Annotated in this window: 47 protein-coding genes and 4 tRNA genes (1 of these 51 running past the window's edge); 34 read left to right on the forward strand and 17 right to left on the reverse strand. The window is 45.6% G+C overall.

What is annotated here, in order from left to right:
* Together FEN17_RS08770 and FEN17_RS08775 are read left to right on the forward strand one after the other, a co-directional pair.
* Positions 1-86, forward strand: partial view of a S41 family peptidase gene (locus FEN17_RS08770; protein ID WP_138364885.1) — the 3' portion only. 1,366 nt of this gene lie to the left of the window's left edge; only the last 86 of its 1,452 coding nucleotides appear in the window; its start codon lies off the left edge, out of view; its stop codon occupies positions 84-86.
* 160 nt (positions 87-246) lie between these two features.
* Positions 247-2,235 carry a T9SS type B sorting domain-containing protein gene (locus tag FEN17_RS08775; protein ID WP_138364886.1) on the forward strand — a complete coding sequence of 663 codons (1,989 nt, stop codon included), beginning with the start codon at positions 247-249 and terminating at the stop codon, positions 2,233-2,235.
* A gap of 50 nt (positions 2,236-2,285) precedes the next feature.
* On the opposite strand, the gene FEN17_RS08780 is transcribed toward FEN17_RS08775, so the two are convergent.
* The gene (locus tag FEN17_RS08780) at positions 2,286-3,236 is read right to left on the reverse strand and encodes an acyl-ACP desaturase (RefSeq protein ID WP_374756668.1); all 951 of its coding nucleotides are present in this window, start codon (positions 3,234-3,236) and stop codon (positions 2,286-2,288) included.
* A gap of 180 nt (positions 3,237-3,416) precedes the next feature.
* Here FEN17_RS08780 and FEN17_RS08785 point away from each other — a divergent pair, with 180 nt between their 5' ends.
* Both FEN17_RS08785 and FEN17_RS08790 read left to right on the forward strand, forming a co-directional pair.
* Complete coding sequence (locus FEN17_RS08785) at positions 3,417-4,160, forward strand: lysophospholipid acyltransferase family protein (protein ID WP_138364888.1); 744 nt, start codon at positions 3,417-3,419, stop codon at positions 4,158-4,160.
* 192 nt (positions 4,161-4,352) lie between these two features.
* The gene (locus FEN17_RS08790) at positions 4,353-4,787 is read left to right on the forward strand and encodes a hypothetical protein (protein WP_138364889.1); all 435 of its coding nucleotides are present in this window, start codon (positions 4,353-4,355) and stop codon (positions 4,785-4,787) included.
* 60 nt (positions 4,788-4,847) lie between these two features.
* Here the strand turns inward: FEN17_RS08790 and FEN17_RS08795 are convergent, their stop codons facing one another.
* The 5 genes from FEN17_RS08795 to FEN17_RS08815 form a co-directional block, all read right to left on the reverse strand.
* A complete protein-coding gene (locus tag FEN17_RS08795; protein WP_229208738.1) occupies positions 4,848-5,216 on the reverse strand; it encodes a GNAT family N-acetyltransferase in 369 nt (122 codons plus the stop codon).
* 102 nt (positions 5,217-5,318) lie between these two features.
* Positions 5,319-5,687 carry a hypothetical protein gene (locus FEN17_RS08800; protein WP_138364891.1) on the reverse strand — a complete coding sequence of 123 codons (369 nt, stop codon included), beginning with the start codon at positions 5,685-5,687 and terminating at the stop codon, positions 5,319-5,321.
* Positions 5,688-5,799: 112 nt separating this feature from the next.
* Positions 5,800-5,873, reverse strand: a tRNA-Arg gene (locus FEN17_RS08805).
* An 83-nt stretch (positions 5,874-5,956) separates the two neighbouring features.
* Positions 5,957-6,030 (reverse strand) — tRNA-Pro (locus FEN17_RS08810).
* Positions 6,031-6,079: 49 nt separating this feature from the next.
* Positions 6,080-6,166 (reverse strand) — tRNA-Ser (locus FEN17_RS08815).
* A gap of 130 nt (positions 6,167-6,296) precedes the next feature.
* Here FEN17_RS08815 and FEN17_RS08820 point away from each other — a divergent pair.
* The 15 genes from FEN17_RS08820 (at position 6,297) to FEN17_RS08890 (ending at position 22,739) form a co-directional block, all read left to right on the forward strand.
* Complete coding sequence (locus FEN17_RS08820) at positions 6,297-7,259, forward strand: vWA domain-containing protein (RefSeq protein WP_138364892.1); 963 nt, start codon at positions 6,297-6,299, stop codon at positions 7,257-7,259.
* 39 nt (positions 7,260-7,298) lie between these two features.
* Complete coding sequence (locus FEN17_RS08825; RefSeq protein WP_138364893.1) at positions 7,299-8,015, forward strand: hypothetical protein; 717 nt, start codon at positions 7,299-7,301, stop codon at positions 8,013-8,015.
* A gap of 16 nt (positions 8,016-8,031) precedes the next feature.
* The gene (locus FEN17_RS08830; RefSeq protein WP_138364894.1) at positions 8,032-8,964 is read left to right on the forward strand and encodes a phosphoribosylaminoimidazolesuccinocarboxamide synthase; all 933 of its coding nucleotides are present in this window, start codon (positions 8,032-8,034) and stop codon (positions 8,962-8,964) included.
* Between the two features lie 50 nt (positions 8,965-9,014).
* Positions 9,015-9,437 carry an STAS domain-containing protein gene (locus tag FEN17_RS08835; protein ID WP_138364895.1) on the forward strand — a complete coding sequence of 141 codons (423 nt, stop codon included), beginning with the start codon at positions 9,015-9,017 and terminating at the stop codon, positions 9,435-9,437.
* Positions 9,438-9,825: 388 nt separating this feature from the next.
* On the forward strand, positions 9,826-14,409 hold the full coding sequence (gene gltB / locus FEN17_RS08840; protein WP_138364896.1) for a glutamate synthase large subunit: 4,584 nt from the start codon (positions 9,826-9,828) through the stop codon (positions 14,407-14,409).
* A 55-nt stretch (positions 14,410-14,464) separates the two neighbouring features.
* Positions 14,465-15,973: a glutamate synthase subunit beta gene (locus tag FEN17_RS08845; protein WP_138364897.1), complete on the forward strand. Its 1,509-nt coding sequence runs from the start codon at positions 14,465-14,467 to the stop codon at positions 15,971-15,973.
* A gap of 117 nt (positions 15,974-16,090) precedes the next feature.
* On the forward strand, positions 16,091-16,714 hold the full coding sequence (locus FEN17_RS08850) for a polysaccharide deacetylase family protein (protein ID WP_138364898.1): 624 nt from the start codon (positions 16,091-16,093) through the stop codon (positions 16,712-16,714).
* Positions 16,715-16,717: 3 nt separating this feature from the next.
* A complete protein-coding gene (locus tag FEN17_RS08855; RefSeq protein WP_138364899.1) occupies positions 16,718-17,710 on the forward strand; it encodes a glycosyltransferase in 993 nt (330 codons plus the stop codon).
* A 4-nt stretch (positions 17,711-17,714) separates the two neighbouring features.
* A complete protein-coding gene (locus FEN17_RS08860; protein ID WP_138364900.1) occupies positions 17,715-18,509 on the forward strand; it encodes a TatD family hydrolase in 795 nt (264 codons plus the stop codon).
* Positions 18,484-19,557, forward strand: coding sequence for an asparaginase (locus FEN17_RS08865; RefSeq protein WP_138364901.1), 1,074 nt, complete (start codon positions 18,484-18,486; stop codon positions 19,555-19,557). Before FEN17_RS08860 ends, FEN17_RS08865 begins: the two co-directional genes overlap by 26 nt.
* 62 nt (positions 19,558-19,619) lie before the next feature.
* Positions 19,620-19,706, forward strand: a tRNA-Ser gene (locus FEN17_RS08870).
* Positions 19,707-20,019: 313 nt separating this feature from the next.
* Positions 20,020-20,373, forward strand: a complete 354-nt coding sequence (locus FEN17_RS08875; RefSeq protein WP_138364902.1) for a hypothetical protein — start codon at positions 20,020-20,022, stop codon at positions 20,371-20,373.
* A gap of 45 nt (positions 20,374-20,418) precedes the next feature.
* Positions 20,419-20,964, forward strand: a complete 546-nt coding sequence (locus tag FEN17_RS08880; RefSeq protein ID WP_229208739.1) for a Crp/Fnr family transcriptional regulator — start codon at positions 20,419-20,421, stop codon at positions 20,962-20,964.
* A 412-nt stretch (positions 20,965-21,376) separates the two neighbouring features.
* A complete protein-coding gene (locus tag FEN17_RS08885; protein ID WP_138364904.1) occupies positions 21,377-22,249 on the forward strand; it encodes a helix-turn-helix domain-containing protein in 873 nt (290 codons plus the stop codon).
* A 70-nt stretch (positions 22,250-22,319) separates the two neighbouring features.
* Positions 22,320-22,739, forward strand: a complete 420-nt coding sequence (locus tag FEN17_RS08890; protein WP_138364905.1) for an ester cyclase — start codon at positions 22,320-22,322, stop codon at positions 22,737-22,739.
* Between the two features lie 29 nt (positions 22,740-22,768).
* On the opposite strand, the gene FEN17_RS08895 is transcribed toward FEN17_RS08890, so the two are convergent.
* The 3 genes from FEN17_RS08895 to FEN17_RS08905 form a co-directional block, all read right to left on the reverse strand.
* Positions 22,769-23,257: a hypothetical protein gene (locus FEN17_RS08895; protein WP_138364906.1), complete on the reverse strand. Its 489-nt coding sequence runs from the start codon at positions 23,255-23,257 to the stop codon at positions 22,769-22,771.
* Between the two features lie 139 nt (positions 23,258-23,396).
* Positions 23,397-24,248 (reverse strand): helix-turn-helix domain-containing protein, encoded by an 852-nt coding sequence (locus tag FEN17_RS08900; protein WP_138364907.1) that lies wholly within the window; start codon positions 24,246-24,248, stop codon positions 23,397-23,399.
* Positions 24,249-24,285: 37 nt separating this feature from the next.
* Positions 24,286-24,702 (reverse strand): OsmC family peroxiredoxin, encoded by a 417-nt coding sequence (locus FEN17_RS08905; RefSeq protein ID WP_138364908.1) that lies wholly within the window; start codon positions 24,700-24,702, stop codon positions 24,286-24,288.
* Between the two features lie 165 nt (positions 24,703-24,867).
* Between FEN17_RS08905 and FEN17_RS08910 the strand changes: the two genes are divergently transcribed.
* Together FEN17_RS08910 and FEN17_RS08915 are read left to right on the forward strand one after the other, a co-directional pair.
* Positions 24,868-26,322: an SDR family oxidoreductase gene (locus FEN17_RS08910; RefSeq protein WP_138364909.1), complete on the forward strand. Its 1,455-nt coding sequence runs from the start codon at positions 24,868-24,870 to the stop codon at positions 26,320-26,322.
* A gap of 6 nt (positions 26,323-26,328) precedes the next feature.
* Positions 26,329-26,496, forward strand: a complete 168-nt coding sequence (locus tag FEN17_RS08915) for an SDR family oxidoreductase (RefSeq protein WP_138364910.1) — start codon at positions 26,329-26,331, stop codon at positions 26,494-26,496.
* Between the two features lie 27 nt (positions 26,497-26,523).
* Here the strand turns inward: FEN17_RS08915 and FEN17_RS08920 are convergent, their stop codons facing one another.
* Positions 26,524-29,130, reverse strand: coding sequence for a phosphatidylglycerol lysyltransferase domain-containing protein (locus tag FEN17_RS08920; RefSeq protein WP_138364911.1), 2,607 nt, complete (start codon positions 29,128-29,130; stop codon positions 26,524-26,526).
* Positions 29,131-29,240: 110 nt separating this feature from the next.
* A complete protein-coding gene (locus tag FEN17_RS08925; protein ID WP_138364912.1) occupies positions 29,241-30,848 on the reverse strand; it encodes a M12 family metallopeptidase in 1,608 nt (535 codons plus the stop codon).
* A gap of 252 nt (positions 30,849-31,100) precedes the next feature.
* Between FEN17_RS08925 and FEN17_RS08930 the strand changes: the two genes are divergently transcribed.
* Positions 31,101-31,655: a dihydrofolate reductase family protein gene (locus tag FEN17_RS08930; RefSeq protein WP_138364913.1), complete on the forward strand. Its 555-nt coding sequence runs from the start codon at positions 31,101-31,103 to the stop codon at positions 31,653-31,655.
* Between the two features lie 19 nt (positions 31,656-31,674).
* Here FEN17_RS08930 and FEN17_RS08935 read toward each other — a convergent pair whose 3' ends face one another.
* Together FEN17_RS08935 and FEN17_RS08940 are read right to left on the reverse strand one after the other, a co-directional pair.
* On the reverse strand, positions 31,675-34,335 hold the full coding sequence (locus FEN17_RS08935) for an ABC transporter permease (protein ID WP_229208740.1): 2,661 nt from the start codon (positions 34,333-34,335) through the stop codon (positions 31,675-31,677).
* 337 nt (positions 34,336-34,672) lie between these two features.
* Positions 34,673-35,209 (reverse strand): YciE/YciF ferroxidase family protein, encoded by a 537-nt coding sequence (locus tag FEN17_RS08940; protein WP_138364914.1) that lies wholly within the window; start codon positions 35,207-35,209, stop codon positions 34,673-34,675.
* 164 nt (positions 35,210-35,373) lie between these two features.
* On the opposite strand from FEN17_RS08940, the gene FEN17_RS08945 reads away from it, so the two are divergent.
* The 12 genes from FEN17_RS08945 to FEN17_RS09000 all read left to right on the forward strand — a co-directional run bounded on the left by FEN17_RS08945 (position 35,374) and on the right by FEN17_RS09000 (position 52,544).
* Complete coding sequence (locus FEN17_RS08945; RefSeq protein ID WP_138364915.1) at positions 35,374-35,799, forward strand: Dabb family protein; 426 nt, start codon at positions 35,374-35,376, stop codon at positions 35,797-35,799.
* 108 nt (positions 35,800-35,907) lie between these two features.
* Complete coding sequence (locus FEN17_RS08950; RefSeq protein WP_138364916.1) at positions 35,908-38,745, forward strand: hypothetical protein; 2,838 nt, start codon at positions 35,908-35,910, stop codon at positions 38,743-38,745.
* A 265-nt stretch (positions 38,746-39,010) separates the two neighbouring features.
* Positions 39,011-39,883 carry a polysaccharide biosynthesis/export family protein gene (locus FEN17_RS08955; protein ID WP_138364917.1) on the forward strand — a complete coding sequence of 291 codons (873 nt, stop codon included), beginning with the start codon at positions 39,011-39,013 and terminating at the stop codon, positions 39,881-39,883.
* Between the two features lie 6 nt (positions 39,884-39,889).
* A complete protein-coding gene (locus FEN17_RS08960; RefSeq protein WP_138364918.1) occupies positions 39,890-42,253 on the forward strand; it encodes a GumC family protein in 2,364 nt (787 codons plus the stop codon).
* Between the two features lie 20 nt (positions 42,254-42,273).
* On the forward strand, positions 42,274-43,611 hold the full coding sequence (locus tag FEN17_RS08965; protein ID WP_138364919.1) for a flippase: 1,338 nt from the start codon (positions 42,274-42,276) through the stop codon (positions 43,609-43,611).
* 62 nt (positions 43,612-43,673) lie between these two features.
* Positions 43,674-44,558 (forward strand): O-fucosyltransferase family protein, encoded by an 885-nt coding sequence (locus tag FEN17_RS08970; RefSeq protein ID WP_138364920.1) that lies wholly within the window; start codon positions 43,674-43,676, stop codon positions 44,556-44,558.
* 62 nt (positions 44,559-44,620) lie between these two features.
* Complete coding sequence (locus FEN17_RS08975) at positions 44,621-45,805, forward strand: hypothetical protein (RefSeq protein WP_138364921.1); 1,185 nt, start codon at positions 44,621-44,623, stop codon at positions 45,803-45,805.
* A 15-nt stretch (positions 45,806-45,820) separates the two neighbouring features.
* Positions 45,821-46,786: a glycosyltransferase family 2 protein gene (locus FEN17_RS08980; protein ID WP_138364922.1), complete on the forward strand. Its 966-nt coding sequence runs from the start codon at positions 45,821-45,823 to the stop codon at positions 46,784-46,786.
* Positions 46,787-46,836: 50 nt separating this feature from the next.
* Positions 46,837-47,772, forward strand: a complete 936-nt coding sequence (locus FEN17_RS08985; protein WP_138364923.1) for a glycosyltransferase family 2 protein — start codon at positions 46,837-46,839, stop codon at positions 47,770-47,772.
* Positions 47,773-47,815: 43 nt separating this feature from the next.
* Positions 47,816-49,009 carry a glycosyltransferase family 4 protein gene (locus FEN17_RS08990; protein WP_138364924.1) on the forward strand — a complete coding sequence of 398 codons (1,194 nt, stop codon included), beginning with the start codon at positions 47,816-47,818 and terminating at the stop codon, positions 49,007-49,009.
* Positions 49,010-49,051: 42 nt separating this feature from the next.
* On the forward strand, positions 49,052-50,194 hold the full coding sequence (locus FEN17_RS08995; RefSeq protein ID WP_138364925.1) for an acyltransferase family protein: 1,143 nt from the start codon (positions 49,052-49,054) through the stop codon (positions 50,192-50,194).
* Positions 50,195-50,357: 163 nt separating this feature from the next.
* A complete protein-coding gene (locus tag FEN17_RS09000) occupies positions 50,358-52,544 on the forward strand; it encodes a right-handed parallel beta-helix repeat-containing protein (protein WP_138364926.1) in 2,187 nt (728 codons plus the stop codon).
* An 81-nt stretch (positions 52,545-52,625) separates the two neighbouring features.
* On the opposite strand, the gene FEN17_RS09005 is transcribed toward FEN17_RS09000, so the two are convergent.
* The 4 genes from FEN17_RS09005 to FEN17_RS09020 form a co-directional block, all read right to left on the reverse strand.
* On the reverse strand, positions 52,626-53,378 hold the full coding sequence (locus FEN17_RS09005) for a WecB/TagA/CpsF family glycosyltransferase (RefSeq protein ID WP_138364927.1): 753 nt from the start codon (positions 53,376-53,378) through the stop codon (positions 52,626-52,628).
* 39 nt (positions 53,379-53,417) lie between these two features.
* A complete protein-coding gene (locus FEN17_RS09010) occupies positions 53,418-54,434 on the reverse strand; it encodes an NAD-dependent epimerase/dehydratase family protein (protein ID WP_138364928.1) in 1,017 nt (338 codons plus the stop codon).
* An 808-nt stretch (positions 54,435-55,242) separates the two neighbouring features.
* Complete coding sequence (locus tag FEN17_RS09015; RefSeq protein WP_138364929.1) at positions 55,243-56,817, reverse strand: FG-GAP repeat domain-containing protein; 1,575 nt, start codon at positions 56,815-56,817, stop codon at positions 55,243-55,245.
* Positions 56,818-56,940: 123 nt separating this feature from the next.
* Positions 56,941-57,516 (reverse strand): porin family protein, encoded by a 576-nt coding sequence (locus FEN17_RS09020; RefSeq protein WP_138364930.1) that lies wholly within the window; start codon positions 57,514-57,516, stop codon positions 56,941-56,943.
* Positions 57,517-57,671 lie beyond the last annotated feature (155 nt).

Genomic DNA, 57,671 nt, shown 5'->3' on the forward strand with positions numbered 1-57,671 from the left:
CATTTAAAAATCAGCTCCGGGATAACTTGCAAGTCCGCAGAAACCTGATGATCAAGACGACAGCATTGAAGCCGCTGAATCAATAAAACTTTCTGTTATCCGTTTTTCCGAAAGAGGCCCGCCGCACGGGTCTCTTTCATTGTTTCTACCACGAGCAAAAAAATGGGTACTGATCATCGAATTTGCCTTATTTGACGTAATTTTAATTTCCGTTTCTCGCTTATCTGGACTGGCTGTGGCTGTTTTATGAAATTAAAAGTTTTACTCACACTTCTTCTGCTTGCCTCTTTTTTGCCTGTCTCTTTCAGTCAGATCAGTCATACCTATCGTTTTTACGACAATCTCGCGGTTGCGCAGCCCGAATGCGGAAATAATCTGGAACCCTTCAAGGCACTAGGATCTTGCGATGCCGGGACCGAGCCGGGGAGTTTTGTCCAGGATGTGCTGCCATGCGGCGTTCAGCGGACGGTTTATCACAATAATCTGAACTGGGGTTTGATGTATCCCAACACCGAAGGCGCGATCACGGAAACTTACACCATCCAGATGTATATCAAGGTGACGGACTGGGGTAAAACCTGGGCGCGGATCATCGATTTTTCAAATGGTGTTTCGGATCAGGGAATTTATTTTAAAGATAAAAATGGCTCTACCGACCGCTGCATTGATTTTTATCCTTACGGAATCGCAGGAGCTTGTCCCTTTTTTAATAAATCCACTTATTACCTGCTGACATTCACCCGAAATGGTGCCACCGGCATGCTGGATGTGTATGTGGACAACATGCTTTTTGCGTCCTATAATGATGCCGACGGGCGGTATGTGGGCAAAGCGGGTGTTCCGATTTATATTTTCAGGGATGACCAATCTGTAACCTGCGAATCGGGTGCAGCTAACTTTGCTTATCTCGCATTTAATAATAAGTATTCCGGGAAATCCGACGTCGATAAGTCCTTTACCGACATTTGTTTCATTGCCAACATCAATGCTTACGCGGATTTTTCCATTTCCCCGAATCCCAGCTGCGGTTTCCCGAAAAACATTACTATTCAATACACCGGCATTATTCCAACACCGGGCACGGGTTATTCTTTTAAGTGGGACTGGGATGGCGCGCGCGTGATTTCCGGCTCAGGTATGGGGCCTTATGTCATTAGCTGGGATACTGGCGGGAATAAGAATGTGGCGCTGACGGTCACAAATGATGTATGCGGAAACCCGCTGTACAACCGGAAAACGGCGATTGTCAGCAGCTTGGAGCTCACTACCTCCGTTATCGAGGGAAGCTGCGATACTGGCAATGATGGTACCCTCACCTTAACTGGCAGCCTGGGTTTGCCGCCGTACCAGTACTCGCTGGATTCGGTTAACTATCAGACAAACAATGTGTTTAAAGTCCCGCCGGCTACTTACCGTGTTTTTATAAAAGATGAAAATAATTGCACGATTGCTAAAACGGTGAATGTGCAGTTTACCAGCGACATTGCAGTTCAAACTATCCCGGATACAACGATTTGCGACGCGGGTGCAGTCCAACTTCTCACGACGACCAACGCGCAAACTTTTTCCTGGGTGCCAGCCGCGGGACTGGATAATCCTACTGCCAGAGATCCGGTAGCTACCCCCGCTGTCACGACGCAGTATATTGTTACTGCGGCAAAAGGTTTTTGTTCTCAAACAGATACCGTAAATGTGACGGTGCTGCCAAAAGTCGAGGTAAAAGTTACGCCAAATGCGGTCGTGGAATATAATCTTCCGTTTCAGCTGGCGGCATCTTCTCCCCAGATAACCAATTTATCAGAATCGCTTTTCTCCTGGCTACCTCCTACCGGGCTTAATAATCCGTCCAGCGCCAGTCCGATCGCAATTTTGCAGGAAGATCAGACTTACAATGTGCTTGTCACAACGGAAAAAGGCTGTACCGGCACCGGATTCGTGAGTCTCACCATCAAACACACTGAGAACATTACAATGCCCACAGCTTTCACGCCAAATGGCGACGGTCAGAACGAGACGTTGCTGCCGATCATTCGCGGCATTGAGTCCATCCGCTTTTTCAAGATTTTCAATCGCTGGGGTGAAGTGGTGTTTTTTACGGATCAGCTGAATAGTGGCTGGAACGGTCAGTTCAAGGGAGGTAATGCGATTTCCGGGACTTACGTATGGGAAATTGAAGGTACTTCTGTCAAAGGTCAGGTTATACGACGGAAAGGCTCTGTGCTGCTGCTTAAATAAAAAAACGTCCTCGGGAGGACGTTTTCAATCAATTTCAAAATATCAAATCATTAGCTGATCCAGCTGAATTCATATTGTAGTTCAGGGACTTTTGTGCGGTCGGCGATGCGGCGCAACCTGGTTGGCAATGCCATGAGATAGTCTCTTGCTTTCTCTGCCTGTTCATTCAAATCTTTCACCGAACCTATCTCCCACTCCAACAAAAGCGAGTCAAGGATTTCAATGTAATCAATGGTAGTATAAACGCCAAGACGCTGGGCCGCATCGGAGAAATGTGAAAAAGTGTCGCCCATTTTCAAGCCGGTTTCCCGCATAAAATGTGCTGGCATCACAATCTTTTTCCGCATCATATCTTCCAGCGCGATCATCAGCTCCGAAGGATCGATTTCCAAAATTCTTGTCACAAACGCTTTGTAGGCTTTGGCGTGGCGCATTTCGTCAGAAGCGATAACACCGCAGATTTTAGACAAATGCGGGTTTCCGAACTTCTTGGCCAATGTGGCGGTGCGGCGGTGCGAAACATTCGTTGCCAACTCCTGAAAAGACGTATAAATAAAGTTGCGGTACGGGTCGCGGTCGGTGCCGATGTCAAAACCATCCGCGATGAGATATTGCGTCGAAACCTCCATCGCCCGCATATTTACGCGGCCTGAGAGGTATAAATATTTGTTCAAAAGATCACCGTGACGGTTTTCTTCGGCGGTCCAGGCACGCACCCACTTTACCCAGCCCGATTCCGGCTCGTCTACCTGATTCACCCCGATCACATCCACCAGCCACGATTCATAAGTGGGCAAAGCTTCCTCCGTAATTGTATCGCCGATCAAAACGGCCATGTAATCATAAGGCAGATCGCGGCAGCTTTCCTGCAATAATTTGACTTCTCCCGCAAAATTTTCCCGACGGGCATCCGGCAAAAAATCAGCAGGCTGCCAGTTCTCATCGATGGGTTTCAGATACTCAGCTATCAGGCCATCGAGGTCTTTACCTATATGCCTCATGACTTCAAGCCGCGTTGCTGCAAGTGCAGGTTCCATTGTTATTTTGTTTAAAAAACACCAAATACTATTTTACAAATAACGGTAATTCTATGTAAGTTTTACATGATAATTATCATTTCGAATCTTGCAAATAAGAATAAAACAAATGAGTTTTGAGCTACTTTTGCAGAAAAAATGAGCATGAAAAAACTCCTCGATTACCTTTTAAGCTGTATCTACCTGATTCATTTTGGATTCACACTTTTGATCTTTCATGTTGCTCAGGTGATCGCTTACAATGTTTTCGGAAAAGAAGCGCAGCGGTCGGTGGTGAATGTGCTCAACTTCCTGCTCGCTTACGGACTTTACTTCACAGGTGCCAGCATTACGCTCCGCAAACGCTATGAAATTCCTGTCAACCGCCCCATCATTTTCGTCGCCAACCACCAAAGTTCTTTCGATATTTCACCGGTTTACTGGTTTTTGAGAAAATACCGACCCAGGTTTGTTTCCAAAGTGGAACTCGCAAAAGGCATTCCAAGCATTTCCTACAACCTACGCAAAAGTGGTGCCGCGATCATTGACCGGAAAGACGGCAAGCAGGCGATTACGGAAATTGCGCGGCTGGGAAAGCTCATACATGACGAAAAAGCCTCTGCCATCATTTTCCCCGAAGGTACGCGCACGGCCAGCGGTATCATGAAACCCTTTGTTACCGGCGGCGTAGCTACATTATTAAAGCGTGCCCCGGATGCGCTGATCGTCCCCGTGGCCATCGACGGTACCGGCGCCATGAACCCGAAAGGTGTCTTCCCGCTCAAATCTTTTTCAAAACTGACATTCACGATTTTGCCAGGTATTGAACCTGCGGGAAGAAAAGTGGAAGAGGTACTGGCGGAAGCGCAGGAGGAAATTCGGCAAGTGATTGCTTCGCCGATTTCTTAGTTTAAAATTGTTTATAAAAAAATTTATCAGACCTAACAACCTGATTATCAAAAAGCTGCCTGGGCGTGTCCAAGGCAGCTTTTCTATTTTAATTGGCTTAACAATCGTTAACAATGGGTGTTTAAACCTAATCTGTCCGCCACCCTCTAACCTTCGAATTTCAAAAAAATGAGAAACTTAAATCTGTTAACCATGAAAAAGATACTTTTTGCCGCCGCGATTTTAGCATTGGGTTTCACATCAGCATCTGCACAATATGGTCCCGGCCGCGGTGACGGTCGCTACAACGATGGCCGTTACAACGATGGCCGTGGCGACGGCCGCTACGAGCAAGGTGGCTACCGCGGCAATCCCGGAAGTGACATTAACTATTTGCAGAGACAGGCTCGTCAACAAATTGCAGACGGAATCCAGCGCGGCACGCTCAGCTCCCGGGAAGCCAATGCATTGATGGCCCAGTACGAAAGAATTGAAGCGCAGGAATACAAATACAGTCGCCACGGCCGGATTTCACACCGGGAAGCACGCTTTCTCCGCGAAAATCTGGAACGGTTGATGGCTGATACGCAAAGACTTAGCAGCCGCAGAGGCGATAACTGGGCGCGCGACCGCAGACACAGATATTAAATGGCAGTTGAAGGTTTAGGGTAATATGGAAAGCGCCGGGTTTTTGACCCGGCGCTTTTTTTAATGTTCATTTGTGAAATAGCGGACCAGCTTCACATGCGACTTTTCGAAACCTTCCCGCTGGTAAAACTGATGCGCTTTTTCGCGGCTTTGCCGGGAGGTAACCTCCATCTGGATCGCGCCTTGTTCTTTGGCAAATGTCGTGACCCGCTCCATCAATGCTTTCCCAATTTTGTGCGATCGGTATTCCGGCTCCACATACATCTCCTGGATCTCCGAAACCAGCGCCGCGTGATGCAGCAGAGGTTGAATATGACAGCTTACCAGGCCAACAGGGTGATCGTTTAAAAAGGCGATAAAGTAAGTGATGTTGGCACTCTGAATATTTCTGTCAAATGCGAAATCAAATCCTGCACGGTCCAGTATCATATTTTCAAGCCCGCAAATCATTTGATAGATAGTTTCTCGATCGGCGGGAGTAGCTTCTCGGATGTTTAGTAGCTCATGGTTTGTCATGCGCTAAAAATAGCATTATTTCTCCGGCCACAGCACGATCTTCTTGCCGGATTCCTCCCAAATATTTTTCTGGTATTCCTGCAATTCTGCCTGGCTGAGTGTGGTCATATCCAGCGGCGTCCCATCGCAGTGAAACCCGTAGCAGCCGATGCAGGACATATACATCATGTGGTAATTGATGATCGTCTCGCCCTTGACCTTCACCGCCACAATTTCCATAAATTCATCCTCTTTATTTTTCTTCGTCTCCTCCACCTTATCACTCAGCCATTTCAAATTTCTGACCGGATCCCGAACGCCACAGATTTCAACAGCAGAAACGGACTTGTCTTTGCAGGAAAAGAGCATTAATAGCAAAAGGAAAATAGGTAGCGAGGTTTTCATGAACGCCTTGGGTAGGAATGTGAGATTTTTTTGGATGGACAGGATTTTGCGGCGGAGCGTTGGAAATTTCGGCACAAAAAAAGCACTCAGCTGGATGCTAAGTGCTTAATTGTGATCCGGATGTGATTCGAACACATGACCTACTGCTTAGAAGGCAGTTGCTCTATCCAGCTGAGCTACCGGACCGATACTAATTACTAATTCAAAAAATTAGGCAGTTAGCGGTTCACAGTTTAATCTGCTACGGCCTAACTGCCTAAACCTTTTCGTCGGGGAGACAGGATTCGAACCTGCGACCCTCTGGTCCCAAACCAGATGCGCTACCGGGCTGCGCCACTCCCCGAGGTATTATTGCTCTTTCGGAGCATTTATTCAAACTTCCAGATAAGGTGTAGAGGAAGCGGGATTCGAACCCGCGGTACCCTTGCGAGTACGGCAGTTTAGCAAACTACTGGTTTCAGCCACTCACCCATCCCTCCTTCTTTCCGTTCTGGGTTGCAAATATAGCCGGTTGCATTTCAGAAAAACAAACATTCGGGCAAAAAAAACTTTATCAGAAGCCGCGATTGCCTATTTTTGGAAAAGTTTTAATTACCCAAGACGTTCATTATGAACTGGAATTATCCATTTGGCAGTACAGAATATTTTTTCATTTTCGCTTTCATTTTTGTCTATACCACCTACATCATACGCACCGTCCGCATCGCCAGGCAGCTTCAAACCACCGCGCGGACGCTTATCATCAAGCTTTTTTTAAGGACCATTACTTTCTCGCTACTCATCATCAGTCTGCTCGGCCCATCTTTTGGTGAGGCGGAGCGCGACATTCAAGCAAAAGGCAAAGATATTTTCGTGGTAGTGGATCTTTCCAAATCCATGGACGCGGCGGATGTTACACCTTCGCGGCTGGAAAAAGTGAAGTTTGAGCTAAATCGGTTTATCCAGGAAGAAAAATCGAACCGGATCGGGATCATTATTTTTTCGAATGATGCATTCATTCATGTGCCGCTTACCTATGATAATGCTGCGCTTGAACTCTTTATCCAGTCTTTGCAAACGGATTTGCTCCCCACCAGCGGCACCAATATTTGCGGGGCCATCGAGCTGGCTTACGACAAGCTGATGAATCACGCGGACCCGACGGGACGGGCCAAATTAATGGTACTTTTTACCGACGGAGAAAATGCAAACACTTGTAATAATGCGCTTTATAACAATCTAAGGCGCTTTGGGGTGGGTGTTTATACCGTTGCCGTGGGTACCAAAATCGGTATCAGCATTCAGGAAAACGGCAAGCCGCTGGTAGATAATAATGATAAACTGGTGATCAGTAAACTGGATGAAGGTTTTTTAAAAACGGTTGCTGGTGCATCCCGAGGCACTTATTATGAGCTGAATAACAGCAAAAATGATGTTCACCAGCTGATCAGCGACATCAATCAGGCGCAGGGTACATTGGTAGATTCGCGGACCATCACCGTGGTCAGTAACAAATATTATTATTTCCTTGGCGCTGCTTTCATTTTGATACTTCTGGACGTTTTAATTACCATCGGAACGTTTCGTCTCTGACGATCAATTCCTATTTTTGCGTCTCAAAAACGGATCGATATGACCGCACTTATTCTTTATGTCCTGCTCTGGCTTTGGGATAACCGCACCTTCGATTCCATTACAAAAGCCAACGAGCGGAAGTTGCAGGCCGAACAAGCTTACACAAGCAAGGAATTTGCGCGATCGGCTGAGCTATATAACCAGATCACTTATGGCTCCATTTTCTCGGACCCGGCGGCACGGCTGAACCTGGCGCATTCTTTCTACAATCTTGGAAATAAAAAACAGGCGCTGGTACATTATGAGCTGCTCAGCGACATTGAAAACAGCGCCATCGCTTCCATCGCAAACTGCCAGATCGCGCTCATTAAAGTTGCCCAAAAAGATACTGCGGGCGCATTAACTAACCTGAAAACCGCTTTGAAACGTGAGCCAGGCAATACGCTGGCGCGGACGAATTACATTATCCTGAAAAAAGCTTTTTCGGGTCAGGAGCAGCCGTCTGACATTCAATCGAGAAAAGAAAAATCTGAGCAGCAGGCAATTACTCAAAATCAGCAATCACAGCAACAGCCACAACCGGAGGGCCGGGACGTGGCCGACGACATTAAAAAAGAAGAATTGTTGAAAAGCCTGAAAGCGATGAACATGTCGGAAGATCAGGCGCGGGCGATCCTGGATGCTATGAAATCGAACGAATCGCAATATATTTACCAGCTCCGCAGAAAGCAGTACAATAAAATGACCCGCCAGAAGGACGAAATCGAATGGTAATTTTTACTGAAAAATAATGAATAGCATACCAGAAACTCACTTTCAATTCCCAGGACAGACCGCTTTTTACAAAGGAAAAGTGCGCGACGTTTATTCTTTTGACAAAAAACTGGTCATGGTCGCTACCGACCGCATTTCGGCTTTTGATGTGATCCTGCCGAGGGCGATACCTTATAAAGGCCAGGTACTGAACCAGATAGCCGCGCATTTTTTGACGGCGACTTCGGGTATCGTACCGAACTGGCTGCTGGAAGTGCCGGATCCGAATGTGAGTATCGGCATTAAATGTCAGGCCTACCCGGTGGAAATGGTGGTGAGGGGATACCTTGCCGGCCACGCGTGGCGGGAATATTCGGCTGGAAAAAGATCTGTTTGCGGTGTCTCGCTGCCGGAAGGTTTGAAAGAGAATGATAAACTTCCGACCCCAATTATCACCCCTACTACAAAGGCGCATGAAGGCCACGACGAGGACATATCAAGGGAAGAAATCCTGGCGCAAGGTCTTGTAAGCCAAGATGAATACGAGCATTTGCAAAGATATACCCTCGCATTGTTTGCAAAAGGCACCGAAATGGCCGCCGACCAGGGATTGATTTTGGTAGATACAAAATATGAATTCGGACAGCTGGATGGTGTCATTTACCTGATCGACGAAATCCACACGCCGGATTCTTCGCGCTACTTTTATGCGGATGTTTACGAGGAAAACCAGAGAGCGGGTGTGGCGCAGAAACAGCTTAGCAAGGAATTTGTAAGAGAATGGCTCATTCAGAATGGTTTCCAGGGAAAAGACGGACAATCCGTGCCTGAAATGACCGACGAGCGCGTGCAGCTGATCACCGACCGTTACATTGAGCTTTTTGAAAAAGTAACTGGTAACAAGTTTCAGAAAAACAACCTCGATAACCCGTTGAAACGCATTGAGTCGGCCATTCTGCGGTCATTGTAACTTAGTCGGTCCCATTTTTAAACACATTATCTGACAAAACGAACATTGTAATGAACTATAAACTGGAAAAGAAAGAGCAATACGTTTTCATCGAACTGGAAGAAACGGCATTTGCACAGGATATTCCGGCTTCATTTGAAGATACGGTTAAAACACTTTTCAGGGAAGGCTACCATAGTCTGATCGTCAATATGCAGACTGTCAAGTCGGTGGATACCGCTGGCGTTACGGTATTGAAGAAGGTTAACTGGCTGTGCGCCAATGATCTTGGGCTGTTGGTAATCGTGACCCGCGACGATGATTTTATGGACTTGCTGGAAGGTTTGAAGATTCCTGATCTGACAGTTTTGCCCACCAAAGAAGAGGCGATTGACGCGGTGTTTATGAACAACCTGGAAAACGAATTTGGTGCCGGCGACGACGATTATGACGATGAGGATTACGAAGGTGTAAGCGAATCGAAAGAGCCATAAGTACATTACGGTTACAGATATTTCAACGTCCCGAATCAACATCGGGGCGTTTTTTGTGCCCGCATTTCAAAATTTTTATTAATTTAGTAAGAGCGAATTTGTAATCTTCCAAGCCGGTAAAATGGTCACTTTACATTATCATTTTGCTAAGTTTTGACGTATGTCTTTAAGGTATTATCAATATTTCTATAAATATTGTAACGAAACGATCAAAAGGTTAGACTATAATAAAATTTTGCTATTCGCATATTAAGCCAAATATTTTTTATGGTTATCTTGCGTGGCTTTACCCTATTCATAACACAAATGCGGTTTAGCGCATTTTTTTAACCGCTTATTTAAATAAATTCTAATTACGAATTTATCAATTACTCTACAATCGCCGCGAATGTCGAAAATGTCTGAACAAATGGTAGAAAATCAGGGACTGTACCGTCCGGAATTTGAGCACGATGCATGTGGAATCGGTTTCCGGGCTAACATTAAGGGCCGTAAGTCACACCAGATTGTGGCTGATGCCATTCACATGTTAGAGCGCATGGAACACCGTGGGGCTACCGGCTTTGATCCAAATACCGGTGATGGCGCCGGCATCCTTATTCAGATACCTCACGAATTTTTTGTAGAGGAAAGTACCAAATTAGGCTTCCAGCTTCCTTTTGCAGGTGAATATGGCGTGGGAATGATCTTCTTCCCCGGCGACGAAACCATCCGCGAGGAATGCAGGGATATCCTGAATCGCAAAATTAAGAAACTCGGCCTGCATCTGCTGGGATACCGCAGAGTACCTACGCTGAACAATACATTGGGTGAAGGTTCGCTTTCTGTGGAGCCTTGCGTGGAGCAGGTTTTCATCAAGCGCCCGGACGATATTTCCGACGATACCGCTTTTGAAAGAAAGCTTTTTATACTCCGTCAGGTTTCGACCAGACTGATTAAAGATACCGTGAAAGGCGGCGCGAAGAGTTTCTATTATTCTTCGCTTTCCTGCCGTACCATTTCATACAAAGGACAGCTTACTACTGCGCAGCTGAAATATTACTTCCCGGACCTGGAAAACGAATCGGTGGTTTCTGCCCTGGCGGTAGTCCACTCACGTTTTTCTACCAATACATTTCCTTCCTGGGAACTGGCGCAGCCTTTCCGCTACATTGCCCACAATGGTGAGATTAATACCGTAAAAGGTAATGTAAACTGGATCCGCGCCGGAGAAAAATCATTCTACTCCGAGTTTTTTACCAAGGAAGAAATGGACATGCTCCTGCCGATCTGCGACAGGAACCAGTCCGACTCCGCGAATTTGGATAATGCGATCGAGCTGCTGCATTTGTCCGGCCGCTCCCTGCCGCACGTGATGATGATGCTGATCCCGGAAGCGTGGGACGGTAATGAGCAGATGGACCCGGAAAGACGCGCTTTCTACGAATACCACGCGGCGATTATGGAGCCTTGGGACGGACCTGCATCGATCTCATTTACAGATGGCAAGATGGTGGGCGCAACATTGGACCGGAACGGTCTGCGTCCTTCAAGATACTGGGTTTTGGACGATGATACCATCATTATGGCGTCGGAAGCCGGGGTTTTAGATGTGGATCAATCGCGTGTTGTAACCAAAGGCCGCCTGCAACCAGGACGTATGTTTGTCGTGGATATGGAGCAAGGCCGCATCATTCCCGATGAGGAAGTGAAGGCGCAGGTTTGTTCTGCCAAACCATACCAGAAATGGCTGGATGAGAACAAATTGCACGTAGACCAGCTGGAACATCCGATCCGTACTTACCGCGCTTATGACGAAAATGCGCTGTTGAAACGTCAGGTAGCATTTGGGTATACTTCCGAAGATTTGCGGATGATCCTTGCGCCGATGGCCCAAACTGGCTTGGAAGCGATAGGTTCGATGGGTACCGACAGCCCGCTGGCCGTTTTGTCCGAGCAGAGCCAGCACATGTCGACTTACTTCAAACAGCTTTTTGCACAAGTTACCAACCCGCCGATCGACTCGATCCGGGAGCGCTCGATCATGTCGCTGATCTCGTTTGTGGGAGGTAACGAAAATATATTGACAGAAAGTCCGAAACATTGCCGCCAGATTGCGCTGCCGCACCCGCTGCTTTCGGTGCAGGAGTTCGATAAGCTGCGTTTTGTGGACCGTGACGGTTTTCAGGCAAAAACAATCAACACGTATTTCCGCGCTGACGAAGGTGGAAAAGCGCTGGAAAGAGCATTAGACCGCATTTGCCGGTACGCAGTAGATGCGATCGAGGACGGATTTGAAATTCTAATTCTGTCTGACCGCGCCATCGACTCTGACCACGCTCCTATCCCATCTTTGCTGGCTACTGCAACCATCCACCACCATTTGATCCGCGAGGGTCTTCGTGGTAAGGTAGGTTTATTGGTTGAAGCCGGTGATGTTTGGGAAACGCATCACATTGCTACCCTGATCGGCTACGGCGCTGCCGGTATTTGTCCTTATATGGCTTTTGAAACATTGGCCTATATGAACAAAAAAGGCATGATCGAAGGAGAATTTACCGACGAGAAACTGCACTACAATTACATTAAGGCGGTTAACAAAGAGCTTTTGAAGATTTTCTCCAAAATGGGGATTTCGACATTGCAGTCTTACCAGGGCGCGCAAATTTTCGAATGTGTGGGTCTGAATAAAGAGGTGGTGGACAAATATTTCACGGGTACCATTTCCCGCATCAGCGGTATGGGTATCCACGACATTGCGCGCGAAATTCTGATCCGTCATAAAGTAGCCTACCATTCTACGCCTGACCAGAAACCTAGACTGGAAGTGGGTGGTGTATATCAGTGGAAACAGCGCGGCGAGGCGCACATTTTCAATCCACAGTCGGTTCACTTGCTGCAACAGGCGACGAAGACCAATAGTTACGAATTATTTAAAAAATACTCAAAACTCATTGACGACCAGGGGCATAAGGCACTTACGCTGCGTGGTCTACTGAGATTTAAAAAAGGTGTTTCTATTCCTTTGGAAGAAGTGGAATCCGCTGAAAATATCTTCAAACGTTTCGCGACCGGGGCAATGTCCTTCGGCTCGATCTCGTGGGAGGCGCATACTACCCTGGCGATTGCGATGAACCGCATCGGCGGGAAATCCAACTCCGGCGAAGGCGGTGAAGACGAATTGCGGTACAACAAGCTGCCAAATGGCGACTGGATGAACTCGCAGATCAAGCAGGTTGCATCAGGCCGTTTTGGTGTGACGAGTCACTACCTAAGTAATGCGGGTGAATTGCAGATCAAAACTGCGCAGGGTGCAAAACCGGGCGAAGGTGGTCAGTTGCCAGGCTTTAAAGTGGACGACTGGATCGGACGCACGAGACATTCGACGCCGGGTGTGGGCTTGATCTCCCCTCCTCCTCACCACGACATTTACTCGATCGAGGATTTGGCGCAGTTGATTTTTGACCTTAAAAATGCGAACCGTCAGGCAAGAATCAGCGTGAAGCTGGTATCTGAGGCTGGCGTAGGTACCGTAGCATCCGGTGTAGCCAAAGCACATGCCGATCACATTCTGATCTCGGGATACGACGGCGGAACTGGTGCATCGCCGCTGAGCTCGATCCGCCACGCGGGTCTTCCGTGGGAACTTGGTTTGGCCGAAACACATCAGACATTAGTAAAAAACAAATTACGCGGACGGGTTACCGTACAAGCTGATGGTCAGCTTCGTACAGGCCGTGACTTGGCGATTGCAGCAATGCTTGGCGCCGAAGAGTGGGGCGTGGCAACTGCGGCACTGGTAGCGGCGGGCTGTATCATGATGCGTAAATGTCACCTGAATACCTGCCCGGTGGGCGTGGCTACCCAGCGTAAAGAATTGCGTGCATTGTTCTCCGGAAAGCCTGAGCATGTGGTGAATATGTTCACATTCATGGCCGAAGAATTGCGCGAGATCATGGCGCAGCTGGGCTTCCGCACCGTCAATGAAATGGTGGGACAAGCGCAGTACCTGGAATTGCGGAATGATATCAAACATTGGAAATACAAAAACCTGAACTTCGACGCGATCCTTTATAAAGAAGGCGATTTGTCGGTAGCGCAGTTCAAGCAGGAAGAGCAGGATCACGGAATCGATGCAATTCTCGACATTGACCTGATCAAAGCGGCGCAGCCTGCATTGGAAAACAAGGAAGAAATTTACGGCGAGTTCCCGATCAATAACCTGAACCGCTCTTTGGGAACCATGCTTTCCAACGAAATTTCGAAAAAACATGGCGGCGAAGGTTTGCCAAAAGGCAACATTCACTTCAAATTCCGCGGTACGGCCGGACAAAGTTTCGGAGCATTTAATACCAACGGGGTACGTCTGGAACTGGAAGGTGATGCCAACGATTATTTCGGAAAAGGCCTTTGCGGCGCCGAGCTGATCGTTTATCCCGACCGTGATTCGAAATTCAAGCCGGAGGAAAACATCATTATCGGTAACGTAGCATTCTACGGCGCAACCTCGGGCGATGCATTTATCCGCGGAACAGCAGGTGAGCGTTTCTGCGTGCGTAACTCCGGTGCGAAGGTGGTGGTGGAAGGTGTGGGCGATCACGGATTGGAATACATGACAGGTGGTCTGGCGATCATTCTCGGAGAAACCGGCCGTAACTTTGCAGCGGGTATGTCGGGTGGTGTGGCTTATGTTTTGGACAAAACAGGCACATTCAAAGAAAAAGTGAACATGGAAATGGTAGCCGTAGAATCTCTGAATGAGGAAGATAAAGGCATCCTGCGTGAATATCTTGACAAACATTTCCAATACACAACCAGCAATGTCGCATTTCAGCTGATCCAGAATTGGGAGAAATCCGTTTTACAATTTGTGAAAGTGATGCCTAGCGATTTCAAAAAAGCTTTGGAGGGACGCGGCATTACGCTGGCGCAGCAGATCGCAGACAAAAACGTGGTTTACAAAGACATCGTCGTGGACGTTGTTCACCAATAATATTACGCATTCAATTGATTATCATTAGCATAACGATTTAATAAGAAGTAAAAGAATGGGAAAACCAACCGGATTTTTAGAGTTTCAGAGGGAGTTGCCAAAGAAAAGAGCTGTTGAAGAACGTCTTCACGACTATAAGGAAATTGAAACAGCGCCCACGGACTCTAATTCCAAACAGCAGGCAGCCCGTTGCATGGACTGCGGAATCCCTTTTTGCCATAATGGTTGTCCGCTGGGAAACATTATCCCGGAATTCAATGATGCGGTTTATGACGAAAACTGGGCGTTGGCTTACGAAATTCTGGCATCGACCAACAATTTTCCGGAGTTTACAGGACGTATTTGCCCCGCGCCGTGCGAAGCATCTTGCGTACTCGGCATCAACAAGCCGCCGGTAGCGATCGAATACATTGAAAAAGCGATCATTGAAAAAGCTTTCGAATTAAACCTCGTAAAACCAAAAATCCCGAAAATCCGTACCGGCAGGAAAGTAGCCGTAGTAGGTTCAGGACCAGCGGGTTTGGCGGCGAGTAACCAGCTAAATCAGGCCGGACATACCGTGGTACTTCTCGAAAGAGCTGATAAAATCGGTGGGCTTGTACGCTACGGGATCCCTGATTTCAAGCTGGACAAAGGCATTATCGACCGTCGTCTGGCGGTGATGGAAGAGGAAGGTATCGAGTTCCGTACCAATGTAAATGTTGGGGTTGACATTAAAGCCGATGAACTTTTGAATGAGTTTGACGCCGTAGTGCTGACGATGGGATCGACGGTTCCTCGTGATGTGAAAATCCAGGGACGTAACCTCAAAGGTGTACATTTCGCGATGGAATTCCTGAGCCAGCAAAACAAACGCGTGGCTGGTATCGATCGCTCAGTGGATCACCGCGGCGCTACTTATATCAACGGTGAAATTCTTGCAACTGACAAACATGTGGTGGTAATCGGTGGTGGGGATACAGGTTCCGACTGTGTGGGTACCTCGGGCCGTCACGGCGCAAAATCGGTTACGCAAATTGAATTGATGCCAATCCCACCGAAAGACCGCGATTCCAGCACACCCTGGCCGAACTGGCCAATGATGCTGCGCACTTCTACATCTCACGAAGAAGGTTGCGACAGACATTGGTCTATCAATACCAAGGAATTTGTCGGTGACGAAAACGGTAATTTGAAAGAATTGAAAATTGTTGACCTCGACTGGCAGAAAGACCCTGAAACGGGCCGGATGCAGATGAAAGAAGTGGAGGGCAGCGAAAGAAATATACCTTGCGATCTGGCATTTTTGGCGGCAGGATTTTTACATCCGCAGCAGGAAGGTCTGCTCAATGACCTTGACTTGGAATTTGATGAGCGTGGCAACATTAAAACCACTGGTTATCAGTCCACTTCAAACGAAAAAGTATTTGCCGCCGGCGACTGTCGCCGTGGCCAGTCACTGGTTGTCTGGGCAATTAGCGAGGGACGTGAGGCTGCCCGCGCGGTGGATGAGTACCTGATGGGTGAGTCATTTTTGGAGGCGAAGGCTGTGTCGATGTTCAATCCTGTTTTTGCGCATGCATAAAAAACTACAAAGGTCTTAAGCCACCTCTATAAATTGTTATTGATAAGAAAGCTGCTCCAAAAGGGCAGCTTCTTATTTTTCAGACGTTATATTTGAAAATTCAAGCGCATCCCGTTCATGTTTCTGCACCAATCGCCTTTTTGGTTAAAAGCTATTTTTCCGGACTTCGTCTGGCGCGTCCCGACCAAAGAGAAAAAATTGTTCATCACTTTCGACGACGGCCCGATCCCGGACATCACGGAGTGGGTGCTGAGCACGCTGGAACAGTTTCAGGCAAAAGCCACATTTTTTTGCATCGGCGATAATGTGCGCAAACATCCCCAGATTTTCAGGAAACTACTGGAAGGCGGACATGCCATCGGAAATCACACATTTAATCATTTAAATGGCTGGAAAAGTGAGAATAACACTTACCTGGACAACATCGAAAAATGTACCCGCCAGCTGGACTTCGCCACGAAGCTTTTCCGGCCACCTTATGGGAGGATCAAGAAAAGTCAATCCAAAATTGTACGCGCTGACAAGCAGATCATTATGTGGGACGTGCTGAGCGGCGATTTCTCACAAAACCTCACTCCTGAAATTTGTTTAAAAAAAACCATCGAATACACCCGCCCTGGCTCGATTATTCTGTTTCACGACAGCCTTAAAGCCTCAAAAAATATGCAATACACTTTGCCCCGATTTCTTGACCATTACGCGCAGAAAGGATACGCTTTCGAAGCCTTGCCGATGCAATAATTTATGAGTGGTCAAATTAAAGTAAGCGTGCTGCTTGCCGCCCGGAATGAAGAGCAGAACATCGAAAGGTGCCTCCGCTCGCTGGATGCATTGAATTTCCCAAAAGATAATATTGAAATCATCATCGGCGACGACGATTCCGAGGACCTGACGGCAGAAATTACCAATCGTTTCATCGCGGATAAAAGTCAGTTTAAATACACTAAGATTACCCAAAAGCAGGCTGGATTAACTGGAAAAGCCAATGTGCTGGCCCAGCTTGCGCATTACGCTGTGGGGAAATACCTGTTTTATTGCGATGCGGATATTGCTGTTTCACCTGAGTGGCTCAATGGTATGCTGCCGCATTTCGAGGAAAAGACCGGTGTTGTGGTGGGTTTGACGCGGATGAAAAAAAGTCATTTGCTGGCCGATATGTTGTCTATCGAATGGTTGTTTGCGCTCACTGTTGCCCGTTTTTTCTCACTTTTTAAAATCCCGATCACGGGTATGGGAAATAACATGGCGGCTACGCGGGAAGCTTATTTTAATGCCGGCGGCTATGAAAAGCTGGGGTTTTCGATCGTGGAGGATTATGCTTTGTTTATGGGTATTGTCAGAAAAGGTTATGGTTTCAAGATGGCTTATCAAGAGCAGATTCTGAGTGTTTCTGAACCTGTGAATACATTCGCCGAACTCCTGAAACAGCGAAAGCGCTGGATGAAAGGGGTGATGGAATCTTTTTGGGTCACAAAATGGAGCCTGATATTTTCGTCGCTGATCGTCCCGATTTTACTCATTTTAAATATCTGGTGGCCGATCGATCCGCTGGCGGGATTCGTAAGATATTATGTGATCGTAACCGTCATTTGTCTGATTTCCGTTATCATTCTCAAACAATACGATCTTTGGAAGGCAGCATTCCTGTTTTGGTTTTACATGACCGTGCTGGGATGGATTATGCTGATAAACTATTTTTTACCCGGAAAATTGGTCTGGAAAGGCCGGGAATATTAACCCTATGATTGAAACCCACGCCCACATTTACAGCGACGATTACACCGACGACCGTAATGCCATGCTTTCCCGGGCCTGGGAAGCCGGGATCGAACAAATATGGATGCCAAACTGCGACCATACGACCATTGATGGAATGATGCAGCTGGCCGAAAGATTTCCTGGTCAATGTCTGCCAATGATCGGGTTACATCCGACTTATGTGAAGGAGGACTTCGAAAATGAGCTTGCGATCGTCGAAGCTTGGCTGGACAAATATCCCTTTATCGCCGTCGGTGAAATTGGGATAGATCTTTTCTGGGACGTGACATTTCGGGAGCAGCAGGAAAAAGCGTTTTTATATCAATGTAAGCTGGCCCGGAAACATGATTTGTGGATCGATATCCATAGCCGGAGCGCTTTTTGGGAAACGGTAAAACTGATCGAAGACTTCGGTGATTCCAAGTTGACGGGTATTTTTCATTGTTTCACGGGAACATTGGAAGAAGCGCAAAAAGCCATAGAGCTCGGTTTTAAACTAGGAATCGGTGGGGTTGCCACTTTTAAAAACGGTGGTTTGGACAAAGTCCTGCCTTTTGTTGACCTCGAACATCTGGTACTTGAAACCGACAGCCCTTACCTGGCGCCTATCCCCTATCGCGGCAAACGGAATGAGGTTGCATACATCGACCTCGTTGCCCAGCGCGTGGCCGATTTGAAACAGACTACCAAAGCACACATTATGGAAACGACTACCCGTACAGCCCTGCGCCTGTTGACCAAAAATAACCCACATGGATTACACGAAAATTCACATTAACCCCATCTCACCCGAGCCCACAAATGGCTCAGTACTTGTGATTTACACTGGCGGCACGCTGGGAATGATTTACGAGCGAAAAGGAAAACAGCTGGTACCTTTTGATTTCCAGCAGATCATGGAAAGACTGCCGGAAATCAGCCGCCTGGATTTCGACATTACCTTTTTGTCCCTCGCCGAGCCGATCGATTCGTCCAACATTAACCTGGAAATATGGGTGGAGCTGGTGGAAATTATTGAGGCGAACTACGATCAGTACGACAGTTTTGTGATCCTGCATGGCACGGATACGATGGCTTACACAGCTTCGGCACTGAGTTATCTGCTTGAAAATCTGAACAAACCAGTCATACTTACCGGCGCGCAATTACCTATCGGTGTGCCGCGCTCGGATGCACGTGAGAATGTGATCACTGCACTTGAACTCGCAACTGCCAAGAATGAAGCCGGCCACCCGATTATTACCGAAGTCTGCATTTATTTCAATTCGCAGCTGCTGCGCGGAAACCGATCTAAAAAGAAGGAAAGCTCTGATTTCAACGCATTTCACTCCGAAAACTACCCGCCGCTGGCCAATGCGGGTGTCAGCATTGACTATAACTTACCTTACGTGAAACCCTACGAGCCGGGGCCAAAATTTGTGGTGCACAAAACGCTCAACAACCACGTAGCATTTCTGAAAATGTTTCCCGGCATTACGCCGGTGGTCGTGCAATCGACCTTGAATATCAAAGGATTAAAAGGCGTGGTGCTGGAAACATACGGCTCCGGCAATGCTACGACGGATATCTGGTTCCTGAACGCGATCAGCAAAGCCATCGACCGCGGCATCGTCATTTTCAACGTATCGCAATGTGACGGAGGAAGGGTAAGTCAGGGACAGTACCAAACCAGTAAATTCCTGGAACAAGTAGGCGTAGTGAGCGGCTCAGACATTACAGCCGAAGCGGCTATTACAAAAATGATGTACGTTTTCGGCAAGGAAACCGACGCCCAAAAGTGTATCGAAATGCTGGCAAACCCTTTACGCGGCGAAATGAGTATCTGATTTGCACTTGAAATTTGCTTTGCAGATCCACTTTACTATATTTGCACCCCGTACAACAAAATAGAGAGGTGCCCGAGCGGTTGAAGGGGCCACCCTGGAAAGGTGGTACATGGGTAACTGTGTCGTGAGTTCGAATCTCATCCTCTCTGCAAAAAGCGTATTAAGGCCTGTAAATTTAACATTTACAGGCTTTTTGCTTTTGGCTAAACCGTCAAATACCTGCACCATCTGGCCTGCCGAATCAAACTGCTACGCCTGATCCCAACCTATCAGCACAACTACCTCGAAACTCTTCAACTAGTTAAACTTTTTTGTAGCCTGGCCGGGCGACCTTTGTGCTATGGAAAATATAACAAAGCGCAAAGAAAGTATTCTTTTCTGCACAAGAATTGCCCTGGATCGGGCGCGGTTTACATCGGGTTTGGGAAACAAACCTTCACTTATTAATAACATTCTTTACATATGAGAGTAGTAACAATTCCGGACACCGTGCCAGGCACAGGACCGATACTAATGTTGAATATGCTTAAATTCGCGGACCGACGTCTGTATATTGAAGAGTATCTCCCGGCTTTTAAAAAGGTCGTGGGAATTCTGGGAATGGAAGCCAAAGTGACCCTGCTGAGCGACATGCTAGCTAGCATAATAGCGGATGAAGGCGAAGATTGGGATGCCATTCTTATTGTGGAATATGCCAGCGCCGAAGCATTTTTAACCGTAGCGCAAAGCGATGCCTACCGCGATATAGCCGAACCACTTCGCCTCGCCGCCCTGGCAGACCTGAAACTGTACATGACGCGTCGGTCTGCACTGTAATACTTTATCTTGCCGATGCACGAGCTTATCCTGAACAATTTTGCTATGCACATAGCGCTTGCACCTGATGAACAGGAGCAGGCGCTCACTTTTTTTCAGCTCAAAAAATTTAGAAAGAGAGTCTCACTGTTGAATGCAGGTGAAATAGACCGGCACATTTACTTTGTGAAGCACGGCTGCCTGCGCATGTTTTATACGGACAAAACGGGCGAAGACCACATTATCGGTTTTTATCCAGAAAATTGGTGGACCTGCGATATTGTGAGCTTTTTTAATGTGCAGCCGTCTGCTAATTCCATTCAGGCGCTGGAAGACAGCGAAGTGTATTATATCTCTTTACCTCAGCTGGAAAAATTGTTCGTAATCATCCCAAAATTCGAGCGTTTTTTCCGGATCCTAAACCAAAATGGTTTTGAACTTTACCAGCGTCGCATAACCTCCCAACTTTATAAAACGGCCGAACAACGCTATCTCGAATTCCGCAAACGCCACCCTGGTTTGGAGCAACGCATCGCGCAGAAACATATCGCTAGTTATCTGGGTATCACACCCGCCTTCCTGAGCATGATCCGAAAAGAAAGTGGCACTTGATCCGATGTGGATAATTTATTTCAATCGCGGTCTTTTGGATTTTAAGGATGAATCAGGAAAAACTGATTCACTCCAAATTGCTATCAAAAGCAAAAAAAAGGCTAGGAAATTTCCTAGCCTGCACATAGTTTCATGCGATATTCATCAAGCTCTCGAAATGCTAGTCGCCTTTTTTGTGCTTGTGCGGTTTCAACGATGGTGTATTGCCTGGGGATTCTTTATTATCCCTTTGGCGCTTGTCCGGCTCTTCTGTTGAAGCGGCAACTTTTTTAGGTCCTGTCTTTATTCCCATGTCTTTATGTATATTAAGTTATGGTAAATCAATTTTAAACACAAAAAAGCTGTGCCACATACCTAACGTTATAGTACTTTCTTGTACGTAGTTACCCATAGAGAATAATGATCGATTGAAATGAAGACCTACTACCTACCCGACGATCTCCTGGATGACGCTGCGGCCCGACAGGACGATGTCGTAATTCGTTACTACAACTCCGATCGTGACTCAGTCAAAAACAGGATCGTCCTGAATAAAAATATGATCAACCTGCTGGTGAGTGGCACGAAAACAATCATTTATCCCGACGCGACGGCGGTTGTTCATGCGGGCGAACTGATTGTTCTTTCGACAGGAAATGTGCTTACCTCCGAGCTGCTTGCCGGTACAAATCAGTTCACGAGCATTCTCTTTTATTTCAGCAATGAAGTATTTAACCGGTTTCTGATAAAGTATGATTACCTGCTGAACGAAACAGCTGCCAAAGCCAATAAGCAGCCTTTTTTGATTTTCAGGCAGGACTCTTTCATCAAACATTTCATTGCTTCTTTACAAGTTCTGCTCAAAAGTGGCGGGACTTTGCCAGCAGAAATCCGGTTGCTTAAAATCGAGGAACTGCTATTGTATATGTTCCAGACCGATCCGGACAGGTTCCACGCTATCCAGATCCTGACCCGCGACAAACAGCAACTGCAAATCAAGAAAGTGGTTGAAAGCCAGATCGGTCAGCCAACTACGGTGGAGGACCTTGCATTCCTCTGCCACATGAGCACTTCCACATTCAAGCGAAAATTTGGCGAGATTTATCAAACCTCCCCTCAAAAATGGTTGCTGGCCAAAAGGCTTGAACTGGCTGCGGACCTGCTCCGAACATTTGACGAAAGCCCTTCCGGTGTGTATATGCGGGTTGGGTATCAGAACCATTCCAGTTTTTCGGAAGCATTCCGGAATCATTTTGGAAGCACGCCGAGCGATTACCAGCAGAAGCATTTGAACGTTGCGCCGTAGCGGTTGACCGTCTATCCCTACCTGCCCCGCAGCCTGCGACTGTAATTTTGGTCATCACAAAAACAAAATAATGATGGAAACAATGACCGAAAACAACAAAGCAGTAGTACGCCGCTTCAACGAGGAAGTAATCGCCCAGGGAAATCTGCAAAGCTTTTATGAACTTATGGACGAGGAATTCGTAAATCGTTCTGCGCCAGAGGGCATGAGCAATGGTGCGGATGGCATGATTTACTTTTTCAATGAAATTCTTCGCCCGGCAATGCCCGACATCCAGGTAACAATTCACCAGCAAGTTGCGGAAGGTGACCTGGTTACTACCCGCAAAACGATCAGCGGAACGCAAACTGGCGCTTTGCTAGGCATTCCGGCCACCGGAAGAGCGGTCAATATCGACGTGATCGACATCGTCAGGGTGAAAGACGGCAGGTACTTTGAACATTGGGGAATCACGACGCTGTCGGATGTAATGTCTCAATTGCAGAATTAGCCGATATTCACCCAGTCCTGACTACCTCGTCAGGACAACCTGTTTAGTCGCCTTTGCTTTCTGAATTGCAAAACAGAACCTGCGATAAACAGGACAAGTAGTAAAAGAAGCGTCCTGGCAATTAATGGATCTCCGGGTCCATTTGCCAGCGGATGCCCCACCGGAACGCGGGTAAATGTTTCATTTACAGTAGGAAGCCAGGATAGGAAGAAACTGAACGACAGCAGAAAATTCTCAAAAAAGCGGGCCCTAATGTTCCCTGGTTTTTTAGAATAAAGAAAATAAGCTACCCCTATTAACACCACAATCAACAAGGCAAGAATGTGGCCGGGATTGAAACCTTTGACACTCGATAATCCCAGGGCTGTGAGTGAAGCGACAAGTGTGCAATAAAAATAGATTTTCCCGGATAATCTGCCCAGATCAATTTTCGCGCTCTTGATGAGCGATACAATGGCTGCAATGATAGCTACGACGCCGATGACGGTGTGAAAGATACCCAAATATGAAAGTCCCATAATTTGTTTTTTGTTTGATTTACACTGCAAAGTTGCCTGGCAGACAGCAGAATAACTTTGCAGGTTGGGCCAATGATTTGGCAATTTGGGCCAGCAGTAATCAGGTTTTGGGAACTGGTGCATTGGGTCGTATGCTATCTCAGCTTTCTTTAAATTTCAAACGATAATTGGTGGGCGTGACACCATATTTATCGTGAAAGCTCTTGGTAAAATTGGCCAGATCATTGAATGCACATTCAAAAGCAATGTCTGTAATACGCTCATTTGAAACCGACAGCAGCTGCGCCGCCCGTTCCAGGCGTTTCGATTTGATATAATTGGCGGGAGAATCATTGTAAAGCTTTTTGAATTCCCTTTTAAATGAGGAAGCACTCAAATTGTTCTTTTGCGCCAGATCCTCTACGCTGATCGGTGCAAACAAATGCGCTTCAATAATCTGTTTGAAAGTGAAAACGGTGGGTGAGAAAAGTTGAGAGAGAATCGTTTGGATTATCTCTGCCTCTTGTGTCTGGGATAACAGGAGAACGATTTCTTTGAGTTTTAATATCAAAATTTCATCGCTTACCAGGGATGGATTTTCAAAATAGAATAATAACCCTTCAATATATTTTTGAATCAGGAAATCATTGTTAATTACGCCCCGGTGCTGATTCGTGATTTGATTATTCTTTTTAAATACCACCGGCATTTCATTATCATACACTTTTTTTAAAATGTCCGCGTGAAATGTAACAATCACAATTTCACCGTTTTTGTCGGAATTGGCGTCCCTGATCTGTTTGCCCGATTGCAGGCAATTCAGCAGCAGGGATTGATTGGCAGGAATATTCAATTGCTCAGCTCCCGACCGATATTGCATTTCCCCTTTCAACATATATAAGAAACACGCTCGCTCCGCGACTGGAAATGCAAATTCAAAAGGCGCTTTTAAGTTCACCTTTTGAATTACAGTTTCGCCGAATAAATCAAACTTTTTATATTCAGTGACCATTTAAATGTTATCGGATAATAAAATATCTAAGGCGGATTTACATGATAAAATGCGACTCGGAAGAAATAGGTATGCTTAATACTTTGGAAATTAAACAGTTTTTCTCAGCATCTTTCGTGATCGCTTCAAACACCTCCGCGCTGAGTCCCGGTACGTTTCCCGTAATATTAAGATGAATGCCGGTAATGAACGCACCATCCAGGGAAACAGTCGCTTCGGTATCCAGTGCCGCCGCCACCAAGCCCTTCTCGGTGAGCGCATAGCTCACTGCCATGGTAAAGCACCCCGCGTGCGCTGCCGCCAGAAGTTCTTCTGGATTCGTCCCTTTTTCGCCTCCCACAAACCGGGTCTTGAAACTATAATTTGTTTTGTTTAAAATCTCGCTCTGGGTAGTCAGTTCACCTTTACCTTCTTTGACGGTTCCTGCCCAATGTGCTTTTGCTTTACGTTCCATTTTTATATTTGTTAAATATGATCGTCGATATTGACAATACAAAGTTGCAACACCCGCATCAGAAATTACTTGTGTATTAGGCCAACTATTTGGCTATTTGGGTCAGGCCGGTTTCGCAGCCTGGAACCAGTAATCACCCGGCACGATTTTCGACTAACTTGTCTTATGAACATTCTTCTTACCGGGGCCACCGGTTACATTGGCAAGCGGCTGCTTCCTATTTTGCTTGATCACGGCCATCATGTGATCTGTTGTGTCAGGGATAAGCAACGTTTTCCGTCCAGCGGCATTTACCAGCATGCCAACATTTCACTTTTCGAGGTTGATTTTTTGAATGAAATCCCGGATTCAAAAGCATTGGGAAAGATCGATGCCGCTTATTATCTGATCCATTCAATGAGCTCAACATCTGGGGATTTTGAAAGGATGGAAACGCTCTCTGCCCAAAATTTTATCAAACTTGTCGGTGGATCGGGCATCAGACAGATCATCTATTTAGGCGGCATTACCAATGGGAATGATCTTTCGAAACATTTAAATTCAAGAAAGAAAGTTGAAGAGGTTCTGAGCAGCAGCGACATTCCTTTGACGGCGATCAAAGCGGGCATCATTGTCGGCTCCGGCAGCGCCTCTTTTGAAATTATCCGGGATCTCGTCGAGAAACTACCGGTCATGATTACCCCTAAATGGCTGAATACCAAAAGCCAGCCGATCGCAATCCGGAACATCCTGGAATACCTGGAAGGCGTGTTGCTAAAAGAAGAAACATTTAACCAGTCATTTGATGTGGGCGGCGCGGAGATACTTACTTATAAACAGATGCTCATGCAATTTGCAGAGTTCAGGGGACTGAAACGGTACATTATTTCAGTACCGGTGATGACACCCAGGCTTTCCTCCTACTGGCTGTATTTTGTCACTTCCACGTCTTTCAAACTGGCTTCCAATCTGGTCAACAGTATGAAGGTCGAGGTAATCCCGCGTGATAATGTTCTGGAAAAGATGCTGAGCATTCACCCGATTTCATATCGGGATTCACTGGCGCTGGCATTTCAAAAAATTGAGCAGAACAATGTGGTTTCGAGCTGGAAAGATTCGTTTGCATCCAGCTATGTGAACAATTACATGATCGAGCATATCCGCATTCCCAAAGCGGGTTGTTTTACGGATAAAAGGTTGCAGGAGATCAGCGGGAACCTGGATCAGGTGGTTGAAAATATCTGGTCGATCGGTGGCAGACGCGGCTGGTATTATGGAAACTGGCTCTGGAAACTTCGCGGATTTATGGATAAAATGGTCGGCGGCGTGGGCCTGCGCCGCGGCCGGACCAATGAACATATCATTAACAGTGGCGATACCCTCGATTTTTGGCGTGTATTGGCGGCCGATAAAGCCAACATGCGTTTACTTCTTTATGCAGAAATGAAACTTCCCGGCGAGGCGTGGCTTGAATTTAAAGTGATTAAAAAAGATGCGAAAAACTATTTGCAGCAAACCGCCACTTTTCGTCCGAAAGGGTTACTGGGGCGACTTTACTGGCTGGCTGTTTTGCCTTTCCACTTTTTTATTTTTGAAGGAATGCTGACCAACATTATCGGCTTCGAAAAAGCGACCAGATAATTTTTGATGGAAGAAAAAAATAAGGCAGCTGCGGCAAAAAGGCACCCTCTGGCAAAATACGGACAGCCGCAAGACATCAGCCAGGCCATCGCATTTTTACTTTCGGACAACAGCAGCTGGGTCACTGGGCAAGTAATCGGCGTCGACGGTGGTCTTGGGAAGTTGCGGCTTTGAACTTGCGAGGTCAATGAATTCAGCCTATCACGGCTTGATCACCTTTGCCAATGCGGCCGGGATTTTGAATAAATCGTAGTCCTGGTCGTAGATCAGGTACTTGTTATGCCACACGGGCGAGAATTTCTCTTTGTAGTCGCGCAGACCTTTATAGTGTGAAAACGTACGGATTTTTTCGTAGGCAAATTTCATTGAACGCTCGGGGAAATTACGCGGGTCGGCGATGCCGGATAGCGGCGCAAAACCCAGATTTACAGCATTGTATCCTTGTTTTTTTAGATAAAGAAACATTTCTACCATCAAAAAATCGATCACACCATTGGGCGCGTCTTTTGTTTTCCGGATCAGGTCGTAGGTTGCTTCTCCCTGGGCGTAATCGGGAATTATGTTGAGGAAAGCGACGATTCTGCCCACATCACTTTCAACGGTTACGATTGTCTGGTGGCGTAGCTCTTCGGTCACGAACATTCCCTGCGAAAATACGATCTCGGATCGCCCGGTATCTGCCAGCCACTCGTCGGAAACTTCCTGCAAAACATCGAGTACGACATCTTCGAGCGGGGCTTTGTAAATTTTGGCATGAAAACCTTTCTCAGAAATTTTCTTCAATGCATTGCGGATCGACTTGCGCGCGCCGCCTTCCAGGGAAAAACCAGTTAAATCCACTACTCCCTCCTGCCCCAGAAAAAGTTTGCCTTTTTTAGGAAAAAGAAAAAGGTCTTCTTCCGGCACGCGATAGTAGCAGCTTTTTAGACCACGCTGGAAACAATACCGGTCAAAGGCCGCAATGCAATTGCGCAGCGATTCCGACGGACCCACCGGACTTTCAAGCACGACGGCGAAACTTCCGGCAATGCGGTAGCTCAGGAATGCATCCCCATTTTCTTCCCGAAAAATGAGCTTATCCGGGTAAGCTTTGAAATAATCGAGCGCCGAATGTCCGTACTTTTCGATCTGGCCTTTTGCCCATTTCAGGTCTTCTTCTTCCTGGGTTAATTTTAAAAAATGCGGCCTGACGAGCGTGTAAGTCAGAAATGCGATACTGGCCACGCCGCCGACATTAATGGAATACAAAAAGTGGCGCGCAAACGGATCCCTGGCCACCATCCCGCCGCTTCCCAGCAGAAAGAATTGCTGGAATGTATACCGAATCGATTCTTTCCAACTGAACTCAATCCCGAAATGCTTTTGATCAAGAAAATAAAATCCCACAAAACCATACACCAGCACCGCGAGACAACTCAGCAGCGTCGTCTGCACCCCGACGATCCCAAGCCGGCGACTGTTGCGGATATAGTATTCTTTTCGTGAAATGTAAAGGATTACCGCTACCGCGACAGAGAAGATAGCCTCCTCGTAATCAACCGCTTTGGTGAGGTTACCAACAACCGAAATACCGCAAAGCGCCATGGCAAAATACCAGGCCATCCGCAGACCTTTCAGCATAAACGCGGCGGTGACCAGCAAAAACAAGCCGGCGATCAGAACGAAATAATTGGAGACCGTCATCGCGTCCAGCGGCAGAAAATGTTCCAGAAAACGGAGCCGGTGGGCAATGGCAGGCGTGAGTACTGAAATAATGTTAACGATGCCGAGCAAGAGCAGCAGCAGAGCCGGAAATACCCGCATGAGCAGCTTGTTGATATGAAGCAAAAAGCTGGCTGCGCCGGCCAGCAGAGGCAGCCAGAATTCGAGAAACCGGTAAAATAAGGTGATCGAAAGCGCCGCCGCATCGCTGTAACCAAACCGCGTCAGCATATACGACATGGATACTTCTACGGCACCGAGGCCGCGTAGAAAAGGGGATACGATCAGGAAAATGACGGCGGTGATGTAGGCCAGCGCGGCAGCGGGAAGCGAGGGTTGCTGGTGTAAGGCGACCATCGCAATGTAAATGTGCGCGATGCCGGTCAGCTCGATCAGCACGCTGTACCAGGTGACCTGGATAAAATGTTTTTTATCGATCTTATTGCTGCTGAGGTCATTGAGAAATGAAACCAGCGACGGGAACCGGTCCAACAACTTCCTGTACACATATCCCTGGGAAGCTATCGACTTGTAAAGCAGAAAAAGCAGTGCAATTAATATCGATACGGACAGCAGCGCCGCCCACTCTCCCGCGCCAATGCTTCCCCGGATGATGGCCCAGACAAACACAGGGATCGCAACGATGACGACCGATAAAATGCCGACGAATGCATACACGGAAGATGCAAAGTGGATCTGGCTTTTGCTAATGCCCTTTTTTTCAATGGAAGCCGTAAAAAATGCGAGCGACGAAATGCCGCCCGCCGGTAAAAAAACGCTGACAAAATTGCGTTTGAGAAAAAGGATCACCGAATCGCCCAATGTTACGTTACTGCCCGTCGCCGCAAATGACCCGACGTACATGAACCCTTGCAAAATTATATAAACGACCGTCAGTAAAATGCCCAGGCCCAGCCACTGCCAGCCCGAAGCGGACAGCGTTTGCCGGACCTGATGCAATTCCGTTTCCTGGTGGTGAAAAAACCAGATTCCCAGCGCGATAAAAAAGACCGTAAAAATAAACTGCCCAATGATCCGCGCATTTTCACGCAGATACTGCATTCCGTTTCGTCTGATCAGCGAGAGCGCATGGAAGGCTTTTTTCATCGGAGGCAAGTGGTATGAAGACCGGTTTGTGTGTTTACTGTTTCAATTTAACAGTAATTGATCATATACCACTTGCTCCCCGCTTGAACAACTTCCTCATCTTCCCTGCGTCACTTCACGTCGGGATTAACCACTGCCAGGTCGGTAGCTCCGGCCCAGCCGTCGGAAAGCACTTTTACCACGCCGCTTTCGCTCACATTCAATAAAGAATTTCCACTGGTGATCAGAAGATTTTTTCCGTTACTCGCCAACTGGGCATTGGTAGCGTAAGAAGTGTTGGTGTGCAAGACAGGAGTTCCTGAAACAAGGTCGATCCTGTAAAGTTTTCCGGACGGGCGCAGCGCATATACCTTGTCTTTTAATGTAACCAACTCAGTGGTACCCTGGTATCCGTAGCCAATCGGTGATGAACTGGTGCCGGTAAGTGACACGCGATACAGAACATCGCCACTGATAATGAACAGATTTCCAGATGCATAAGTAATGGCCGAGGCGCCTTGCCACAGTTGTCCGCCGAGCTTCTCAGGATTTCCGCCGCCCCACGGAAATGCAAACCGCAGGAGATACCCGTTTTGTAGCGCATACAGATTTTTATTGGCATAGGTAAACGCCTTGATCGCAGATGTTCCCTGAGGAATGACCCAGATCGGGTAGCCGCCGGTACCCGATTTTTTATTCATCTCAAACAAATAACTTTTATCGGCCACGTACAGATATTCCGAAGTTGCAAACATTTTCTTGTAGCCCGGCAGGTAACCCGCGTTTTCCACTGTCCGGCCCGTAGTTGAGTCGCCGAGGTAAATGTTGTCTTCTTTTCCGATCAGTACATTTGAATACATGGCGATGATCGCATCCACATCGGTAGGCGAAAGATGATCACGCTGTACGGTAAATGTTTTATTATCCATCGTCGTCATTACCGGCTGGCCGTTATTGGAATAAGCCCAGGAATCGAGCATCATGATGGATGTAAAATCAAATTTGCGGTAAGGCAGCGGGTCGTGTGTGTTGTCGGAGAATTTGCCCACGTTTTGCATATCTGCCGGGTCCATATTATTAGCATTTATTTTAACATAGGAATTCCTGTCGGGCCGGGTATGCTCATGGTACATCCCGATGGTATGCGCCAGCTCGTGCAAAACCCCGCCTTTGGTGCCCCATGGTGGTAGCGTCACAAACTGCTGCCCGCCGACCGGGCCTACCGACGAAGCATAGCCGCGTCCTACCTGGAATGTCACATAGTTCACCCGGATAAGCGGCGATATCGGGAATGGGTTAGAGCGATTATTTTTATCCCTAAACCGAAGCTGCGTTTTAGATTCAATCTCCGCCATCGCCGCCAGTATCACCTGCTTATCTTTGACAGACGCATCGATGGTGTAAGGAATTGTATTGTTGCTCCATAGTGAAGTCAGTTTCGTAAGAGCATCGGTCCGTGCGTTACCGGTGTGTTCCAACTGCTCCGGCGATAAAATGATATCTCCTTCAAATACCGCCTTTCCGTCAATTTCCGCGTAAGTAATTTCTGTGCCCCGTAACACGCCTTTTTTAATTTTCCCCTTTTCGCCGGGATAGGCCAGTTCGGGCGCTATTTGGTCAATCGGCGGTTTCTGAGCAGATTCTACCGGACTTTCCGGCTGCATTTCCCGGCACGAAAACAAGTATAATGCGGCACCCAATGCCAGGGTTGTCTTGGAAAATTTTCGAATGTGTTGCATGGTTTCAGCGATTTAAAAAGATTTGACTTTGTCTGTCTGTTTCTGACTCACGAAACTAAATCAGACAGCAGCCGGGGGAGGTTTCTAATCGATGAACGACCGCTCAAAATCGCTGAAAGAGAACCTGACGGGTATAATTACGCACAAAGCTGTCCCGAATCCCCCTTCTATTTGCTCCGAATGCCTTCACGACACATTGCCACATTCGTCTATTTTTGTCGTATCTCAAATCATCACCTGAATCCGAAAAATATGAGAAAAGTAATCGCAGCGATCAACATGACATTAGATGGGTTTTGTGATCATACCGCCGTCGATCCCGACGCGGAGGTTCATGACTACTACCGTGATTTGATAAAAAGTGCGGATCTGGCGCTTTATGGGCGGATAACCTATCAATTAATGGAATATTGGAAAGACCTTGCCGCCAATCCGAGTGGCGAGAAATCGATGGATGAATTTGCGGTGGCGATGGACAACATTCCGAAAGTGGTATTCACCAGAACATTACATGATACGGATTGGAATAGCGCCAGAATCGCTAAGCAGGATCTCAAAACAGAGATTCTGGAATTGAGGCAGCAACCGGGCGGCGATATTCTGGTGGGCAGCCGGAGCCTGATTATCAGTCTGATCAACCTTAGCTTGATCGACGAATTTCAAATCATGATACACCCGGTCATCGCAGGAGGTGGCCTGCCTTTGATGGACCAAATCAAAGACAGGACTATGTTGAAGCTCGCAAAAACCAAAACTTTCAACTCCGGTGCGACCCTGCTTTTTTACCAATTTCCTGGAAAGCAGTAATCGTAGCTGAACGCTAATGTTACTCGCTCCGCAAACTTTTTACCGGATCGGTCAGCGCGGCTTTGATGCTTTGAAAACTCACGGTAAGTAACGCAATACCCATCGCGAGCACGCCTGCCAGCACAAAAACCCACCATTCAATGTCCACTTTGTAAGCAAAGTCACTGAGCCAAAGGGTAATACCCCACCATGCGATCGGAGAAGCGAGTACTAATGCAATAAGAATCAGTTTTATAAATTCCTGTGAAAGCAGCCCCACAACACTGCCGACCGATGCGCCGAGCACTTTGCGGACGCCGATTTCCCGGGTGCGCTGCTCCGCCGTGTGCGTAGCCAGGCCGAACAATCCGAGGCAGGCGATGAAAATCGTCAGGCTGGAAAAGAGGGTCAAAACTTGCTCTATTTTTTGTTCACTGACATATACCTGCTCAAATCGGTCGTCCAGAAATGAATAGCTGAAAGGTGCAGCCGGTGAGAATGCTTCCCATTTTTGTTTGAGTGAGGCCAGGAATTCCGGCAGTTTCTCGGTGCGCGTTTTGACAATGATATTCCCTGAATTTCTGCCTAGGAACATGACCAGAGGCCCGATCTTTTCACGAAGGGATTCAAAATGAAAGTCGCGGACCACACCAACCACACGATAGTATGTTTTCACGCCGTGCTCGTCTGTACTGCCGATCAGCTCCCTCCCGATCGGATTTTGCTTCCAGCCCAAGGCACTCGCCGCAGTTTCATTGATGATCACGGCGGCAGAATCGCTGGGGAATTTTTCTGAGAAATTCCGGCCCTGCACCATTTGCATGCCCAATGTGGGAATGTATTCATGATCAACATAATAGAACCGGCTCATGACGCCTTGCTCCGGATTTTCCTTGGTCATAACGGTCGTATTGTCCATCATGGAACTTCCTACCGGCACCTGCCCCGAAATGCTTCCCCGTACCACTTGTGGCGATTGAAGGATCTGGTTCCGAAATACCGCCTCATTATTTTGCAGCATGTTGGTATTCTGGATAACAAGCACCTGCTCACGGTCATAACCTACTTTCTGGCTTTGCATGTAGCGCAGCTGCCGGTCCGCAATAACGGTGGCAATGATCATGGTAATGGTGACAAAAAACTGGAATACCACGAGCCCGCTCCGAAGATTAAAGCTTCCGCGTGCCGCGACCATCCGCCCTTTCAAAACCAGGACAGGTTTGAAAGAAGACAAATAAAGCGCCGGATAGCTACCAGCCAGCAAGCCCACAAGCACGGTACCTGCGATCAAGCCTGTCACAATGTAAGGGTTAGTCAATGAATTGATGGTAAGTGCCTTACCAGTCAGCTGATTGAAGAAAGGCAGTGCCAAAGCGACCACCAGTAAGCCGACTAAAAGCGCTACCGTCGCCAGCATAACTGCCTCTATCAAAAACTGCTGCCGCAGCTGACTTTTTACCGAACCGAGCACTTTGCGCACCCCCACCTCGCGCGACCGCCGGACCGCCGTAGCCGTCGATAAATTCGTGAAATTCACGCAAGCGATCAGCAGCATAAATGCAGCGATGGCCGCCAGCACATACACGTACATAATGTTTCCGCCAGGATTCGAGTCGGTTTTGGAATATAAGTGAATGTCGGTGAGCGGTTTAAGAAAAACCCCGAAATCATCACCTTTTGCACGAAATTGTTTTGGGCTGATTTTTAAAAATTGCTGTAATTCAAGCGCTATCTGCTTTTCGGCCAATTTTGCAAGTTTGGCATTGACACGTTTGTAATCATAATGCTCAGGCAAAAGCAGATAAGTTTCGTAGTTGATCCGATAAAGCCACCCCGATCCGTCGACTTGCTGGTCCTCGCCGGTTAATGTACCCAGCATATCGAATTTGAAATGCGAGTTAGCCGGTACATTTTCGACGACGCCGGTTACCCGGTAAGGCGTTTTGCCACTGCCAAATGATAAAACTTTCCCAATCGGGTCCTGGTTACCGAAATATTTCCGGGCAGTTTCCGCAGTCAAAACCACCGTATTTGGCTCGGTAAGCGCTTTTTTAGGGTTTCCTTTTAAAAATGGAATGGTGAAAATATCGAAAATGGAAGAGTCGGCAAAAAGTAAATGATCCTGCTTGAAGGAAGTGTTTTCATAGCTGACAAAATCACTTCCATTTCGGGTGCGGACTACGCTCAGCGCTTCCGGCAATTCCTGTTTGATGTCCCGCGCGGCATTTTGGCCTAGCATCGCATCATTGAAATCTTCTCCGTTCAACCGCAATTTCAACCCAACCCGCACAATCCGGTCGGCCTTTTCGTGAAAGCGGTCAAACGAAAATTCATCCTGCACGTACAGCATGATCAGGATGCAAGTCGCCAGCCCGATCGCCAGCCCGACGATATTGACACTGGTTGAAACTTTTTGGCGTTGCAGGTTTCGGAGCGTGATTTTCAGATAATTACGGATCATGGCTAATTTTAAACTTGAAGTGGCATCTTGGAAATATTCCTGTTTACTCGATTTTCTTTTACGCACGAAAGGCGGCAGCACCGAAATGACATTCAGCAGATAACGAAGCGCTGCCTGATTTTTGCCATAACGTTGATGCCAATACGCATACAATTCGCCCAGATCCCCTTCCACTTCCTCCAACGTATTTTCAGGATGCAGCCGGGTCAAAAGCCAATGTATCCAGCGGGGCGGTTTCATGCAATTTGATTAGTTTCTATTTTATCGTACAAATGTGGTGCCATCAAACAAAAACGCCTCTCCCGCATAGGAAAGGCATTTTTCAAGCTAAATCAGTAGTAATTGCTGTCCGCAAACGGACATTAAATGTTCTTCAACGGACAAGGGAAAATTTATCAAAATGAAATAGCGTTTCGGGTTGTTTTAGAAAAGGGTTTCGCGACGAGGAGATGCCAAAGGCTGGTTTTGATTTCACCCAACTCTTAAATAATCAGCCCGAAAATCCTAGTTCTAAAACACAAAAAACCGCCTGCAAGCAAAACTTACAGGCGGCTTTCTATAACAAAAATGTTGCAACTTACTCAGCCGCAGCTTCTTCATTAACATAGCTTTCGGCCAGTTCGGTTAGCAACTTGTCTGTTGTACCTTCCTGATCCAATGTTTGTTGCAGCAGGTCGGCTACGTCCTGGTGGCCCAGTGTGACGGCGATGTTGCGCAATGTTCCGTAGGATGAGATTTCGTAATGTTCCACTTTTTGTGCTGCCATGATCAGACCACAGTCGCGTACCATGGTGCCTTTGTCGGTGCTTTCGATGATCTCTTCACCTTCTTCGATCAAACCTTCCATCGCTGCGCATTTTTTGGCTTGTGCCTTTTTGCCCAGCATTTCGAATATTTGTTCCAGACGCGCTGCATGCTCTTCTGTTTCGGCAGTATGTTGTTCAAATGCAGATTTCAATTCCTCAGAAGTCGCACTTTTTGCCATTTTTACCAAAGCTTTGGCCAAATGCTTTTCTGCCCAATAAATATCTTTCAAACCGTCGGTAAATAGTTCGTCCAAACGTGCCTGATCGGCTGATGTAATTTGATTTTTTAACTTGCTTGTAGTTTTCATGATTTGCTGAATTTTGAAATTTAGCCGCGTCTTGAAAATTATCATGCCAGCGAATTAATAGCAGCTTAGGTGAATAAAGTGATAAAAAAGCGGGTGTTTCAGCTCAAATTGGGATATCCTCTTTTATTTTTGACAAAAACTACGTCCCATACTAACTGAAAAACATGAAGAACTCCCGCCGTCAATTTATCGCAGGCTCACTTACATTGGCCGCGGCATCGGCCACAGGCTTAGCATCCGCCGCCGAAGCAAATACCATCTCAGAGCCCGCAAAAAGCAAATATCCGGTGGTACACCACGTATTTTTCTGGCTCAAAAATCCGGGTTCCACCGCCGACCGCGACCGCATTATTGAAGGCTTGAAAACATTGAGAAAGATCGAAACCATCAAGGAATTGCGCATTGGCGTGGTAGCGAGCACCGAAAAACGGGATGTTGTAGACAACAGCTGGGGCGTTTCCGAGCTAATGTTTTTCGAAAACCTCGAAGGCCAGGCCGCCTACCAGGTCCACCCGATCCACCAGCAATTCATCAAGGATTGCAGCCACCTTTGGGACAAGGTGATTGTGTACGATGCACTGGATGTTTAGACGATTCCTGGATGTGTAGGTGATCATTTACAGAGCCGTGCCTTTTCTTATTAATTCAGGCACGGCTTTTTAGCTTTGGATCCTGCCGCTCAAACTGCTTATTAACATATGAAAAAAATATTAATTTCTCTTTTCATAATGATACCTGTGTTTCGTGCAGAAACTACAAGATATGAACTTAAAAACCCGTCTAAGGTAAAATCGACTCGTCTGGAAGTGTTCGAAGTCCCAGCAAACTTTAACTGGGCTGGAAATCTCTCTTCAATAGCAAATAAGGAGTGTATCATTTCCAGGGTGCATAAATTTTCTTCTGAAATAAATTTGCCGAAAGGAATTAAATTAACCTTTAAGCCTGGCGGAAAGCTCATTTCCACAACTTTACAAAAAGTTCAAAATATCGATCTCAATTCATGGACGACGAAAAGAGATGTATCAATCGTTAGTACGAAAAGTTTCTCGGCAAAAAAGAACGGTCGTGTTTCTGCTAAAAATGTGCTGACTACGGGAAAAGTTTATACTATTCATATTAAAGGATCAACATCCGGAAGTATTGAGGTATTAAGTACTTCAAGTCTTACAACTTTTATTCCGGCACAGAAAGGCCAGTTCGATGTATCATACACCCTTAAATATGATGAGTCTTCCAATGCGATTGATATCAGATCGGTTGAGGAAGGCAATACCACAATTGATGCTTTCGAAGTAATTGAATCAAATAGCATTAACTCACCCTTTGGTTATGGAAGTGCCGAAGAGGCGTCTTTTCCAATTATTAATAATATTAAAGGTAATCAAGCATTAACAGGTGCAGCCTTATCAGGCATGTTCAAGATGACCAATGACACTGTTGAAATGTCTGATCTATTTACAGATAATTACCCTAGCTTTTTTTTCGATTCATTTGTAAAAACAAAATTTCGATTTGATAGGAATATGGTTCAGACCGGAGATTCTGAGTTTTCTGTAAATAAGGATATTTCTAGCCAAAAATTTATTAGAAATAAGGGCCTTTCAGAAGGCTGTGCCATAGAAGGTCTTAATCATGTTTCTATAACTAATCTTTTCACATTTGCCACCGGTGATTTCTCTATTAGTGGAATTTCTATTGTGAAAGGTCGAATTAATATTTGCAATTTATATCCTGGATTACGACCACTAAAATTTAAAATAGAAAATGTAAAAGGTATAGATGTACGTATCGGCAATGAGTTTCCGCACTCGTCAGCAAAATCGCTGATGACTACTCCGCTATTTTCAAATGTGCAATTGCGCTCAACAGCAGGCAAATTGAATACCGTTTATTTATTCTCTACTGTCAATGCGGTAATGACGGACGTTCAGTTTTCATTTGATAATTACAAAAATGAGGGAGGTCAGCCGCTTATCATTTTAAGTTCTTTAAATGGGAAATACACAAATATCAGTTCTGACAAAGGTGATAGTGGAATGATGTTCTGCATGTTTCTACCTAAAAGTTTAATACCTGCAATAGATTGGGTTGAAAGTCACGCAATGGATTTTAAGGGATTTGAAGGCAATTTAATACATGGTGGCAATATGACAAATATGCCAGAAGAAGGTTTTACATGTGATGCAACAGATTCAAAATCTCCGACGGTAACCATGAACCGCAATAGATTTCAAATAACTAAGGTAACCGATGGAGAACATGTAGTAGTAAAGGCTAATTATCAGGACAAGCAGTTTCAAACGTGGATCAATACAATGATGACTTCGATGACGAAAGGAAAGGCAGGTAACTACTCAAAAATAGTGTCTGTTGTCAGGGCGAAGGATGATAATGATTTCACGAAATTCATCATTACAGGTCCGACGGCCTTTTTTAAAGACGCTGCCATTGGTGATAAATACTGTGTAAACTATGCATTTTATAATAACATAATAGAAGACATGACATTTACAAATTGTAGAGTGCCAATCTTGTTCTACCTGTATTCCTATAAAAATATTGTCCGCCGAATTACCGTCAGAGGCGGATTTAAATCATCAAAATCTGGAATTCGTCAACTCTCATATTCGGGGAGAAGAAAGAGAGTTTATCTTGCTTGGAGCATTGACAATGTATTTGAAAATTGTGATCTAGATGGGAACGGATTTCAATTTGAAGACTCAAAAAATTCCCAAGAAAAGATCAACCCCTGGCTTACTGCTGATCCTGAGCCATTTGAATCCGACATTTCTGAAGATTCTGAAATGGGTACAATTATTCGAAACAACACCATACGCAATGCTCCTATGAAGTTGCAGGGATTGCGAAATGTGACATATCAAGGTAACAAGCTCATAAACGTGAAAGAGGAAATTACTGACTGTACTTTCCTTGTAAACTCAAACAACGCAGGTAGTATGGCCACCAGCGAAATTACCGCTACTGCAAACGCCCGACAAGCTAGATCCTCAGTTGCAAGTGCTGCGACACGGTCCACTGACGTGACTCAAATCAAAGAGACAGATAATGTTCGGCCAGTCAGAGGTAGTTTCAGGAGTTTGCCTAAAAATTTAACCACACTTCAAATTAGTGACACAACTTCTCTTATTGATGGAAAAATCTCTGAGCTTCCAAGAAGTCTTACTTTCATCTCGTTAAAATTCCCTATCGCTTATAATTTTACGCCAGTGATAAGGGGCGATCTTAAAGACCTACCTCCTAATTGCACTTACTTCCAAGATGAGACCAATGGCGGTTACTACACCTACTCATCCAGAAAGTGGCCTGAAAACATGAGAAAAGTGCTTATACGAATTTCTGTCAGGAACTCTTGGAATTCTGGCATGATCGACCAACTGCTCAATGATCTCGCTGCGACGTCCTGGACAGGTGAGAAGATAATTGACTTGACAGGTATACTACCGAAAAGGACATCTGCCTCCGATTCGGCGGTGAGCACATTAGCAAAGAACGGGGTGAAGGTGCTTACAAACTAGATCCAAATGCTGTGCACTAGTAAATCGTCTTGAACATTAGAGGATTTTTAAAGCATCACATTTGAACTTTGCGAACTATTTTTATCATCATATCAATAGTTCGCAAAGGGATCTTTTTTATCGGTTGGAAATCAGGCCGGCGCCTGATTTTGAACAACCCCAGGTTACCGAAACCTGACCCCATGATTTCAAAATTTCACCCCAAACAAAATAAGCGCAAGAACATCTCTCTGTAATTTAGCGGAAGCTAACTTCCTCATATTATATGAATATTTCTTTCTTGCAAGCTTTTAACACACCACAACATTCAGGTCAGAAAACCAGCCAGTCGGGGGACAAGCGCAGCTTTACGGCATTTAATTCAATTTTTGGAAAAATAAAATCAGCAGGGATTCTTTTGTTTTTCCTATATATATGGTCCTCCTGCGGTGCCTACAAAAACATTCCCTATTTCAAAGATTTAAGACGCGATTCGGCCATTGTTGAAAGCGTTAATAATTTTTCCCCTATCACCATTCAGCCCGCCGACATTTTAGGAATTGACGTCAACAGCCGCAATCCTGAATCTTCTTCCATTTTTAATCGCCCGGTGCAGATGAGCACCAACAGTAATATGGTCAATCCGGCCGTCGGTTATCTGGTAGATCAAAATGGTTATGTACAACTTCCTTTGATTGGCAATTACAAAGTATCGGGACAAACCAGCTCTGAAATCCGTGAAAAGCTGACGGAAAAACTACTCACTTTTTACAAAGATCCGGTGGTCAATATCCGGATTCTAAATTTTAAAGTGGGTGTTTTTGGCGATGTTATGCGCCCGGATGTTTACACATTCCAAAACGAGCGCGTCACGATTACACAGGCACTTACCCTGGCGGGTGACCTCAATATCACTGCGATGCGCAACAACATTACGCTCGTCCGGGAAGAAAATGGAAAGCGGGTTTTTATTCCTATCGACCTGACTTCCAAGAAAGTTTTCGAGTCGCCTTATTATTATTTAAGAAATAATGATGAGATCTATGTGCAGCCCGACCGTACCAAATACGCGACGGTTGACCGCGGTTACCGAATCACGAGCCTCGTACTTTCCGGATTATCGATCATTGCCATCGTTCTTTCAAACTTATACAGGTAATTGAACATGAATGCATCTCAGGCTTCTTCACCAGCGGCTGCCGCACCGCCGCCGGGAGGAGGAAAAACAGACAGTATTAAAGCCTATATCAGCAAATGCTTATATCACTGGCCACTTTTTGTGATCAGTGCAATTATTGCTGCCGCAGGTTTTTATGCTTTTCTTCAAATCATCAAACCGATTTATGAAGTAAAGGCTTCATTAATTATCAAGGATGAAAAGAAAAGCCCGAATGATGCGTCTCCCCTGCACGAAATTGATGTCCTGAATTTGTCCAGGATTATTGAAAATGAGTTGGAAATTTTGAAATCCAAAAAGCTGATTGGTCATGTGATCGATGATCTGGAATTGGATATACATTATCAAAAGGTAAACCAGATTGGTGAAACTGATTTATATAAAACCAGCCCGGTACATTTAACATTATTAAAAGCAACCGGCGATTATAAAAAAGCCGAAGTGAGTATTGTTGTAAAAGACAGCAATACCTTTTTTGTGCAAATGCCGAGTGATAGTTTGCAGGAATTTTCATTTGGTCAGGAATTGACAAACAGTTTCGGGACCTGGAAACTGGAACCGGAGAAAAACCTGGATGCATTTAAAGGTGCGACCATTAAAATATTCATTTTTGATCCGGAGGCGCTGGCAATTCAGTATCAGAATAAAATCAGGGCCGATCTTTCCAATAAATTTTCGACCACGGTTGTGCTCGGACTGGAAGATACCGATCCAAACCGGGGGAAGGACATTCTTAACCGCCTGATTTACAATTATAGTCTAGCAGGCGCCCAGGAGAAAAACCGGAAGGCAAAAAGCACCATCGATTTTATCAACACGCGGCTCGATTCGCTCAGCCGCGAACTGGGTAAGGCGGAAAAAGGCATCGAAACTTTTAAGAGCAGCAAAGGCCTGACGGACATCAGCGCTGCGTCGAAGATCAGTCTTGAAAACATGCAGTCCAATGATGCCAAACTCAATGAGGTGAATGTGCAGCTGAGCGTGATTGAAGGCATTGAAAGATACATTAATTCTTCTCAAACCCTTGGAAAAGCGCCTGCAACGCTCGGAATCGAAGATCCGGCCCTGAGTAACCTCATCGAAAAACTGGCGCAACTTCAACTCAACCGCGAACAACTGCTCGCGACCACGCCCGAAACCAACCCCGATTTTGAAGCGATCAACCGGCAGATTGCCACGACCAAGGGAGCGATCCGGGAGAATGTTGAAAATATAAGGGCATCTTTATTGAATACGCAAAGACAACTGATGTCCTATAATACGCGTTTCGAAACGTTGATCCGGGACATTCCGGTGCAGGAACGGCAGTATATCAGCATTAAAAGAGAGCAGGCTACGAAAGAAAGTCTTTACAATTACCTGAACCAAAAACGGGAGGAACTGTCTGTAAGTCACGCCAATACGTTGGCAGAAGACCGGATTGTGGACGACGCATACGCTGGTCCGCCTAAGAACAAGGCAAAAATGCTCGGCTTCATCGCGGCGCTCGCGTTTGCACTGGCATTGCCGGCCGGACTGATCTTGCTCAGGACGATTTTGAGCCCGAAAATCACTGACGTTCAAGAGATTAAAGATTCGCTGGGGCTGCCGATACTGGGCGAGCTGACATTCCACAATTCCAACGATCCGATTGCGGTAACCGATTTCAGCAGTACCGTCATCGGCGAGCAGTTTCGGGCGCTACGCATCCAGCTACATTATTTATTTGATGAAAAAGAGCACGGTCGGGTCACCTTGGTGACGTCCAGCGTTTCGGGTGAGGGAAAAAGTTTTGTGAGCAGTAACCTGGGTATCGCACTGGCGTTGTCGGGACGCAAAACGATCATTCTTGAACTGGATTTGCGTAAACCCAAAATCCGTGAAACGCTCAACTTGACCGGCATGCACGCGGGAATGAGTGATTTTCTGAGAGGTGAATCGCCGCAGTCCGAAGTGATCCAATCGTCGGGGATTGACCCTAATCTGGATGTGATCAGCAGCGGCTCGGAAGTGTTAAACCCCTCTGAATTGCTGGAAAGCAAATATTTGAAAATCCTGATAGAAAACCTGCGCGGCACTTACGACGACATTATCATCGACAGCCCGCCGCTGCACCTCGTGCCCGACGCCATGATCCTTTCCCGACTGAGCGACATTACATTATACATGGTCCGCCAGGGTTTTACGCAAAAATCGGAGCTGGATTTCATCAGCGACCTGAATTATAAAAAGCGTCTGTTCAACATTAACATTGTTTTTAATGGTGTGCACAGACAAAAATATGGCTATGGCTACGATTACGACCGCAGCTATTATCACAAAACCAAAAGTGGGCTCGGCTCTCTTTTTTATGACTTCACGGACCGTTTCTGATCGCGCGGAAACAATTTAAAATGAGCAAAAAAAATCTAATTAAGAACATTGCGTCACTCAGCGTCGTCCAGATCGCGAACTACGTGCTTCCGCTGATCTCGATTCCGGTGATCTCGCGGGTGATCGGCCCGGACAAGTTCGGGGTGATCAACTACGCGGTGGCTTTTATTGCGTATTTCAACATTCTGATTACCTATGGTTTCGACCTGACGGCGACCCGGAAAGTGGCGCAGGATCCGGAAAATATTGCGCTAAGAAACAAAGTTTTTAGTGAGGTTTTTCAGGCAAAGACCCTGTTATTCATCATTTCCTGCCTGATTTTCACAATCTGTCTCAACTTCGTTCCGCCACTGAAAGTCGAAGCCCGGGTAGCGATCTTTTCTTTCCTTTTTTGCATCGGTACCCTCTTTACCCAAAACTGGCTATTCCTCGCCATGCAGGATATCCCGAAGGTGGCACTGTTTGATTTTATGAGCAAGCTGCTTTTTACGGTGGCGGTTTTACTGGTGGTGCAGCATAAAGAAGATTATGTATGGCAACCGCTGATTACCAGTCTGATACAGATCGTCGTCGCAATAACATCTTTCACCTGGGCTATCAAAAGATATAAACTCAAAATGCGATGGGTAGGATTGGATAACATTTTCGCCTTGCTGAAAAGTGAATCCGTTGTCTTTTTTTCATTCATCCTGATCAACCTCTACACGACCACCAATGTGATCGTACTGGGTTTGTTTCAGACGCCGGAGAATGTCGGCTACTATACCGGCGGGCAAAAATTGATCATCGTCGCCTATTCGGTGATCAGCCTGCCGCTTTCCCACGCACTTTTCCCCTATATCGGCAGGGCATTTGCCGAGAGCCGGGAACATGGTTTGCTCCTCGTACAGAAGATCATTCCGCTCGTTTTTGTCCTTACCGGCACATTGGCCCTGGGTATGTTCATCTTCGGCCCGTGGGCGCTGAGGCTTTTTTACGGACCTGAATTCGAGCCGTCGGTTTTTGTATTTCAACTGCTGGTTTTCGCCCCGATGTTCATAGCGATGGGCAGCATTTTCGGGGTGCAGATTATGCTGAATTTGAAAATGGACAAACTTTTCTTCCGCATCACATTGACTGCGGCGGCGATCAGCATTTGCGTTAATTTCTTGCTGGTCAAACAATTCGGCTATGTTGGGACAGCGCTGAACTGGCTGATTACCGAAATTTTCATTGCTACCACCATGTACATTTTCCTCAGGAAAGCCGGGTTAAATCCGATCAACCTGAAATGGTTTCATCCCAGATCATTCAAAGAACAACTCGATCCGCTGCTGGCCCGCTTCAAAGGCCGGAAGCTGTTCTTGTCGAAAGAATAACATGCTCAGAATAAGCCTAAACGGCTTTTTAGGAGAAAAAATGATAACTCAGCATAAATAAAATGGCAAAAAAGAAAAAACTGATCGTGATACCGCTGGCCGGGCTGGGTAACCGGATGCGGACGCTGGCGTCGAGCGTGCAGATTGCGAAAAGGGATAACCGGGAGCTATGCGTGGTGTGGCCGGTCAATGCAGATCTGGGCTGCGACATTACCGACATTTTTGAAAGTATCGGTATGCCTTATACGAGGCCTTCCCGGTTCGTCAATTTCCTGCTATCGAACCTTTACCGGCTCACATTGATCAGCAAGTTTTTCGGCCTTTACAAGCTCTTCTCAAAGTTATTCGCCGATTACTCGGTATTCGACGACGACATTTACGGCGCAAAGAATAAGCTGGAAATCAGCAATGAATACGATACGATTCTCGTGGCTTCGTGTCTTTCATTTAGCACCCAGGATTACAGTTTGTTTCGCTTTAATGTGAATTTGCGGAACGAAGTGGCGCGCGAAACTGCTAAAATCGGGCAGGAATATATTGGTATCCACATTCGTCGCACCGACCACAAAGACACAATTCAACATAGCCCGGATGAGAATTATTTGAAACATATTGATCATTGCATTCTCGCCAATCCGCAGCAAAAATTTTTCCTCGCCACCGACGATCTTCCTACAAAAGCATTTTTTACAAGTCACTACGAAGGCAGGATTTTCACGCTCGATAGTAAAATGGGACGGGGAAATCTGGAAGGAATTAATGCGGCGATTGTTGAAATGTTAATGCTTTCGCAATCGACCAAATTGCTTTGCTCTGCGATCAGCTCATTTAGTACGGCTGCGATTTTATTAGGCAACATTCGGGATGTGGTATTTGTAGACACATTTGTCGAAAAGGATTATGTGCTGGCTGACGGAGAATTTCCAAGTGAATTTCAAAATCTTTGACCTGTATATAGATGGTGTCAGCGACTTCTTCAAAAACATTAAATCGGCAAACCATATTTCTGGTGGTCCTGATTATCTGCTCCATCAATTTCTTTGAGTTGCAGGCAATCAAGGGTTCAGCATTCAGATATGTGCAGTTCGCGTTTTTGTTATTGGCGATAGTCATTTCAATGCCATATTTATTTATGAAAGGCGGCGGGTTTCTGACGCCCGTCCGCCTAATATTTATTTCAGCATTCATTTCCATTTTTATCGCCAGTTTCACCTGGGACCAGACATTAATTGATTCGCTCGGTGGTACTATTCCCGTACTGGTTTGGGGTGTTCTTTTTTACTTATTGCACATTGCCTATCCGATAGAAAAAATAGAACGGATTGTGCTTGGATACGGCCTGCTTTATCTAGTACTCTATTTCTTCCAGTTCACACATCCGGAAACGGGCTATTTTGTGAAACTGGAAACCGTGGAATCTAGCCGGGGAATTGTGCGGATTGTATTTCCGGGAAGAGGATTATTCTACTTCATGTCCTTCATGGCAATCAACAAATTGACAACCGGACAAAAAAATAAATGGCTGTGGGTCGTACTTTCCGCGCTCGGCATTATCGTCACGGTGATGCAAGTAACCCGGCAATTTATCGGGGCAACAATGGTGATTTATGCCATCCATTTTCTGAGGGGAATTGCATTGTATAAAAAAGTACTCGTCGCCGTATTTATCGCCGGAGCCATATTTGTCTTTTTGCAAACCGACAATCCGATTGTAAGAGGTTTGACCGATACTACGCAGGAACAAGCGGAAGAGGATGGCACCGACAATGTTCGTTACCGCGGCGCGATGTTCTTTTTAACCGATTTATCAAAAACGACATTCAACCGGATATTCGGAAATGGTGTTCCCTATGGAGAAACTTCCGGATACAACAGATATTACGGCTGGCTGATCGGAAATTATGGATTTTGGTTGGCGGATGTTGGCATATTCGCCGTCTATGCCATGTTCGGCGTATTTGCGGTGCTCGGTTATTTTTTGATATGGATTAAAAGCTTCTTTACAAAGCTGCCGGACGAGTACCAATATCTAAAATATTACCTCTGGTTTCTACTATTGACCTCTTTATCATCGGATACCATTTATTCGTCCTACGATTTAATTGCGACCGTAATGATCGTCTATATTTTTCAGGTAGTGTCAACAAAAAAGCCCGAACCGACGCCTGTATTACCGGTAGTAAATGCATATTAAAGGCCAGCCCAAATTATGACCAGACCAACATTAGCGATTATTATTCCTGCTTACAAAGCTGCATTTCTTCGGGAAGCGGTAGAGTCAATCGCACGCCAAACTTGTAAAGATTTTACGCTTTATGTGGGGGACGATGCGAGTAAGGATGATCTGGAAGCGATTATCGAACCCTATAAAAAGGATATTAACATTGTTTTTAAACGATTTGAAAATAATGTGGGCGGTAAAGATTTGGTCGGACAGTGGGAAAGGTGCCTGGAAATGCTCGGTAATGAAGAGTGGATCTGGCTTTTTTCAGATGATGATGTAATGGATGAAAATTGTGTCGAGCTCTTCTACGAACATATTGAAAAACATCCAAGGCATAATCTGCTGCATTTCGATTTTCAAACCATCAACGAAAAAGGGGAAAATCTTTATAAGGTAAGACCATTTCCTAAAATGAGTTCTTCGGTCGAATTGTTTGACAACATTTTAAACCACCGGGTTTTCAGTACGGTGGTTGAATATATTTTCAGACGGGAGGTTTTTGAAAAAGTGAATGGTTTCCAAAGGTTTGACCTCGCCTGGGCTTCCGATAATGCGACCTGGATGAAAATCGGGCTTTATGGCGGAATTCATACAATCGACGGGGCGCTGGTAAAATGGCGCGCGAGCGGCCAGAACATTTCTTCAATTTCGGATAGTGAAAGTATTGTCAACCGGAAAGTCAATGCAACAATCGCTTATTTCAATTGGGCAAAACAATTCTTTATTGAAAATCAGATTGAAGATACGACGACAAATATCGAGAAGCTGAAATACATTATGACCGCGGTAGTCTACACTTCGGCGATCAATTATAATCAGAAATACCAGCTGATCATGAGCTGCCTGAAAGATTTAAACCTGGAAAATCTCAGAGTTGCTTCATTAGCATTGTGGCTCTCCGATGAAACCAAGAAAAGGATCAAAACCCTCATTGCCTACAAGGGATATTAGTAGGCAGTTTATTTAAGAAAAAGATTAGTTATTACTAAAAAATCTCTGAAATGGGCGTACTAATATCTGTTGTTACAGCCGTATACAACGATGAACAATTCATCAGGCAGTCGGTTGAAAGCATTCTGAATCAGACTTATAAGGATATCGAATATATCGTGGTAGACGATGGTTCGACCGACAATACATTACATATCCTGAATGAAATTGCTGCAAAAGACAACCGGCTGATCGTCATTACCCAGAAAAACCAGGGAGCGGCAGCCGCAAGAAATAAAGCGATCCAAACTGCCACCGGAAGATACATTGCCATCCAGGATTCCGATGATATTTCTGCGCCGGAAAGGCTGGAAAAACAGCTTGCCCAAATATTAAAATCAAGTCAGAATTTAATTTCCTGCTCGGGTTATAATGTAATCAATACGAAGGGTGAGGTTATTACGACGAGTAATAAAACGTACAAGGACATCAACAAGAATATTCTCGACGGAAGCACCGCGGCATTGCACCCGACTATGATGATCCCAAGAGAATCCATCATTGAGGCTGGCGGATATGACGCATTTTATGCTAAAACTGAGGACTACGATTTGATATTGAGATTGATTGAAAAAGGTGCGGTTATTGAAAAGCTGAATGAAGTTTTATATGGATATCGCATCCGGGATACGTCGGAAAGCAGCATGAATAATGGCGCGTACATCAAACGAGTTTACGAAAACCACAAAGCCCGGATCAATAATCGCCCGGAAGATTTCTCGGAAGTAATCAATGATTATGTGAAAGATGAACATTACGTGATCAAACGTCAGGTTCGTGAGGTATTTTACTCGGAGAATTATTCCAAGTTTTTGAAATTGTATTTCCAGAATTTTTCAAAACTGCCGGCAAACAATTTCTTTCTGTTCTTTTTATACGCGATTGCTCCTTCACCTCTGAAAAAACTGTTCAGGGCAATGGCGATCCGGTTCGGCGTAAGTGAGTAATGTCCGGACAATTCATTTCAAGATATATAATCAACGTTCCTTTATGAGAATTCTCTGGGTAAATCCTTCCTTCCTTGACTACCGGATTCCTGTATACAAGAAATTAAATGAATTATCGGGCGGTAATTTTCACATCGTGTATTCCAAAAACCGGGTTCCAGAACGCATCGTCACTAAAATTGAAGAAGCAATCGGCGCGAATGCTGTCGGAATGGAGGACGAAAAGACTTTTGGTTATGCCAAAAAAGGTGATTTTGCCAATACCGATATCAATATTCCCTACCAGCCAGGATTATTCAAGGCGATCACCAAAGTGAATGCGGACATTATTCTCGGCGAGGGCTTTTTTCAGTGGACACCGCTGGCATTGCTTGGTGCTAAATTAAAAGGAAAGAAGTTTTTGATCGCCTACGAAAAGACCGCTTATACCGAACGTAACTGTCCGAGGTGGCGCACCATGTACCGCCAGATTATTTCAAAATTTGTAAATGGTTATTCCGTAAACGGCCATCTTACCACGGAATATTTAGCGGAGATTGGCGTCGACAGAAAGAAAATATTCCTGGGCGGAATGTCCGCCGACAGCGAAAATCTTGTTGCTGGGATCAAGGCTTCAACCAAAGAAGCGGAAGATGAATTGAAAGCAAAACTTTCCATCACCGGCGGGCTGACTTATTTATATGCAGGACAGATCATCGAGCGAAAGGGCGTCATTTATTTGCTGAATGCCTGGAAGCAGCATATCAAAAATCATCCGGACGATAATCTCGTCATGATCGGCACCGGACCTCTACTGGAAGAATATCAGAAACAATTTGCCGAATACAAATCAATTAAATTGCTCGGCATGATTGATTACGATACCATTTATAAATACTATGCAATTGCAGATGTATTTATCATCCCGACAATTGAAGACAATTGGAGCCTGGTGGTACCTGAGGCAATGGCATGCGGATTGCCTATTGCATCGTCGATTTATAATGGATGTTATCCCGAATTGGTGCAGGAAGATGTAAACGGTAAGTTATTTGACCCTTTAAAAGAAGATACCATCGTCAACGCACTCGATTATTTTCATCACCAGGATCTTGCCGCGATGGGAAGAAGATCAATGGAAATTGAACGCGGTTATAATGCGGATGCCATTGCGGATAAAATATTCGATTCGTTAAAAACTGTTTATGCAGGTGGTTCTGCAAAAACTGTCACATTGAACGACCACGCGCTGGTTTAACGCGACGAGAGAAACATTCCAAACATTTTTAAAATAGAAAATATGATCGTTCGTGAATCACGCATAAGAGCTCTGGATTCTCTCAGGGGATTGGCGGCTGTGACCGTTGTGATTGCGCACGCATGCGGCATCCTGATCGAAGGCCATAGTTTTGACGAATACACCCCATTATATTTATTCCGCGCCGCGCACGAATCGGTTATTTTCTTTTTCCTTTTAAGTGGATATGTCCTGACCTATCAAATTCTCAATCAGAATGTTTTTAACTATAAAAACTTTATCACATTAAGAATATTCAGGATTTATCTCCCCTACCTGGTCATCATTTTGCTAACCCTACTGGTTTACGCACTTTTCCAAACTACAAGTCCAGAAATGGCCAGCGTATGGGGAAAACCAGTGACTCCGGAAGCAATCATCAACCACGTAATATTGCTGGGGAACTTTGACACCAATGCATATAATAATGTAATCTGGTCGCTGGTACATGAGATACGTGTTGCTGTAATTTTTCCAATTATACTTTATGTAATCTCGCTGGAATGGCGTAATGCGGTATTATTGACATTTGTTTTATCGATGCTGGTCGCTATGGCGGTTGTTTTTGGGATCAGTCACGCGGAAGGTTACAACAACAGCTATTTATATACAGTACATTATTTTTCATTCTTCGTTCTGGGCGCTTTGCTGATCAAATACGGCTCCGTGATCAGCGAATGGTATTTAAATTTAACCGGCAAACAAAGAACTTATATCCTTGTTTTTTGCCTGCTGGTTTTCTGTTATTCAAGAATGGTATTTTTAATTCCGCACAAATTCCATTTGCTGAAAATATCATTGTTCGGCGAGTTTATTGCCGACTGGCTTTCTGCATTATCGGCTGCTTTTTTTATCGTTGCGGCCAGCCAAATTACCAATAAGAAAAATCTGCTTTTACATCCCATCCCCCTCTTTTTAGGAAAAATTTCTTACAGCCTCTATCTGATCCATCTGCCGGTCATTATCGTTTTCTTCAACGTATTTTCCGGGGCTAACAGGTTGGTTCTCATTATGGTTAGTATTGTAGTAGCATTCGTACTGGCATTTTTGTCCAGTAAGTATCTGGAAAGCTCTTCGGCGAGATTGGGGAAGTGGTTCGTATCCAATAAATTGAAGTACTCAAAAGATCCTTCGAGGATAGAATAAGTTCTTTGATTCATGTAGAATAATTGTTATCATTGTATCGAAAAGTGGCCTTTAAAACCGCTCAGTGCGGTTTCTGTGCATTTTTCAAGTAGTACAATAAAACCTCCTACCAGGGTGGGCGCCACCCAACTTACCAACAAACGTCCTTCGGGATTTGACCAGAATGATGAAAACTCCTTTACTGCTGATCATATTTTTGATCGTTTGCTTCACTATGCCTGCCGTCGTCCGCGGCCAGGGATCACAAAAAGGGACTGTTTACTACGTCAGCCAGAACGGTGGAAATGGGGACGGAACCAGCGACGCCACCGCATGGAGTTTCAGCAAACTGAACACCGCACGGCTGCTGCCCGGATCCACAATCCTCTTTAAAAGAGGCGATTACTTCTATGGGAGTCTGAACACCAACATCGGAAATTCCGATAACCCAATCACTTACGGGGCATACGGCTCGGGCGCAAACCCGGTCATTACCGGTTTGTCCACCCCTACTTCGTGGACTGCTTCCGGCGCAAACATTTACTATACGACCATCGATGTACCCGAGCTGAATGTGGTCGTGCTCGACGGCAAGGTGAGACCCATGGGCCGCTTCCCCAAGACGGGTTACCTTGTTTTTAATGAACATTCGGAGAACAACTGGATCGGCGGGCCGAGCATTGGTTCACTGCCTTTTAACCCGACTGGCGGTGAAGTTGTGATCAGAAAAATCCGTCAAATTACTGACAGACATATCATTACATCACATTCCGGCAATCGGCTCGGCCTGTCGTCGGGCGGCGCATACGGCACGGTTTTCCTGAACAATACCAACGACGGTCCGATGGACGGAAACGGATATTTTATTCAGGCACACATCAAAACCTTGACAGATCTGGGCGATTGGTATTACGATAAAGCCAACAAACGTCTGTATATGCACTTTGGCTCAGGCTCGCCAGACGGCCATAATATTAAGGTAAGTACGGTGGCTACCCTGGCACAGATGGACAACAAAAGTCAGGTGGTTTTCAACAACATAGACTTCGAGGGTGCCAACAGAAACGCCATCACGATGAATAATAATGATGGTATCACCTTCATCGACTGCAATTTCAGCAAGAGTTTCGGAGCGCTTTTCGGGGACAATGGTGTGCGTAAACTGACTTTCCAGGGCGGCAGTATGACCGACATTCTGAGCAGCGCCATTTTTATTCCCAGCAATGCCTCGGGTATCACGGTCGACAATGTGCGTATAACCGATACGGGCATTATTCCGGGAGCCGGCGGCAGCGGCGGCGCTCAGCAGGTGGGTGTCTGGCTGGCCGGCGACAACCTGACTGTCCGGAATTCTATTTTCAAAAACATTGGTTTTCACGCTATTGCGCTGCACGGCGACCACACGCTGGTGGAGCAAAACCTAATTGACCGCTACGGTGTGACAAAAGATGATTGCGGTGGCGTGTATGAATTTCAGTTCGCGAATGTGACCAGTACGGATAAAATCATTCGTAAAAACATCATCCTCAATGGTATAGGTGAACCTACGGGTGCTCCTGCCTGGGAACAATATGGCCAGGCGTCGGCAATTTATCTGGATGTGGCGGTGAACAATGTGCAGGTTTCCGACAATGTGCTGGCGCATGGAAACTGGGGCGGGCTGATGCTGATCGGCGCGGGCGTCAATAATAAACTGACCAACAATCTTGTTTACGATTTTTCAAAAGGACTTTTGATTTACAGCTTTGAAAGTTTGAAAATTAGAAATACCACGGTAACCGGTAATACTTTTATTGCCAAAACTGCTAAACAATATCCTTGCTATTTACAAATGTACGCCAGCGACGATCCTTCCCAATATGGCACATTTAATAATAATGTTTACGCAAGACCGATCGATGATAATAATTCAATTGGCGTAAATAAAGAATATTCCGGTGGCAGTGGATTGACTATTTTGTCGCTGGCAACCTGGAAATCGAATTTCGGCCAGGATGGCAATTCATCTAAATCCCTCGTTGCTGCCGAACAGGAAAGCAGTTTTCGTTTTGACTATAATTATGCAAATGACGAAGTTACCTTACCGCTGAGCTCCATTTTTTCCGACGTGCGGGACAACATATATACTTCTAATGTAAAAGTGCCTGCTTTTGGGGGAAGTGTTTTGGTAAAAGTGGCAAACATTGTGCAGACTGTTAATTCAGGCAAATGGAATGATCCGGGCGTGTGGTCGGGTGGAAGTGTTCCCGGAACAAAAGAATATGTGATCATTAATAAAGGCCATACCGTTACGGCTGATCAAAATATATCTCCAAAAAATATCCACGTAAATGGCGAGCTGCTTTTCTTAGGCGATTATAAAGTGGAATAATCGAATTTGATTTAATTGTCTTATAAATGAAAAACCGTGATGCTGTTTCCAACATCACGGTTTTTTTATCTTGAATATTTATTAAGCCGGCTGCTGTTTCAATCTCAGCATTACCAGGAGCAGGTGCCAGAAAAATACCACCTGGTTACCCATATTTCTTTTGAATATTTCAGGTCTGTATAAAATCCGGAACAACCAGCCCAATCTGATACGGAAAAAGAAAGGGTGAATTTCCTTTTCAGTTCCTGCAAACCAATCAAACACCGCGCCGATACATACAGTCAGATTGGTATTCAATTGTTCTCTGTGCTGCACCGACCATTTCTCTTGTTTTGGAGCAGTCATACCAACAAACACAATGTTCGGTTCAAATTCATTGATCGTATCGATCATCTTCTGGTTATCCTCGTCAGAAAAAACAGGCTTGTAAGGAGGCGAATAAGTACCTACCGTTACATTTGGATATTCAATCTTCATCCTGTCCCTTATTTTCCCTAAAACTTCCTCAGACGAACCCAGGAAAAACACTTTTCCGGAAGTAGCTTCCATCCTTTGAATAAAGTGTTTGTAAACATCCGGTCCCTGATTTCTTTTAATGTTTTTACCCATTAAAAAGATGGAAGCCAAAGCAAAATAAACGCCATCCAATACCAGAAAATCGGTCTTCTGAAGTGTATCCTTAAAGTGGGCATCTTTTACGGTCATACCATAATTGTTCGGGCTGATAGAGCAGCAAAGAACCCGGTTTTTTACACCCTGAATTGGAATTTTGGACAGCTTGTCATTAAAGACTTTAAATCCCCAGATGGAAGTGAAATTATATTGTGAATTCATAATTGATATTGTTTTGCGAATGCCCGTAATGAAAATAAGTTATACGTAGGCTGGTTGTTCGGCACCGGAAACGACACTGATCCAGTCAAAAGTTTTAGCCATTCCTTCCGCAAGAGGCGCTGAAACTTCCCATCCTAATTCTTTTCTGAATAACCTGTTGTCAGAATTTCTTCCACGCACACCAGTCGGGCATTTGAATCCGTATTTCTGGATGAATTCTTCGCCGTAGATATTTTTGATCGTGATATTCTTTCCTGAAATATCGATCGCCATCTGAGCCAGCTGGTTGATCGTCACTTTTTCTTCCGAACCAATGTTTACCGGTCCTACGAACTCGGATTCCATCAGGCTCAACACTGCTTCCACGCATTCTTCCACAAAAAGGAAGGAACGGGTTTGCTGACCGTCACCCCACACTTCGAATTCACCGCCATCAGGTGTTTCGGCTGCTTTTCTGAGCATAGCAGCAGGTGCTTTTTCCTTGCCGCCTCTCCATGTTCCCTGTGGTCCAAAAATGTTGTGGAAACGTGCCACCCGTACATTCAATTTGAAGTTGCGGCTGAAAGCCAGGTACAAGCGCTCGCTGAACAGTTTTTCCCATCCGTACTCCGAATCCGGGTTGGCAGGGTAAGCTGAACTTTCTTCGCAGTTCGGGTTGTCCGGGTCAAGCTGGTTGTTTTCAGGGTAGATGCAGGCGGAGGAAGAATAGAATACTTTCTTCACTTTTTTCACGACTGCTTCTTTCGCCACATTCAGGTTGATCAGCGCCGAGTTGTGCATTACATTGGCATCGTTCTGACCGGTGAAAATGTAGCCGGCACCGCCCATATCCGCTGCAAGCTGATACACTTCGTCGAAGCCTTCGCCGATCACAAGTTCGACGGTTTTAGGATCTGTCAAATCGCCAAGAATAAATTCATGACATATTTCACGATGATCGAAATATTCGTGGTTTTTAATGTCGCAAATGCGCACATAATTTCCATCTTGTTTCAATCTTTTTGCGAGGTGACCACCGATAAATCCACCGCCGCCCAATACGATTACTTTTTTCATTTCTGCTAAGTAATTGAGGTTTATTATATTATTGAGTGATATATTTTGATAATGCTAATTTTTAATTCACTTTATTGAAATACTTGCAATTGAATTACAAAGTATTTTTACTTGTACCGAAAATTGACGTTTAAATATTCAAAATTCTTTCTGATATAGCTTCACCATAATTGCCTGACAAACAATGAGTTGACAAATGTTGACAATCACAATATTTCGGCTTTTGCTATATATTTCTACACCGTTTCTACAACTATTGTAAGCCGTAAAGCGAGTTAAATGCTAATATTAATTAAGATATAATTGGCGGGTATTCATGAGTTGAATAACTCAAATCTTCGAAAGTGATTACAAATACATGCGAGCTGTAATTAAATTTGATTAACACTTAATAGAGGATTTGAGGATTCAATTAATTATAAATAAGGGCTTATTTTCTTAATCGTAATACTAAATTAAAACCCCGCTAATTTCTATATTTTTTTTTGGGGCGTTAATCCTGAAATTCGTGGTAAACCGAGGAAAATTGGGGGTCATAACTTTAAAATATGGAGCAAAAATTGGCTTGTTCGGCAGTGGGCACCGCGTGTCCGTATGCAAAGGCGCATGTTGGAAAAAGCCTATATTGTCCAGATTTTCAGTCCATTTAATAAACTGGCGATCTGTTTGCTATACGAAAGCGTAGCATACAACCTGTAACCTGATGAAAGAGACCCAACTGGAAGAATTTGAAGGAATCGTCCTGCTGACGATTGCGCTGCTATGGCAGGCGGAGAAGTATTGCGGGAGGCGAGAAAATAGTCGCGGCTTATCGGACCGTATTTTCCAAAACAATCACGGACGGCCCGCTCGTGAGCCATTTCTCACCAAGACCGGTGGTATCGCCCCGCGGGAGCAGGTATACGAATGATCCCAGCACGACGTCGGTATCACCGTCGGCGTCCATATCGCCGGCATCCATCACAATCCAGCGACCTTTGGAATCTTCGGGAAAAGAGTAGTCGTCAAATTTCAGGTTACCCTTATTGTTCAGGTAAATAAAACTTTCCTCGGGGTAGCGCAGATAATCCGGAAAGAACGAAATGGCCGCGATATCCAGGTCACCATCCAGGTCGTAATCCCGGACGATCGCCTTATACGCACCATTTAACTGATAGAAATAAGCCTGCTTGAAATTGGATTTGCCATCACTCAGGTAAACATAAATGCCATGGTAACTTTTCAGCATGGGCGTTTTATCTGCATTATCGCCGCATACATAGATAATGTCGTCAAAACCATCTTTGTTAAAATCGGCCAGTTCAATGTGCTGGGAGCCGTTTAGCGGCAAAAATGTCAACAATCTTTTTTCCAGGAACTTGCCGGAACCCTGGTTTTCGTATAAAAAAACACCCTCGTCACCCTGCGCCATTAAAACGTAAATGTCGGGCTTCCCGTCTTTGTTCGCATCTTTTATGACCGCACTGATCGCCCCCGGCTTCTCCCGTAAAGTCCTCTTTTCATACCCGCCGCGACCATTGTTCAGATACCACGAAAGCTGTCCGGTTTCATTTCCATACTCGCAGGCCACCACATCCTCATGCCCGTCCTGGTTCAAATCGCCGTATACCATAAAAACCGGCCGCAGCAAATTAGGAATCGCCGTATCCAAAGGTTTGTAGCCAAGCTTACCAGCCGTTTTGCTCAGCCGCTGCAAAGCGCCGGCGGGCGCATCCGTCGGGAAAACGCCGCGGCCTGTGGTGGTGAGAAACAAGGTTTTATCGTTTTCGTAAAAATGAACAGGCGTCGATTCGAGCGGCATACTGTAACTTTCGCTCAGATCCTTATTCAGGAATGTGAGCACATTCCGCCTGCCTTTTGCGTCACCAAAAACAATCCCCTGCTTGTCCGGAAGTATCTTAACCAGTGTGGTCAGCGCAGGTCGGTTCGCAAAAGCAGGCTCTCTGAATTTGAAATGTTTCAGCCCCATGCGGATTTTGGTTTTCCGGACTGGCGGCGCTATCGAGTCGGGCGCATTGTCCATGAAATATTTTTGGATTTTATCCCAATCCGCTTTTGCCATCACCGGAGATTCAGGGTAAATGCCTGCCGCTTTGATAACGTCGCCACCTTTATTTGCATCAAACAAACTATCCGGTCTGACGCCCCCCGCGTACATGCCCATCCTGTGTCCCATCGCAGGCAGCACGTCCTGCCAGGCAGTTTTTGGCAAAAGTTCGGGGCTTACAAAAGTGTGGCAGCGACTGCAATGTGCAATAGCCAGCTCCTTGCCGGCAAGTTGTGAGGCCGGTGGTTCCTGTAACTGTTTTTGCTCGTTTTGCTTTTTTGTGGTGCAGGCGGCCAGCAAAGAAAAGAAGATTAAAACAGGCAAAAGTGGTCTCATAAATCGAAAAGGGTTTTGGAGGGGCTAAGTTAAAAGATTAAACATGGCGGGACGCACAAAAAAATGCCTGTCAGCGGAAGTAAATCCTATCCTGACAGGCAAATGATACGAGTGCGGCTATCCTTATTTAACAATTGGGATTAACCAGAAAATACTTGCCTGGATAACGCTGTTTTTAAAATCAGGACTGATGTTTTGTCCTGTAAAATCCCCTACTTTGGAAAACCCTGCCACATAGCGTGCGCCGATTCCCAGCCCGATCGGTGATTGATAACCAATACCTACACCACCACCCAGGTCGAGATTCTTGGCAAAATTATCGATGGTCTGGTCAGGAACATTAGAAGAAGCCCGGAAGCCTACCTGCGGACCAAATTCAAAGTAGAAACCGCCACTAGACTTGAATTTCAACATAATAGGAAGCGTCACATAATTGATCTTAAAGTCAGATTTCGTTCCGCCACGATCCACTTTTGCGCCTTGGGTCGAGAAAAGCACCTCAGGTTGAATAGAAAAAACACGACCCAAGCCAAAGTTTAGCATACCACCCAAATGATAGCCGACCAGCGCATCCGACTCAATGTTTCCGCCAGTGTAGTTGCTGATGTTCAAACCAGCTTTTGGGCCAAAGCTAAATGACTGAGCAAAAGCTGTTTGTACGGAGAAGAACAAGGCGATTGCAAATAATAATTTTTTCATGATTGAAAAATGGGATAAATGAAGTTAATGAAGGGCGTCGCAAATCATCTTCGCAGTGCTTTCTCACAAGTATGTTGACTGCAAGCCATTTGTCTGCAAATGATTTGTTTGGCTATTTACAAACATCAAAATCCTGTGCCAGGTTTTAGGGTGTA

The organism is Dyadobacter luticola (assembly GCF_005860805.1).
Taxonomy (GTDB): Bacteria; Bacteroidota; Bacteroidia; order Cytophagales; family Spirosomataceae; genus Dyadobacter; species Dyadobacter luticola.

What these genes read in the sequence shown, in the direction of transcription:
- FEN17_RS08780 (WP_374756668.1), bottom strand. Translation starts at nt 3,236, where the DNA reads ATGAGGCATATAGGTAAAGACCTCGATGGCCTGATAGCTGAGTATCTG.
- FEN17_RS08930 (WP_138364913.1), top strand. Translation starts at nt 31,101, where the DNA reads ATGAGAAAAGTAATCGCAGCGATCAACATGACATTAGATGGGTTTTGT.
- FEN17_RS08925 (WP_138364912.1), bottom strand. Translation starts at nt 30,848, where the DNA reads ATGCAACACATTCGAAAATTTTCCAAGACAACCCTGGCATTGGGTGCC.
- FEN17_RS08935 (WP_229208740.1), bottom strand. Translation starts at nt 34,335, where the DNA reads ATGAAACCGCCCCGCTGGATACATTGGCTTTTGACCCGGCTGCATCCT.
- FEN17_RS08915 (WP_138364910.1), top strand. Translation starts at nt 26,329, where the DNA reads ATGGAAGAAAAAAATAAGGCAGCTGCGGCAAAAAGGCACCCTCTGGCA.
- FEN17_RS08875 (WP_138364902.1), top strand. Translation starts at nt 20,020, where the DNA reads ATGAGAGTAGTAACAATTCCGGACACCGTGCCAGGCACAGGACCGATA.
- FEN17_RS08995 (WP_138364925.1), top strand. Translation starts at nt 49,052, where the DNA reads ATGATCGTTCGTGAATCACGCATAAGAGCTCTGGATTCTCTCAGGGGA.
- FEN17_RS08940 (WP_138364914.1), bottom strand. Translation starts at nt 35,209, where the DNA reads ATGAAAACTACAAGCAAGTTAAAAAATCAAATTACATCAGCCGATCAG.
- FEN17_RS08900 (WP_138364907.1), bottom strand. Translation starts at nt 24,248, where the DNA reads ATGGTCACTGAATATAAAAAGTTTGATTTATTCGGCGAAACTGTAATT.
- FEN17_RS08790 (WP_138364889.1), top strand. Translation starts at nt 4,353, where the DNA reads ATGAAAAAGATACTTTTTGCCGCCGCGATTTTAGCATTGGGTTTCACA.
- FEN17_RS08800 (WP_138364891.1), bottom strand. Translation starts at nt 5,687, where the DNA reads ATGAAAACCTCGCTACCTATTTTCCTTTTGCTATTAATGCTCTTTTCC.
- FEN17_RS08970 (WP_138364920.1), top strand. Translation starts at nt 43,674, where the DNA reads ATGGCAAAAAAGAAAAAACTGATCGTGATACCGCTGGCCGGGCTGGGT.
- FEN17_RS08980 (WP_138364922.1), top strand. Translation starts at nt 45,821, where the DNA reads ATGACCAGACCAACATTAGCGATTATTATTCCTGCTTACAAAGCTGCA.
- FEN17_RS09000 (WP_138364926.1), top strand. Translation starts at nt 50,358, where the DNA reads ATGATGAAAACTCCTTTACTGCTGATCATATTTTTGATCGTTTGCTTC.
- FEN17_RS08785 (WP_138364888.1), top strand. Translation starts at nt 3,417, where the DNA reads ATGAAAAAACTCCTCGATTACCTTTTAAGCTGTATCTACCTGATTCAT.
- FEN17_RS08885 (WP_138364904.1), top strand. Translation starts at nt 21,377, where the DNA reads ATGAAGACCTACTACCTACCCGACGATCTCCTGGATGACGCTGCGGCC.
- FEN17_RS08795 (WP_229208738.1), bottom strand. Translation starts at nt 5,216, where the DNA reads ATGATACTGGACCGTGCAGGATTTGATTTCGCATTTGACAGAAATATT.
- FEN17_RS08960 (WP_138364918.1), top strand. Translation starts at nt 39,890, where the DNA reads ATGAATGCATCTCAGGCTTCTTCACCAGCGGCTGCCGCACCGCCGCCG.
- FEN17_RS08905 (WP_138364908.1), bottom strand. Translation starts at nt 24,702, where the DNA reads ATGGAACGTAAAGCAAAAGCACATTGGGCAGGAACCGTCAAAGAAGGT.
- FEN17_RS08820 (WP_138364892.1), top strand. Translation starts at nt 6,297, where the DNA reads ATGAACTGGAATTATCCATTTGGCAGTACAGAATATTTTTTCATTTTC.
- FEN17_RS08860 (WP_138364900.1), top strand. Translation starts at nt 17,715, where the DNA reads ATGATTGAAACCCACGCCCACATTTACAGCGACGATTACACCGACGAC.
- FEN17_RS08825 (WP_138364893.1), top strand. Translation starts at nt 7,299, where the DNA reads ATGACCGCACTTATTCTTTATGTCCTGCTCTGGCTTTGGGATAACCGC.
- FEN17_RS08845 (WP_138364897.1), top strand. Translation starts at nt 14,465, where the DNA reads ATGGGAAAACCAACCGGATTTTTAGAGTTTCAGAGGGAGTTGCCAAAG.
- FEN17_RS08955 (WP_138364917.1), top strand. Translation starts at nt 39,011, where the DNA reads ATGAATATTTCTTTCTTGCAAGCTTTTAACACACCACAACATTCAGGT.
- FEN17_RS08985 (WP_138364923.1), top strand. Translation starts at nt 46,837, where the DNA reads ATGGGCGTACTAATATCTGTTGTTACAGCCGTATACAACGATGAACAA.
- FEN17_RS08865 (WP_138364901.1), top strand. Translation starts at nt 18,484, where the DNA reads ATGGATTACACGAAAATTCACATTAACCCCATCTCACCCGAGCCCACA.
- FEN17_RS08890 (WP_138364905.1), top strand. Translation starts at nt 22,320, where the DNA reads ATGATGGAAACAATGACCGAAAACAACAAAGCAGTAGTACGCCGCTTC.
- FEN17_RS08775 (WP_138364886.1), top strand. Translation starts at nt 247, where the DNA reads ATGAAATTAAAAGTTTTACTCACACTTCTTCTGCTTGCCTCTTTTTTG.
- FEN17_RS08910 (WP_138364909.1), top strand. Translation starts at nt 24,868, where the DNA reads ATGAACATTCTTCTTACCGGGGCCACCGGTTACATTGGCAAGCGGCTG.
- FEN17_RS09005 (WP_138364927.1), bottom strand. Translation starts at nt 53,378, where the DNA reads ATGAATTCACAATATAATTTCACTTCCATCTGGGGATTTAAAGTCTTT.
- FEN17_RS08920 (WP_138364911.1), bottom strand. Translation starts at nt 29,130, where the DNA reads ATGAAAAAAGCCTTCCATGCGCTCTCGCTGATCAGACGAAACGGAATG.
- FEN17_RS09010 (WP_138364928.1), bottom strand. Translation starts at nt 54,434, where the DNA reads ATGAAAAAAGTAATCGTATTGGGCGGCGGTGGATTTATCGGTGGTCAC.
- FEN17_RS08945 (WP_138364915.1), top strand. Translation starts at nt 35,374, where the DNA reads ATGAAGAACTCCCGCCGTCAATTTATCGCAGGCTCACTTACATTGGCC.
- FEN17_RS08965 (WP_138364919.1), top strand. Translation starts at nt 42,274, where the DNA reads ATGAGCAAAAAAAATCTAATTAAGAACATTGCGTCACTCAGCGTCGTC.
- FEN17_RS09015 (WP_138364929.1), bottom strand. Translation starts at nt 56,817, where the DNA reads ATGAGACCACTTTTGCCTGTTTTAATCTTCTTTTCTTTGCTGGCCGCC.
- FEN17_RS08855 (WP_138364899.1), top strand. Translation starts at nt 16,718, where the DNA reads ATGAGTGGTCAAATTAAAGTAAGCGTGCTGCTTGCCGCCCGGAATGAA.
- FEN17_RS08895 (WP_138364906.1), bottom strand. Translation starts at nt 23,257, where the DNA reads ATGGGACTTTCATATTTGGGTATCTTTCACACCGTCATCGGCGTCGTA.
- FEN17_RS08850 (WP_138364898.1), top strand. Translation starts at nt 16,091, where the DNA reads ATGTTTCTGCACCAATCGCCTTTTTGGTTAAAAGCTATTTTTCCGGAC.
- FEN17_RS08990 (WP_138364924.1), top strand. Translation starts at nt 47,816, where the DNA reads ATGAGAATTCTCTGGGTAAATCCTTCCTTCCTTGACTACCGGATTCCT.
- FEN17_RS09020 (WP_138364930.1), bottom strand. Translation starts at nt 57,516, where the DNA reads ATGAAAAAATTATTATTTGCAATCGCCTTGTTCTTCTCCGTACAAACA.
- FEN17_RS08835 (WP_138364895.1), top strand. Translation starts at nt 9,015, where the DNA reads ATGAACTATAAACTGGAAAAGAAAGAGCAATACGTTTTCATCGAACTG.
- FEN17_RS08830 (WP_138364894.1), top strand. Translation starts at nt 8,032, where the DNA reads ATGAATAGCATACCAGAAACTCACTTTCAATTCCCAGGACAGACCGCT.
- FEN17_RS08950 (WP_138364916.1), top strand. Translation starts at nt 35,908, where the DNA reads ATGAAAAAAATATTAATTTCTCTTTTCATAATGATACCTGTGTTTCGT.
- gltB (WP_138364896.1), top strand. Translation starts at nt 9,826, where the DNA reads ATGTCGAAAATGTCTGAACAAATGGTAGAAAATCAGGGACTGTACCGT.
- FEN17_RS08880 (WP_229208739.1), top strand. Translation starts at nt 20,419, where the DNA reads ATGCACATAGCGCTTGCACCTGATGAACAGGAGCAGGCGCTCACTTTT.